Here is a 57,671-nt window from a genome sequence, read left to right on the forward strand (position 1 = left end):
GAGCGAGAGCAGCGGGCTGGCGATCTGGTTGGGACCGCTCCCGACGAGCGCACCACACGGGCCCGTGGCCGAGGTGGTGTTCGCCACGTGGGCTTCAGCGATCTTGATCTGCTTAAGAATAAAGGCGAGGTCGCTTGTGGTGACGGCAAACCCCTGGCCGACCGCAGCGACGGCCGCCTGGGCCGGCAGTGCGGCCGTCAGCCCGAGTCCGGCGTAGAGCACCGCTGCCATGCCGGCTGCGACTATGCGCATGGGCTTGCCGAAGACTCTCTGCGGTCTTCCACTGTCCTGAGAAAGTGGACTACCCCGCATTCCGGTACTTCTCGTGCTGCGAATGCTTCCGTGACCTTCGAACCTGCTCATGACGCACCTATCTCTTCAGGGTGAGCGAATGCTGTAAGAGTGCGATGTGGGCCTTATGGAAACCTTGTGCATTCGCTAGTCGGCCCACCTGCGCCCTCCACTCTGTTCTGGGCCACGGCCGGCACCTATTACGTGCTAATTTCGCCAGACCATGTCTGATCTGTCTGCACCCACCGCGTTCACCGATCTCGCGCGCGATTCCGCGCCCCGCCAAACGGATGCCCGCAGCCGCGTCGCCGTCGCCGACATCGCTGTCGGCTTGTTTCAAGCCCAGGGCTATGAAGCCACCAGCACCACTCAGATCGCCGCAGCCGCTGGGGTGTCCCGCAGCACCTTCTTTCGTCAATTCCGCTCGAAGGACGATGTGATCTTCGCCGACCACGATGAGTTGCTCGAACAAATCGACGAGTTTTTTGCCGCCGAGCACGATGACCCCTGGCTGGCCGTCTGCGGTGCGGCCGCGCTCGTGTTCGAGCGGTTTCGGGAGCGTCTCGAGATCGTGCGGGTGCGCGACCTGGTGGTGCGCCAGACATCCGTTTTGCGCGACCGGGAAACGGTGATGGTGTCTCGCTACGAGAAAACCTTCTCTGCCTATCTGCGCCGCAGCCTGCCGGGCGTCGACCCGGTCGTGGCGATTCAATTTGCCGCCGCAGTGACGGCCACGCACAATTTCGAGCTGCGCCGTATGATTCGTGCCGTCGACTCCGCTCGAGTGCTCGATTCCGCCGGCTTGGCGGCACAGTTGCACGCCGTGCGCAATCGCTTTGTGCCCGGCGGGGAGGTGGCCGCGGCCTCCAGCGACCTGCTCGTGGCCGTGTTTCCCGCCTCGGCCTTGCCGGCAGATGTCGCCCGCGTGATCGAGAACCGGCTCCGATCCACAGCACTCTGACACCAAGTGTCACTTGACGTGAGACTCAGTGTCAGATAGAACTGTAGTCACACCTGCTACCGCGAAAGGCAATGATGCCCGATTACGATGTCTCGGCCCCGCTCGACACCGACTACTACGGCGTTTTCGCTGATGTGCCCGAAGCTGATCGAGCGTTCTGGCGCCGGGCACGTACTTTTGCAGTGGAGACCCTCGACGAGCTGAGCGAGGCCTGGGACAAAGCGGAGTACCCGCTGCACCTGGCTCGCCGCCTGGGCGAACTCGATCTGCTCACCGACGGCGTCGAGGGGCCGGGGCTCACCCCCATGTCACCCCTCGCGGCCGGCCTCGTGAACATGGAGATCTCCCGCGGTGACGGTTCGATGGGTACCGTCGTCGCCGTGCAGGGCGGGCTCGTTCTGCGCAGCATCGCTATGTTTGGCAGTGAAGAGCAGAAAGCTACCTGGTTGGTGCCGCTGGCCCGCGCCGAGAAGCTCGGCGCCTTCGCCCTGACCGAACCCGATCACGGCTCGGACTCGGTGGGCCTGGAGACCACCGCGCACCGTGATGGCGACGAGTGGGTCATCAACGGCGAGAAGAAGTGGATCGGCAACGGCTCGGTCGGTGACGTGACCGTGGTCTGGGCGCGCGACGACGACGGCGACGTGCGCGGTTTCCTGGTGGACCAGGCACTGCCCGGCTATTACGGAGAGACGATGCTCGGCAAGGGCTCACTGCGCGCGGTGCACCAGGCGCGGATCACCCTGACCGACGTGCGAATTCCGCTCGACGCCGTACTGCCGGGTACCCACACCTTCAAGGACACCGCCGTCATTCTGTTCGCCACCCGGCTCGGGGTGGCCTGGTCGGCACTCGGCCACGCCACGGCTGTCTTCGAGGCTGCCCTCAACTATGCGCAGCAGCGCGTGCAGTTCGGCAAGCCCATCGCCGGTTTTCAGATTGTTCAGGAGCGCCTCACTCTCATGCTCTCCGAGCTCACCTCGATGCAGCTGCACTGCATTCGTCTGGCCGAACTCGACGCCGCCGGAACCCTGCGGCCCATCCAGGCTAGCCTCGCGAAGTTTCACAACACCCGCGCGGCCAGGTCCCTCGCCTCGCTCGCCCGCGACATGCTCGGCGGCAACGGAATCCTGCTGGAGAACCACGTCATTCGCCACCTCGCCGACATCGAGTCCATCCACACCTATGAGGGCACCGAGAGCATCCAGTCGCTACTCATCGGTCGCGATCTGACCGGCGTCAGCGCCTTCCGCTAGGTTCGACCTGCACGAGCTCTCGCTTGCATTATCTTTTCGGACAAAGGAGTCCCGCATGATCGACCTGACCCTGAGTACCACAAACTCGCCCAACGACTCGCCGCTCACGCCCATGCGGTTTCTCCAGCGCAGCGCCGAAGTATTCCCGAACAAGGATGCGATCATTTACGGCGCTCGTCGCTACAGCTACCGCGAGTTTGCAGAGGCGGCCGAGGAGCTGGCCCACGCCATCCGTTCCCGGATCACTCCAGGCGATCGGGTTATACTCCTTGCGCCGAATATACCCGAGATGCTCATTGCGCACTACGCTGTTCCACTGGCCGGCGGCGTGCTCGTTGCGCTGAATTCTCGATTGGCCGGGCCCGAGGTGCACTACGTCCTCGAGCACTCGGAGGCCACCCTGCTGTTCATTGACGCCGAGCTGGTGAGTACCGTCGGCGACGCATTTGCGGCATCTGCTGCCCTGAAGGGCGTGATCGAAATCGCCGACGGCGAGTTCGGTATCACCGAAAGTGGACTCGAGGTGGGCCAGCAGTCCCTCGAATTGTTCTTGGCCGAGGCCGACAACGACTCCGCCGAGCCGCTGGCCTGGGAGGTCTCCGACGAACGCTCGGTGATCTCGATCAACTACACCTCGGGCACGACCGGCAAGCCCAAGGGCGTCATGTACTCCCATCGCGGCGCGTACCTCAACTCCTTCGGCGAGGTGTTCCACAACAAGTTCACGAGCGACTCTGTCTACCTGTGGACCCTGCCCATGTTCCACTGCAACGGCTGGTGCACACCGTGGGCGGTCACGGCAGCCGGCGCCACCCACGTCTGCCTGCGCACCGTGCGGGCCGAATCGGTTTGGTCGGCCATTGACACCCTCGGTGTGACCAACCTGTGCGGCGCACCCACGGTGTGCGGCGTCATCGCCAACGCGCCCATGAAACACGTGCTCGAGACACCGCTCTCGATCACCACGGCCGGCGCCCCGCCGCCGCCGAGCGTGATCGAACAGCTCGACGTCCTCGGCATCACGGTCGTGCACGTCTACGGCCTCACCGAGGTCTACGGTCCGAACACGATCTGCGAATACCAGCGCGAGTGGGACGACTTGCCCGGCGACGAACGTGCGCGCAAGATCTCCCGCCAGGGGGTCGGCATGGTGCAGGCCGAATCGGCCCGCATCGTCGACTCCGCCATGGCCGACGTTCCGGCCGACGCGGCGACGATCGGTGAGATTGTGCTGCGCGGCAACAACGTCATGCTCGGCTACTTCAAGGACCCGCAGGCTACAGCGGATGCCTTCCGCGGCGGCTGGTTCCACACCGGCGACCTCGGCGTCATGCATCCAGACGGGTACATCGAGATAAAGGACCGCGCAAAGGACATCATCATTTCCGGCGGCGAGAACATCTCGACCATCGAGGTCGAGAACGCCATGCTCACCCACCCAACCGTGCTCGACGTCGCCGTTGTCGGCATGCCGCACCCCAAGTGGGGCGAGCGACCCAAGGCCTACGTGGTGCTCCGCCCGGACGCCCTGGTCACCGAGGTCGATCTACTCACGCACACCCGCTACCTGATCGCGGCATTCAAGGTGCCCGACTACGTCACCTTCGTCGACGCCCTGCCGCGCACCGCCACCGGCAAGATCATGAAGGTCGTGCTGCGCGAACTGCCCGAAGAAGTCGCTGAACCGGCCGTCTTGTAGCGGGTCGTGCGAGAGTGCGCTGCACGACATCCTCAAGAAGGACGCCGGGCAGGTACGAAGAGCCCACCGCGAGCCAAAACAGCCCTAGCCCCAGACCAGTCGGCAAACTACAGTTGTTAGAATGCCCACTTCCAAGGAAGAGCCAGCCAAGCCCAACCCGTCTTTCACCGGTGACGGCTTTGTGCGGGTGCGTGGCGCCCGCGAGAACAACCTGCGCAATGTGAACGTCGATGTGCCGAGGGATGCGATCGTCGCCTTCACCGGGGTATCGGGCTCGGGCAAATCATCACTCGCATTCGGCACCATCTTTGCTGAGGCTCAGCGCCGTTTCTTCGAGTCTGTCGCGCCGTATGCCCGCCGACTGATTCAGCAGGGCCACACTCCGCGCGTTGATGAGATCACCGGACTGCCGCCCGCCGTCGCTCTGCAACAACGCCGGGGAACACCGAGTTCCCGCTCGAGCGTCGGCACAGTCACCACCCTCTCCAACTCGTTGCGCATGATGTATTCCCGTGCTGGTATATATCCGACGGATGCTGCGGGTCGACTTGATTCAGAATCATTCTCGCCCAACACAGCGATAGGAGCCTGCCCCCGATGCCACGGTCTCGGCATGGCCCACACCGTCACGGAGGCGTCGATGGTTCTCGACCCCACTCTGAGCATTCGGGACGGCGCCATCACCGCCTGGCCCGGCGCCTGGCAGGGCAAGAACCTTCGTGACATCGTCGCCGTTCTCGGGTATGACATCGACATTCCCTGGCAAGAGCTATCGCAGGCCGACCGGGACTGGATCCTCTTTTCCGAAGAGCAGCCAGTGGTCGAAGTCGTGCCACAGCGCGACCGGATCGCAGTGACCTATCAGGGAAGATTTTGGAGTGCAAAAAGCTTTGTGCTGCACACCCTGGCCGACAGCAAGAGCCAAACGATGCGGCAGCGGGTGCTGCGTTATGTCGACACCGGCCCCTGCCCGGACTGCGGCGGCAGCGGCCTCAAGCCCGAAGCCCTCGCCGTAACCGTGGCCGGGCACTCGATCGCCGCACTGAATTCTCTGCCGATGACCGCCCTCGCCGCCATTCTGCGGCCGCTCGTGTCTGGCGATCCGGGTGCGTCGGAGGTCGCCGTCACCCTGGCCGGCGACCTGCTGCGCCGCATCAACGTACTGCTCGATCTAGGCCTGGGCTACCTGGCCCTCGGCCGGTCGACCCCGACGCTTTCTCCAGGTGAGATGCAGCGGCTGCGCATTGCAACACAGCTGCGATCTGGGCTGTTCGGCGTCATCTATGTGCTCGATGAGCCCTCGGCCGGTCTGCACCCAGCCGACGCCGAACCCCTGCTCGACGTACTCGAGCAACTCAAACTCTCGGGCAACTCGGTCTTCGTGGTGGAACACAATATGGACGTGGTTAGCCGTGCCGACTGGGTCGTCGACGTTGGGCCTCGGGCCGGTGAAGGTGGCGGCGACGTGCTCTATAGCGGCCCGACCGCTGGACTGGCCGAGGTTGCGACATCCGTGACACGGCGGTACCTGTTTGCGGACCACCGCGAGCCGGTGGCCCGGGGGGAGTTGCGGCATCCGCTGGGCTGGCTGGAACTGACCAATATCACCCGGCACAATTTGCGCGGGCTGGACGCACAGATTCCGCTCGGGGTACTCACTGCCGTTACCGGCGTCTCAGGGTCAGGCAAGTCGACCCTGGTCAGCCACGTGCTCGCCGAGGCCGTTGGGCTGCATTTGCATCCAGCTCCCGACGATGCACCCGCGCTCGACCTCGGCGACCCGGATGCCGCTGGAGAAGCCGCTGCGGAGGCAGCTGCTGATGCAGCGTCCGGCGAGCGAATTTCCATCGCGCAGGTTACCGGACTGGAAGCCATCGACCGTTTGGTGCAGGTCGATCAGAAGCCGATCGGGCGCACACCGCGGTCAAACCTCGCCACCTACACCGGGCTGTTCGATGCCGTGCGTGCGGCCTTCGCCGCCACAGGTGAAGCCCGGAAGCGCGGTTTCACCGCCTCACGTTTCTCGTTCAACGTGGCCGGTGGCCGCTGTGAAACCTGCCTCGGTGAGGGCTTTGTAGCGGTCGGACTGCTGTTTCTGCCTGGCAGCTACGCGCCCTGCCCGAAATGCGGGGGCTCGCGCTACAACCCCGAGACCCTCGAGGTGACCTACCGCGGCAAGAACGTCGCCGAGGTACTCGGCCTCTCCGTCGACGCGGCGTTGGTCTTTCTCACCGAGGTTCCCGCGGCCGCGCGCAGCCTGGAAACCCTGCGCGAGGTGGGCCTCGGGTACCTGCGCCTCGGTCAGCCCGCCACCGAACTCTCCGGCGGAGAAGCCCAACGCATTAAGCTCGCAACCGAGCTTCAGCGGGCCCGCCGCGGTCACACGCTCTACTTGCTCGACGAACCGACGACCGGATTACACCCGGCCGACGTCGAACTCTTGATGAAGCAGCTTGGGCGCCTCGTCGACGCCGGAAACACCGTCGTTGTAGTTGAACACGATATGGACGTAATCGCCGCCGCCGACTGGGTGATCGACCTCGGCCCGAGCGGAGGAGACCAGGGCGGCCGCATCGTGGCCGCCGGCACCCCTGCCGCCGTGGCCGTGCACCCAACGAGCCGAACCGCCCCCTATCTCGCCCGCCGCCTCGCCTAACTCCCCACACCGCCCTCATCGGTCTCCCTGAGGTTGATTTCAATGAACAGAGCCCAAACGAGCGGCGGCTCGGCCAATTTTGATCTGGCGGAATAATTCACACCCTGCAAAACGCTACACCTGAAGGCGCTCACAGCGAGCCGGCCCGGGGGGTACTCACGGGGCGGGCGGCCCGCTCATTCTCGCATGTCCCCCTTTTCGCACGACCGTCAGGATCAGCTATGACCGCAACAGCCAGCGCCCCCACCACCAAGGCTGAACTACAACCGGATGCCAAGCGCAACCAACTGGTAATCCGTCTCTTGTTGGTCTCGGCATTCGTCGTCATCCTGAACGAGACCATTATGGGTGTGGCGCTACCGCACCTCATGAACGACCTCAGCATCACGGCGACCGCGGCGCAGTGGCTGACCACGGCGTTCATGCTCACGATGGCCGTGGTCATTCCGATCACCGGTTTTCTCATTCAGCGCTTCAACACCCGACCGATCTTCATCGCCGCGATGACGCTGTTCAGCACCGGCACACTTATCGCCGCACTCGCGCCAGGCTTTGAGGTGCTGCTCATCGGGCGCATCGTGCAGGCCAGTGGAACGGCCATCATGATGCCCTTGCTCATGACGACCGTGATGACACTCGTAGCACCGGCTTCCCGCGGCAGGACGATGGGAAACATCTCCATCGTCATCTCGGTCGCCCCAGCCATCGGCCCGACCATCTCCGGCATCATCCTCAGTGTGCTGGACTGGCGCTGGATGTTCATCCTGGTTCTGCCGATCGCCATCGGCGCCCTCGTCCTCGGCGCCTCACACATCCAGAACGTGACGACGCCGCGCACGGTTCCGCTCGACGTTCTCTCCGTCATCCTCTCTGCCTTCGGCTTCGGCGGGTTCGTCTACGGACTCAGCAACCTCGGCGCGGCTCCCGCTGCCGGTTGGCTATCGCTCGGAATCGGCGTGTTCGCCCTCATCCTGTTCGTGCTGCGCCAGCTGCAATTGCAGCGCACCGATCGCGCCCTCCTCGATCTGCGCGTGTTCAAGGCGCGCACGTTCACCCTGTCAATCTCGATGCTCAGCATCAGCATGCTCGCCCTGTTCGGCACCATCATTCTGCTGCCCCTGTACATGCAGAACGTGCTCGGCATGACCGCGCTCTCCACCGGGCTGCTGCTGCTTCCGGGAGGCCTGACCATGGGCCTGCTCGCGCCGTTCGTCGGCCGCCTCTACGACCGCCGTGGCCCGACCATTCTGCTGGTTCCCGGGTCGATCATCGTCAGCGCGGCGTTCTGGACGATGACTATGATGGGCGAGACCACCGAACCGTGGATGCTCATGGTCACCCACATCGGCATGAGCGTCGGCCTGTCACTGCTGTTCACGCCGCTGTTCACGTCGGCGCTTGGCTCGCTCACGCCGAACCTTTACTCCCACGGCAGCGCGGTCGTCGGCACCGTTCAGCAGTTGGCCGGCGCCGTCGGAACCGCACTGTTCATCGCCGTGATGACGTCCCAGTCGGCCGCTCTCATGACGCAAGGCGTCTCCGAGGTCTCGGCGACGGCATCCGGTATTCACGATGCGTTCCTGTGCGGCGCGATTATCTCGCTGTTCGCAATTCCAGCGGCGTTCCTGGTGCGGCGTCCACCGCTCGGTGCGTCGGTGCCCATCGGGCACTAGCCCGCGCATCTGGGCAGTGCAGCACGCTGGTTCAGCGGATGCGCTGGGCCAACACTGCGGGATGGTCCTCCGGCAGTCCGTGCCGCCGGCCGGCCTGCAGCAGCGCGACGTTCTTCTTCTCCCAGCCGCGCAGCGCCTGGCGCAGGGGGTTGATCGCGGCGCTCTCAGCGCAACTGCCGGCCGTGCGACCGCAGGAACACTTCTGCGTCGCTGAGTCGTGGTGCAGCGTTTCGATGCGCCAGATGCCGGCCATGGCCCAGTCGATCTGGCGCCGGGCCAGTTCAGTGTTGCGTTCAGCCCGCTTGACCAGGTCGTTCTGCAACAGGCTCCGCACCCCATCGATCTCGGCCGTGAACTGGCCCGCGATGATGGCGGTGAGCTCACCGATCCGGTCGCGGAGCGCGGTCAGGTCGTTGTCTCGGGCGACGAGTAGGGCATCCGTTTCCGCGATGTAGTCGTCGTGGGTGGTCTCGTTGGCCGCCCAGCGCGCCGCCCACGTCTTCACGTGTTCGAGGTCGCGGCGCTCCGATTTCTCGGCCCCGATGTGGTGCACGCAGTTCAAGCAGACAACTTGATCGCTCAACGACGTGAAGTGAAACGGCTGCGGCGCGAGGCAGCACAAACAGGCCACTTCAACGTCGACGTGCAACGGATACGCGTGCGTCACGGTTGCTCCCACCTCACTCTCGTAGCTTCGAGAATACCGGTGCCGCATTTGTTCCCCGGAACACTCTGTGCATTTCTGCACGTCACGCCTGTGAGAATCGCCTTTGACAGCCTCCAACGCGAAGCGCAGGCTAAGACCAGCCAGACGACGTGCACGCACGTTGTGTCAATGACGACACCAGGGGGAATCCCATGAGCCCGACCAGATCCGACACTCGAAACGATCCGCAGTCATCCGGACTGAAAAAGGTCGTTGCGGCCTCCATGGCCGGCACGGTCGTCGAATGGTACGAATTCTTTCTTTACGCCTCGGCGGCCACCCTGGTCTTCGGCACTCTGTTTTTTCCGAACGCCGGCACCGAGCTCGAGGGCATCATCGCGGCCTTCGCCACCTACGCCGTCGGTTTTTTGGCTCGCCCGATCGGCGGAATCGTGTTCGGTCACTTCGGCGACAAGTTCGGCCGCAAACGCCTGCTCCAATTCAGCCTCGTACTTGTTGGGGTGGCCACTTTTCTGATGGGCTGCCTGCCGACGTTCCAGCAAATCGGCTACCTCGCACCGGTACTGCTCGTGCTCCTGCGTTTCATTCAGGGCTTCGCCGTCGGCGGCGAATGGGGCGGCGCCGTGCTGCTGGTGGCCGAGCACAGCCCGCCGAAGTCGCGCGGCTTCTGGGCCAGCTGGCCCCAGTCCGCCGTGCCCATGGGCAACCTGCTGGCCACCGCAGTGCTGTTCGTACTCGCCTCCACCCTCTCCGATGAAGCCTTCCTGAGCTGGGGCTGGCGTGTGGCCTTCTGGCTTTCCGCGGTGATCGTGCTCATCGGCTACTACATTCGCACCAAGGTCAGCGATGCTCCCATCTTCCTCAAGGCGCAAAAGGAGGTCGTTGCGGGCGACAAGGGCTTTGGCATCATCGAGGTCTTCCGCCGTTACCCGCGCGGGGTGTTCACCGCGATGGGCCTGCGCTTCGCCGAGAATATTCTCTATTACCTCGTCGTGGTCTTCTCGATCACTTATTTGAAGATCATCGTTGAAATGGACACCTCCCGCGTTCTGCTGCTCCTGCTCATCGCCCACGCGATTCACTTCATCGTCATTCCGCTCGTCGGCCACCTGTCCGACCGAGTGGGCCGCCGCCCGGTGTACTTCGTGGGCGCCGTGCTCGCCGGTACTTGGGGCTTCTTCGCCTTTCCCATGATGGACACCGCGAACGACTTCATCATCATTGTCGCGATCATGATGGGCCTGCTCTTTCACGCCCTCATGTATGCCGGCCAACCCGCCATCATGGCCGAAATGTTCCCCACCCGCATGCGCTACTCCGGCGTCTCTCTCGGCTACCAGGTCACCTCGGTCATCGCGGGCTCGATCGCTCCGATCATCGCCGTGAGCCTGCTCTCCACCTTCAAGTCCTCGGTGCCGGTGGCCATCTACCTCGCAGCGGCCTGCCTGGTCACGGCCCTTGTCGTGCTCACCCTCAAGGAAACGCGCGGACTCTCCCTGCACGACATTGACGCAGCGGATGCCGCCGAATCGGCCGATCGCGCCACCCACGCCGAGGTCGCACGCCGGTAGCGCCTCGCTGCCTGTGGCGGTCCGTTTCAGTGATCGGGCCGCCATTTCCGCACCGGCGGGGCATCCACTCGTTGGTCACTCGCTGAAGGCGGCCGGTCGGTTCGCGATCTCCAGGGTGATCGACTCGATAGCGGCGCGCACCACGGGCGAGCGCAACGACTCCGCCCGCACGACGGCCCAGATCGGCAGTTGACGCTGAAAGTCGGCGCGCAACACGGGCACGAATTCCGGCCGGTCGTGAACCAGAAAATTCGGCAGCAGCCCGATACCGGCACCGGCCTGCACCGCCTCCAGCTGCGCGAACAGGCTAGTCGCCTGAAACGTCGTGGCCGGTTCCGGCAGCTCGGAGGAGCGATAGCCCAGGTCGGTCACGAGCAGGGCACTCTCGACGTATGACACGAAACTGTGCGCCGCAACGTCGTCGAGGGTGCGGGGCACGCCGCGGCCCCGCAGATACTCGCGGCTGGCGTACAGCCGCAGAAAATAGTTGGTGAGGAACATCGCCTGCGCGTTGTTGACATCGTTGCGGCCGGCCACGATTTCCAGGTCGACGCCCGACCGGTTCTGGCTCACCTTGCGGGTGGCGCTGAACATCTCGATATTGATGCGTGGGTGGCTCTGCTGCAGTTTCACGAGTGCCGGCGTGACGATCTCCGCCCCGAATCCGTCGATGGTGCTGATGCGCAGCAGCCCCGAAAGCGGGTCGGTCTGGCTAATGGCCGTAGCGAGGGTGCCGAGTCGATCTTCGATCGCCTCGGCCGCACTGACCGCGTGCCGGCCGAGCTCGGTGAGCTCCCAGCCGTGCGGGCTGCGCTCGAGCGTGCGACCGCCCAGCTCCGCATCGAGCGCGAGGATGCGCCGCGAGATGGTCGTGTGGGTGGTCCCGAGCGCCTCGGCGACCGCGTTGAAGCGGCCCAGTCTGGCCACGGTGAGCAGCACGAGCAGATCGTTCGGGCTCGGAAGCTGGTGTGAACTCACGGATCAGTCCTCTCGAGCGTGTGCATCTGCGCACATACCCCCTGTGAAATATTGCCTTGATTGCACTCTATCCGGCTGCGAAGGTGGGGGGACACAAGCAAGGGAGCTGCGAATGTCAGTAATCGCATGGATCGGGTTGGGCAACATGGGCGGGCCCATGTCCGCCAATATGGTGGCCGCCGGCCACGAGGTGCGCGGGTTCGATGTGAATCCGGATGCCGTAGCCACCGCCGTCGCAGCGGGCGTCACAGCCGCCGCTGGCATCAGGGAAGCCGTCGCGGGCGCCGACGTCGTCTTCACCATGCTGCCGAAGGGCGAGCATGCGCGTGCCGTCTACTTCGGCGATGACGGCGTGCTGGCCACGGCCGACACGGGCACCCTGCTGGTGGACTCGTCAACGATCGACATCGAGACCGCCCAGACCCTGCACGATGCAGCAGCGGCCGCCGGCTTTCGCTTCGTCGACGCCCCGGTCTCTGGCGGCATGAGCGGTGCCACCGCCGGAACGCTCACCTTCATGATCGGCGGCGATGCTGATGCCGTCAGCGACGCCACCACGTTCATCGAGCCGATGGCGGCGAACATAATTCCGACTGGCGGCGCCACGACCGGCCAGGCCGCGAAGATCTGCAACAATCTCATGCTGTTCATCAACCTCGCCGCGACGGCGGAGGGCGCTGTTTTAGCCGAGCGGCTGGGACTGGACAAGCAGGTTTTCTGGGATATCGCATCCGTTTCGTCGGGTGACAGCTGGGCGCTGCGTACCTGGTATCCGATCAAGGATGTTGTCGCGACGGCCGCCTCCAACCGGGATTTCGCCCCGACGTTCACCGCAACGCTCGCGAGCAAGGACATCGGGCTGGCGATCGCTGCGGCCCGCGCCACCGAAACGCCGCTTGAGATCGGCGAGCACGTCGCCGAGCTGTTTCAGCGGCTGATCGACGAGGGCGAGGGCGGCAAGGACTGCTCCATGATCGTCAAACTCGTCGACGGTTCCCTGCACGCCTGAACCATTTTATCCACCAGAAAGAGTACTGTCATGCAAACAATTCCCCACTACATCAACGGCCAGCGCATCGAGTCGGCCGAACGGTTCGGTCCCGTGTTCAATCCGGCCACCGGCATACAGGAGAAACAGGTCGTGCTGGCTTCCCGCGCGGTCGTGATCGACGCCATCGAATCGGCCCAGGCCGCCCTGCCCGAGTGGCGAGCCAGCACGCTGGCCAAGCGCACGGCCATCTTCTTCAAGGTGCGCGAGTTGCTCGCCGAGCGTACAAGCGAGCTCGCCGCAATTCTCACGAGTGAGCACGGCAAGGTGCTCTCCGACGCCGCCGGCGAGATCACCCGCGGGCTCGAAAACATCGAATTCGCCACCGGCCTCGCGCACATGCTCAAGGGCGACTTCTCCCAGCAGGTCTCCCACGGAATAGACGTGCACTCGGTGCGCCAGGCCGTCGGCGTCGTCGCCTGCGTCACCCCGTTCAACTTTCCGGCCATGGTCCCGCTGTGGATGATCGGCAGCGCCCTCGCCTGCGGCAACACCGTGCTGCTCAAGCCAAGCGAGAAGGACCCGTCGTCGGCGATCTTCATTGCTGAGATCTTCACGGAGGCCGGCCTGCCCGCCGGCGTGCTCAACGTGGTGCAGGGCGATAAGGAGGCCGTCGACGAGCTGCTCGACAACCCTGCCGTCAAGGCAATCAGCTTCGTCGGATCCACCCCGATCGCCAAGACCATCTACAACCGGGCCGCCGCGAACGGCAAGCGGGTACAAGCGCTCGGCGGCGCCAAGAACCACATGGTCGTGCTGCCGGACGCCGACCTGGAGATGACAGCGGATGCCGCGATCAACGCCGCCTACGGATCCGCCGGGGAGCGCTGCATGGCCGTGAGCGTGCTCGTGGCCGTCGGCGGCATCGCCGACGGCCTCGTCGCCGCGATCGAGCAGCGCATGAATAAGCTCCGTGTCGGCCCCGGAACCGATCCGGCCTCGCAGATGGGCCCGCTGATCACCGGAGAACACCGCGACCGGGTCGCCTCCTACCTGGCCGGTGCCGAGGCGGCCGGCGCCACGATGGTCGTCGACGGCCGGAGCCAGAACTTCGACAGCGATGGGTTCTTTCTCGGTGTCAGTCTGATCGACCACGTCACGCCTGGAATGAAGGTCTACGACGATGAGATCTTCGGCCCGGTGCTTTCGGTCGTGCGGGTTGACACTTTCGACGAGGCCGTGAAGCTCGTCAACGAGCACGAGTTCGGCAACGGTGTCGCCCTGTTCACGAGGGACGGCGGGGCGGCCCGGCAGTTTGAGTTCGAGATCGAAGCGGGCATGGTCGGCATCAACGTGCCCATTCCGGTCCCGGTCGGATCGTTCTCGTTTGGCGGGTGGAAGAACTCGCTGTTCGGTGACGCGCATATGTATGGGCCGGACAGCATCCGCTTTTATACCCGCGCCAAGGTCGTCACGACCCGCTGGCCCGACCCGGCCACTTCGGAAATCGACCTCGGTTTTCCGCAGATGGCCTGAGTGAGTCGGGTCCCCGGTTTGTGGGGGACCCGACCTTGGCGGGTTAGGGTGTGGGAGTGCCGCCTTCGACCCGCCCCACCGCCACGCGCGAGTTCTTCGCCGGAGCCGGTTTTCTCGGTAGCGGCCTCAGAATGTGGATCACGTCGCCGCGCCTCATGCTACTCGGCGCCCTGCCGGCGTTCATCGTCGGCATTGCGTACGTCGCTGGCATCGTGCTGCTGCTAGTCAACCTCGAGGTCATCGCAGTGGGGATCAGTCCGTTCGCGAGCGGCTGGGGAGAGCCGTGGCGCACGGGAATGCGGGTCGTGGCCGGCGCGGCGGTCGCGGCCGCCGGTATTCTCCTATTGGCATATACCTTCGTGGCGGTGACTCTCGCCGTCGGCGACCCCTTCTATGAGCGCATCTGGCGCGCGGTCGAGACCACCCTCGGCGATGCGCCGGTCGAACCCGAGCGCGGCCTGCTGCGCAGCATTCTGCGCTCGGTGGCCGACGCCCTGCGACTGATCGGCCTGGCCGTCGGGGTCGCTATGCTGCTGCTCGTCTGCGGCCTGATCCCCGGGCTCGGCCAGCTGGTCGCTCTCGTTCTCGGCGCGCTGTTCGGCGGCTGGATCCTCACCCTCGAACTCACCGGCTTCGCCTTCGACGCCCGTGGCTTCACCCTCAAACAGCGACGACGGATGCTTCGCGCCCGCCGCCCGCGCAGCCTCGGTTTCGGCGTGCTCACCTACCTGTTGTTCCTAATTCCAGGCGCGGCCGTCATCGTCATGCCGGCGGCCGTGGCCGGCGCGGCCATGCTCAGCCGCGACGTTCTCGCATCGAGAGTGGAACCGGTTTAGCGCTTGCGGTGAATGATGCGACCGCTGCGCGCCGCGATCGCACGCACGACCGCAGGACGCGCGCCAACCCAGATCCCGGCCGTGACGAGCACGGCCCCGACGAAGATCCAGACGCCGAGCCAGCCACCGTCATTGCGCGCCGCGTACATGTGGTTGAGGTTGGCGCGAGCGCCGGTCGTGAGCACGAGGGTCACATGCACGACGATGAACGCCACGAAGAAGATCAGCACCGCGAAGTGCAGCTTGCGCGCCACGGGCAGGGGAAAGACATGGTCGAGCCGGCGGAACCGCGCGGACAGGCCCGGTGACATGCGCAGGCCGGTCACCAGGGCGATCGGCGCCGCGATGAAGATCACGACGAAGTAGCTGAGCAGCTGCAGGGCGTTGTAGTGCACCCAGCCGGAGTCGGTCGGCCAGTTAAGCGAGGCATACTGCAGCCCGGCCGATATCGCGTTGGGAAAGACGTCCCAGTTGGTGGGCACGACGCGCAGCCACTGACCGGTCACGAACAACAGAACGTAAAAGAGGATGCCGTTGATCATCCACAGGGTGTCGAAGACGATGTGCTGCCAGAGATGCAGGGTGATCCTAATCGGAGGATTTTTGGTGCGGAGCAGCCCGGTGTTCGTACGCGTCCAAAAAATGGTCGGACGCTTGGTCGTGCGCACCTGCCATCCGGTGCGTATGACAAACAGTATGAAGAAGGCGTTGAGCCCGTGTTGCCAGGCCAGCCAAGCCGGAATTCCCACCGGGGTAGCAGCTAGATGGGTCGAGGTTCCGGGGTACGTCAGTACGAACGACTCCACCACCGGAAGGGTACGCAGCCCGTTCGCCGCGAGCACCACGAGGGTCAGAGCGACCAGCACGGCCGGCACGATCCAGGCCAGCCGCAGCCACCGGTTCGGCCGAACCAAGTTCAGCCGGGAAGCACCCGTCGTCATCGCGATCCGTTCCCGCCCGGGCGGAATCCCGCAGCGTCTCCGCAAGGCTACTTGTCTGCCCGGCAGCGGTGTCTATCCGTGACGCGGCAGGTCACATTTCCAGCGGCGACAGCCGAACACTATGTGCCATAACGACACAGGGCCTTCGATTTCTCGAAGGCCCTGACTGTTCGCCTGGATTGAGCGGCTAACCGCTGCCAATCCGCAGTGGGTGTTTCAGTTTATTCGAGAGCCCTTGCTATCGCTGGGGACTGAGAGGCAGTTTCCGGTCCCGCGGACGCGCGATTCCCGGCTAAGCCGGAATTCATTCCAGCAACTCCCCTACTTCCGCGCTATCACTGGGAGTTCCGGCCATTCGAGGCGACGCATCCTTGTCGGGACGAGCAGATATTGTCAGCCCTGCCGGGCCGGCTCGCCCGGCCAAAGACGTTGCTTCAGAGACGACTTCAGCGCTTGTCAAGCGTGAGGCGCAAGTCCGTCTCTCGGAGATCCTCCGATGCGACTAGACGGTCGATCGCTCCCGCGATCACCGCCGCTATCGCTACTGACGTACGGTTCCACCCCAGGGCCCGTGACACTGCTTCGACCACATCAGGCCGGCTTGCGCCGGCCGCGTCACGCACGACGCAGTGCACCGCCAGTTCAATTTCAAGGGCATGAACTTGGTCGATGGACCGCGCTTGGAATGGAGTTGACATCCTGACCTCGCTCAACGGCGTCGTTCCGAACACCAGGAAGTCTCCGTCCACATTGACATCAGCCAGTTGGACCGCACGCTGCAGCGTCGCCCGGATGCGATGCCCCACACGTCCGATGCCCGCATTCTCACGCAAGCGTGTACTCAGCACTTCAAAGTGCACTGGGCTCTCGGCCTCGACAACTCGTTGGACGAACGGGACGATGTGGCGCGCGTTGGCCGTTTCACCCAGCTCAATCCCGAAGGGGAAATTCCCACGTTCCGCCGTCTTATAGGGCACGAGCCACTCAGGCACGCTGACAGGCGAGGAGTCACGTTCTTCGACGACATTAGGCAACTTTCGAAGCTGCTGCCGGGCCACGAGCCGCCCAGAAATTGGCGCTTTGCTGCGCGCTTCGAGGAGTTCCTTCAGTCGTGCGATTTCGCGATCCCTGTTTCGGTACCAGGCGGTTCCCCAAATGTGGTAAATCTGCCAGCCGAGTCCTTCCAACACCTCGTGTCGAAGACGATCTCGGTCTCGAGCCGTTCGAGAGGAGTGGTACATAGCACCGTCGCATTCCACGCCAAGCATGAATACGCCTGGCGAATCCGGGTGTTTCACTCCAATGTCGATGCGGAAGCCCGCCACCCCGACCTGGGGCTGCACGTCATATCCCCAGCTCCGGATGGCATCGATTACCGAATCCTCGAATGGCGAGTCCGTTCCGCGGCCCTCAGGCCCGAGTTCAAGCGTTAGCGCCTTCGTCCCTCGCTCTGCGAAGTCAAGGTATCGCCGCAGGTGCCGGCTACCTTCGCTGGCAGTTTCACCGATTTGAGAAGCTGTCATCGACGAGACGACCTCAACGAGCTGTCGGGCTCGGGTGATCGCGACATTCAGGCGCCGTTCCCCACCCTTTCGATTGATAGGCCCAAAGTTCCGATAGACCTTCCCCGACTCATCCGGGCCGTATCCGATCGACAGGATAATGACGTCGCGCTCGTCGCCCTGAACCTCCTCGAGGCTCTTGACGAAGAGGCCATCGAGGCGATCGTCCTGGAAGAATCGATCTAGATCTGGGCGCTGGGAGCGGGCAACAGATATGGCGTTGTCGATACTGTCCCGCTGAGCGGCAGAGAAAGCGACAACTCCCAGACTCGCCTTGGGTCGCGTGTCGAAGTGGTTGATCACTCTCTGGGCCACGGCCAGGGCTTCTTTGGGGTTGTCCTGCCCGTTCGACCTTCTGTACACGCCGTCGATCAGATGGAACTTGACTCCGAGGTTCTCGTCTTCATCGACTGCCCCGGGGAAAGTCACGAGACGCCCCTCATAGAACGAGTGGTTGCTGTACGCGATGAGGTGCTCATGGCGGCTACGGTAGTGCCACCGCAATGTCATGCTGTTGAAGCCCCCACTTGACTTCATCAGGTCCAGGATCGATTCATAGTCATTGGCTAGGTCGTCTTCGTCGTCATCCTCGTCGATGGCGATGCCGGCGGCGAAGAACGATGTCGGCGGAAGCTGACGTTGGTCACCAGCGGTAATGAGCGCCTTCCCCCGGTAGATGCAGTTGATCGCGTCGCCGGGAGTGACCTGACTCGCCTCATCAAAAATGACGACGTCGAATTCAATGTCACTGGGAAGGTATTGCGACACCGCGAGCGGACTCATCATGAAACACGGGTGGATCGCCTGAATCACGTCGCGCGCCTGGTCGACGAGTTCCCGAACGGCTATATGACGACGTTTTTTCTCTCCTTCGCGTCGGATGAGAGCAGACTGGCCGTAGCCCGTCTTCGGGCGTCTGGCGACCGCCACCTGGACAATTTCATTGCTCGCGTCGTCGATGAGTTCGCGATCGATCTTCCTGAACTCGGTGACCAAATCGTCACGATTTTCGCCGAATTTGCCGCCGAATCGGGAGTCATATCGGAGGTGATAGTTGACCCAGTGACGTAGCGTTGCCTGCTCGATGCGGTCAGCGACGACATCTGCGGCCACGTCGGATCTCAGAAGGGCGTCAACAACGTTGCCGACGCCAAGTTCGGTGAGCCGTGTGCGCGCGGCGTGCGCGGCAAGCCATGACTCTGGTCCGTTCCCGTCTGCGAGGAGGTCGCCCAAGAGCGTGTCGCCGCGGAGCCGGTCGTCCAACTCCGATTCCAACAGGGCCGCGCGCGGGGAAGCGAAGTGCTTCTTGAGAGCAGCAAGTCTCAGCTCCCACTCGCCGCCGTTGGCCGCGACGCCATCGGGTGTGTTCGCTGTAGATAAAGCGGCAAGCTGGTCATTCGTGAGGGCTCGGACAATGCCGTGGTCCGCGACGGCCGCTTGAACGTCGAGCGTCCACTTGAGTTTGTCCTTGAGCGTCGAAACGTGCTCTGGGCCGAGGTCGACCCCGGCAAGTGAAAGGGTTGGCGCCAGTCTGGCCTGGATAGCTTCGAATTGCTGGACTTTCGCGTCGGCGGTGATGCGGGCCTGTGCTGAGTCCCAGGCTTGGCCTATCGGCGGGTCATTGTCGAGCCCAATCGCGATGTGTCGAAGTTCGCCTTCGATTCTCGACGCTTCTCGTTCGCTCTCCTTCATGAGAACGCGAGCCGCGTCGGGAGCGCCTTCGCCGACTTCAAGCGGCACGTGGAGGATGCCGGCAGAAGCAACGTCGCGCCATTGCGCCAGCTGCCCGATGAGGAGTTCAGCCTGGGCCGCGGTCAACGCGCGCGTGGCGTCGTCATTGAGGGCTCGATGGAGGGCGATGGGATCTGAAATCTCCGCCGACGAGAGGACGACCTGGGCGGCCTCAAACGCTTGTCCGGTTTCGGACCAGCCCTCATTTGTCACCGAGTATCGCCCGAGTACGCGGGCGTACTGGGTCTCGAGCGAGGAATGAGTCTCTCTAGCTTCTTGCCAGGCGGAAGCGAGTGGGAGCTTCGAAATAGACATCTTGGCGGATTCAGTCGCGACTCCAGCGATCGTTCGGCGAACTTCCTTTGCTTCGCGACCAAAACGCCGGGTGAAGGAGGCCGTAGCTTTGACGCTGGCGGCGAGGGCTGTCACGTCCAATGCTTGAATACCGTCCGTGAAATATTCACGTGCGGATGCTGCAGCCTCCAGTTCCTGCTGAATTGACGCTCGAAGAGCACGAGCGCCGTCCCTGACCGAGTCGAGAGCCTCTTGAGAGGTCAGCCAATCGGCGTTTGGCCTGTTCTTCATGAGTACCGCGTGGACGGCCGCACCGAATGCATCGAGGCCCGCGATGAATTGCGGAGCTCGTAGTCCAACTAGTTCGGATAACACCGCGGTGGTTGCGATCAGAGCGGACACTATCGCTGCACCGTCTGCGGAGGCGCTTCTGGCCTGCTTCAGCTGACTCAGCCGCAGCGCCTCAGCTCCCGGCAGGACCGTTGCCAAACTGGTGTCGATGCGTCGGTCAATCGTTGGAATTGGGATGTCGCGCCAATTGGGACCGCAAAGCAACTCAGTGGCTGAGTCAACAGCCATGAAGTCTGCCACCGCCCCGGCGTATTCTTCCACCGAGTTGGTGAGCCCCGGCATATCCTGGTTCAGAAGCCAATCGGGACTGTGGCCTGCCTCATTCCGATGCCAAATCACAAGGAGTTCGACCGTACGCTTCCACGTCGACGTTGCCGCAAACCCGAAGTATTGCCGGCCAGGCAAGACCGCTTCGAGGGACTGGTGAAGGGCGCGGAGGGCACCACGGGCCGTTTCGAGGTCGTAGCGAAGCGATTCCGTCTCTTCAAGACCCCACCAAGGGTCATTATTGCCCCGTCGGATTACGTCCCAGTTGTCGGCGGCCCTGATTGCTTCCTTCTTTATTTCGGCCAATTGGGTTGGATGAAGTTCTCTAGCTTTGAATTCAGGCGCCGGCGATTCGCCGGACGCTGCAATCGCTTCGAGCGAGCCGAGCACTTCGTGGACGGTCAATTCGAGCGGAGCTCGAACCTCGTTCATAGCCTCGGCGTAGTCGTTGAGCGTTCCGCGGAGCTCCGTAGAACGCATTCGCGTGATCGGTTTGGGGCGGCCGACAGGAACCGGTTTGACGTCAAGTGCTCCAGCAAGTCGCGCCGCTACTTCACTTCTGACGGCCCGATGACTGTGCAGTTCAAAGAGGAAAGAACCGAGACCACGCTCATCAAGCCGATCCCGCACAACATCCAGCGCGACGACCTTCTCAGAAACGAAGAGCACCCGCTTCCCGTCGCTGATGAGCGCCGCAATAATATTCGCGATCGTCTGGCTTTTTCCCGTCCCTGGTGGGCCGTCTAGAACGAAACTCTTCCCCTCACGCGCGGCAGCGATCGCGGCTCGTTGGCTCGAGTCCGCGTCAAGCACTAACGGAGCGGACTCCGGCGGAGCCAACTCGTCAATTCGATCATCTCCGAGCATGTCAAAAGCGAACTGTTCCACTAGTCCCGATTGTGAATTCGCGATGACTTGCAGAATGGGGCTTTCGAGAATCCGGTCTTCGTTGGTTTCGAGATCCCGGAACATCGCCTCCTTCGCGAACATGAAGTTCGACAGCACGGCAAGTTCTTCGACTTCCCAACCCTCCGGAAGCTGGAGGGCACGGAAGAGATCCAGCGCAGCAGAAAGGCCACTCGCCTCGATCGCCTCGTCCAGGACTTCGATCGCAGGCAATTCCAAACCGAACTCGCGAAGCTTCAGGGCAAGCGCGGGGTTGCCGGCGCGATCTTCCGAAGACAGGTAGAGACGATGCGGCTGCCTGGGTCCATCGCTTCGCAGCTCGACCGGGACGAACAGGAGTGGACTTCTCCGCGAATCCCCTGAATCGTCCACCCATTTGAGTGCCCCGAACGCAATGTAAAGGATGTTCAGGCCCTTGTCCAAGAACTCCCGCTTGGCAGCGTTTGCTAGGTTCTTGAGAGCGCGGTCCACATCGCGCTGCGTCTTGTCAGCGAATAGCTGCGCGGGAAACGCTTCGTAGTTGAAGGCCTCAATGACGTCGAGAACTTGGTCCTCGAGTTGAGATTCATCATCATCGGTCTCGTCGAGGACTACTGTGCGTTTTGCAGGGGCCGGAGGTTTCGTGCCAATTGCGAAGACACCATCGTTACCCGAGACTAGGTCGAAGACCTCTTCCGGTGTGTGACGGACGAATTCGAGGGTAGAAGATCTCGTCGGACGGTAGTTGAGGAGACGATTCCTGCCGCCCATGTTGACGAGGGATTCCCGCCATTGCCGCAGTGCGCTCTTCAGCTTCTCCTGATTGTCGTCCACGGAAAGCTCCTAACCCCTTGGTTCCCTTGCTAGACCTGACGATAGTGTGTGCCAGCCAACACACCAGACGACCACGCCAACCGGCGGCATTCCACCCAGCGGTTCTGATGGCGAGCGAGCTGCCGCGGCGCGGCGAAACCCCCGGTGATGTGCCGGGGGTTTCGCGCCTTTTTTGCTGTACTACTGAACGGCGACGAATACCTTGTCTGTGAGCATGCCCGGACGGACGGCGAGGACACCCTGGCCAGCGGTGGCAGTCGGAACCTCAATGGCGACATCGCCTGTTGCCTGTTGCGGTGCCGTCTGTGTAGAGAGTGCTCATGGTGTCGATAGGCGTCGGTGCCGTGACGAATTTATCGAGCCCGTTGACGGTCGTGCCGTCTGCCGTGACGTATTCGACCGACACGAAGGCGGGCATACCCCCGTCAGGGTCGTTGCCGATGTAGGTAGTGGAGTAGTTCACAAGGATGTACTCCGAGCCCTCGGTCGGTGCCTTATTGAACTGGTTGCCGGCGAGAACCAGTCTGTAGAAGCGAGGGTGACGGAGTTGATCACGACCCGCCAGTCGTCAGACTCAATAACCGAACCGATCGGGTAAGGGTTCTTGCGGGTTTCAGCGTCGTCGGCCGGCTTGTTCTCTGTTGCCTTTGCATCGGCGCCCGCACCGTCGGACGGTTCGACGACTGTCGTGCCGCCGCTGCCGAAAGCGTCATCGACCGACGACGCGACGACGGCAAGAAACACGCTGACCCCGACGACCGTTCCCACGATCGAAACGATCAGGGCGGTGATACCCATCCATTTGCCCTTGCCCTTGAGGAACAGAGACACGAGGGCCAGAACGAATGCGATCGGCAGGAGTATCCAGCCGATGATCAGGGCACCGGGGATGCAGGCGAAGATGAACCCGAGCGCCGCTGCGATAAGCGCGACGAGTCCGACTACGTTCAGCGGTTTCTTCACCTTCGCCGGCCGGGCCGGGGGCACCTGGGTTGTGTTCGGACTGGATGGTTCCGGCGCAACCGGAGCCGGTTCGGTCGTGTTCAGATCAATGCTCATGATTACCTTTCGAAGCCGACTCAAGAAGGAGTCGCCGTGATGATGTATGCGACAAGTTGGGGGTCCGGCGATTTCAATCAGACGTCGAAATTAGCCATCCACGCGGGCGCATCGAGAGATCCCCTCCCCCGGGGAAACGCTGCCGCCATGCCCGAAAACTAGCAGAGCGAGCGTCCCGACTCGTCGCCCGTTGGCGTTTCGGATTGAGATGTGCCTCTCATCGGGGGTTCATCGAAAACATCAAGCAATCATTCAGACTGAGACCCATCATTACGTGTCTGAAGCGCACAGTAGGGTCAGATCAAGGCAAGCCCAACACCCCCGTGTTCGCATGGGGAGCCCTCCGCCGCCGCACCACACGTTCCAGGAGTGCCAATGTCTCACTTTTGGAGAGTCCGACATCCAATTGGGACTTCCTTGTTGTTCCGCGAACTCCAGCGGTGGTTCAAGAGCTACCTCCGGAATTGGGCTTTCATCCGGTCTGTTGCGTCCTTGGATCGGTCGCATGGACTCGTTCGCGGGGTAGCGTCACACCGGACAGCATGCGACGGATCATTCGGTACGGTTGCCATATGTTCATTCCTCCCCTGGTTGTCGCAGTCGCCTACGCGGTTTCTGCCCTCCTCTCAGCAGGCGGCCTCTTGCTGGCCTTCGGGCCAGCATTGCGGGCATTGCAGGGCACCTATCTGAGTTTGGAAACAGCCCTAGTAGGAATTCACGATGTTGCGAGTAATTCCGAAGAGCACGCGAAGCGGATTGCCCTGTCCAACCAGATCCTGATGGAGCTCGCTCCTAATCTCAGCCTGGACTTGCTCGCCGAGACCCGAGAAGTGCGCGACCGATACTCTCGCGAGCGTCAAAGCCATCCAGAAAACAGCAGGCTGGACAGTCAGGAGAACGAGATTCGCGAAATGGAGATCCTTCGATCCCGATTCGCGGAGAAATCCGGCGACTTCATGAAGGCAGCCGAAGAACTCGGGACTTCAGCGGCCGCTGACTCGTTGAACCTGAATCAGGATGACCATGGCGTCCCTGGCTTCACCGTCCAGTCGAAATTGGCAGTGATGGAGTACAGGCGAGCGCTGTGGGGTCTCCGCCTTGCCGTCTGCGGGCTGTCCCTGGGAGCGATTGCCGGAATCGTCTCACTGAACTGGGCTTGATAGGGGTCCGCAACATCCCGACTGCCATCTAAGGGAACTGTTACCCCATCGCCCCTTCGATTTCACGGGCTCGTCAGGGGGAATACCGTTCGAAACGTCGAGCGCACGCCTCATGCTTTTGGGACCGCTATGTTCAATTCATAGGCTCGATTAGAAATCATCCCTGGGGGGATAGGCAGGATGCGCGTTGGTCACCTTTAACCCGGTTCGCGAAGTGGCAAAACTGCGTGAGCATCTGGCCTCAGGAGACAAACTCATCTCCTTCCTTTTCGGAGCAGGAACTTCAAGCGCGGTCTCAGCCGCTGACGGCCAGCCGCTGTTCCCGCTGGTGTCTGGACTGACGCGCGGTTGTCAAGAAGGCGTCGCGCTCATGGGCGCCGAATTCGCCGCAGCCTGGAAAGCCATCATCGAGGGCTTACCAGCAGAGAAGCGCACTATTGAGGACATTCTGTCCTTCGTTCGGCAGATGCAGAGCGCCGTGCTGGATGATGACAAGCTTGCGGGGCTTTCGAAGACACAAATTTCGCAGCTCGAAACGACGATTCGGGAGACAATTTCCCGATTGGTGCGCCCCGCCGCGGACAGATATCCAAAGACTCTGCCACACCACGCCGTAGCCCGGTGGATCCAGAAGATTGACCGGGTACACGCAGTGGAAATCTTCACAACCAACTACGACACACTGTTCGAGAGAGCGCTAGAAGACTGCAAGTTGCCGACGTTTGATGGCTTCGCTGGGACATACGAACCGTTCTTCTACCCTGCTAGCCTGCGGTTCCAGTCTGCGAGCCCCGGGTCGGATTGGACGCGCATCTGGAAGGTGCACGGTTCCGTCACTTGGACGTCCAAGGAGAATGGAAACGGTGGGTTTTCCATCGTTCGCGGGCCCGAGAGCGCGTCCGGGGAGATGATTCTTCCTTCAGTCCTGAAATACGACGAGTCCCGCAAGCAGCCCTACGTGGCCATGCTGGATCGACTGCGTGACGTCCTAGATAAGCGTGAGGATGGGGTGCTTGTCACCTCCGGCTATTCCTTCGCTGACCAGCACATCAATGAAATCCTCTTTGAATCGCTTGCTCACAATCCTCGTCTGCATTTGTTCGCCTTGTGCTTTGACGATCTGCCAAGTTCGAACCAATTAATCCGGACGGCGAAGACTGCCACGAACGTCCTCGTGCTCGGCCCCAAGCGCGCGATTGTTGGCGGCCGCGAGGGAACTTGGAAGGTTGCCGATGCTGACGAAGCGGCGCTTCGTATCCCCGGGCTCTTCGACCTGGAAGCTCCCGAACCCAATGCCGAGGTTGATCTCACTTCGGGGACGCTGCGGTTGGGGGATTTCAATGTCTTCTGTGACCTCCTGGATCAGATAGCCGCCAAACCGTGAAGACGCAGCGATTGGCCTCGGCCACCTTTATCGGCATGGTTAACTCTGTCCGCGGAGGCGAGATCACGGTAAAGCTGCGCGACGTCCCAACGACGTTGGTCATGGTGGACGGTTCCTCACATCGAATCGGTCAAATCGGCGGATTCGTGCGGATTCCTCTTGGTTACACGCAGCTTTACGGCGTGTGCACGCAGGTTGGTGCCGACGTTTCACGCACCGTGATGATGCCGGGTGAAATCTCCTCTGAGGAGGATTCTGACCCCACGGGATTCCGGTGGATGACGGTCGTCTTGTTCGGCGAGTCGACTGAATCGACCTTCGAGCGAGGCGTTGGCCAGTATCCGACGGTCGGAGACGAGGCCCACCTAGTCACCTCGTCAGATATGGAAGTCATTTACTCAGGCTTGGACGTCACGACGTCGTCGGTCTCGCTGGGTCACATAGCCGGTGCTCCTGACATTCCCGCGGTGCTCAACCTAGCCGCGCTGGTCACTCGACATGCATGCGTCGTCGGGTCAACGGGCTCAGGAAAGTCAAACCTGATGGCGGTCCTCCTCCGCGGAATAGCGTCCAGCGGGCTGACGTCTGCTCGCGTCCTAGTCGTGGACCCGCACGGTGAATACTCGTCGGCACTGGAGGCTGGCACATTCACGAGCCTGTCAGTGCAAGTAGGCGCCTCAAGCGGACTACGTGTTCCCTACTGGGCCCTCGGGTTCGATGAGCTCTCTCGCGTCGCGTTCGGGCCGATGAGTGATTCCACATCGGAATATTTCCGAGAACGCGTGCGGGCGCTCAAGGTTGAATCAGCCCTTCATCTCCGAACGCCGGTATCTGAAGAGATGGTGAGTGCAGACTCGCCAATCCCCTTCAGCATTCGTCGCCTCTGGTTCGAACTTCGCGCGGTCGAAGATGTCACCTACATTGCGCCCGCGCAATCGACCGCTACTGAATCAACCCCGATTCGCGGAGGCGATGCCGAAAAACTCTTGGCAACGACATATCCGAGCGCCGGGCTCGGAAGCTCCGCGCCATTCCTGAACAAACTGCGGAAAGGGATCACCAGGCAGCTCGACTATTTGAAGGCGAGACTCCTGGACCCCCGATTCACCTTCATGTTCGGGCCGGCGGACGACTACCATCCCGACCTCGAAGGCAAGGTCGCTGCCGACCTCGATGGCCTCATTTCGGGATGGATTGGGCACTCTCAGCCAATCACGATTGTCGACGTATCCGGGCTACCTCCTGAGGTTCTCGAGACCGTCGTGGGTGCAATGCTCACTTTGATTTACGAGGCTCTCTTTTGGGGGATGAACCTTGACGTGGGCGGCAAGAAACAACCGCTCCTCGTGGTCGTGGACGAAGCGCACCGATTTGTGCCATCTGGGGCGAATTCAGTCAGTTCCCGAATCTGCAATCGCATCGCCCGAGAAGGCAGGAAGTATGGTGTGGGGCTGATGGTCGTGACGCAGCGCCCGTCGGACATCGACCCCGGGATCCTAAGCCAGTGCGGATCCATGATTTCCCTGCGTGTCACTAACGGCCTGGATCGCGCAGCAGTGACGTCCACCGTTTCTGACGACCTAGGCAATCTGACGGCGCTCCTACCCTCTCTGAGAACAGGCGAATGCCTCGTGCTTGGGGACGCTCTGCAAATTCCTTCAAGAGTGCGCGTCACAAAGGCACCCAGCCGCCCCGTCGGGGATGACCCTGTCCTGCCGCAGTCCTGGCAGCTCACCCGCCCGCCCCAAGGCGGCTATCAACTCGCGTTGGAGGGTTGGCGCGCTCAGGAATTGGCTCAACCGACCCCAGCGGTTAATCCCTGAAAGCACAGTAAGGACGACAATGCCGGAAATGATCCCCACGCCCGAGAGCTCGAACGTCGAAGCCATTGGCTACGATGAGCGCAACGAAGAGGTGTGGGTCACGTTTCGCACTTCCGGCACGTACTCCTACCCCGGCGTACCGGAGCACGTCTGGGAGCAGTTTCAACAAGCCGATTCAAAGGGCAGGTTCGTCAACATGGTCCTCAAAGTAGATTTCGTCGGCAATAGGGCATAACCCGACACCTCACCGATAACGTTCGACTATGTCAACAAGTAAAGAGGCTATGGCAGAATCTGCCGAATGGAGCTCCCGTCATGTCCTGTCTCATCTAAGTCAAGTCAGTCTCATTTTTGACATCTATGCTGCTTGACGCCAGGGACAGCTTGGACCGAGCCGCTCCTGCTGCATCTGGGCCTCGCAGCGTAAACACGTCGGGCTCGGACCCGGAGCTGAGTGAATCGGCAAGTTGACGTCAACGCCGTAAACAAAATCTAAGTCGGGGGAACTGACGCAAACGAGGCGACCGCCGACTCGAAATGATCAAACATGACGTGCCGTCGCGGCGCCTCTATATTCATGACTTCAAAAGCAGAACCACGTTTTTCGATGTAACCGAGCACCTTCTTGGGTGACCTTTCGTGGCAGCGGCGGTCGCCGACACGCCATTCATGATCGGACAGACTGCGGACCTGTTAACGCCAACTGAAAATGGGGCCATTTGTGCCAACTGAAAACAGGGCCACTTTCGTGTGGTTCTAGTGTGCCGTAGTTGCGGCGGGTTGGTGTTGCTTGAGCCGGTAACTGTTGCCTTTGAGGCTGATGACGTCGGCGTGGTGAACGATGCGGTCGATCATGGCGGAGGCGATGGTGAGGTCGCCGAATACGTCGCCCCAGCGAGCGAACGGTAGGTTGCTCGTCAAGATCAGCGACGCGTGTTCGTAGCGGGAAGACACCAGTTGGAAGAACAGGTTCGCGGCGTCCTGGTCAAAGGGGATGTAGCCGACCTCGTCGACGATAAGCAAGCTGTAGCGGCGTAGCCGGGTCAATTCGGCGGCGAGTTTGCCCCGCGAGTGGGCTTCTTGAAGTCGGGCGACCCAGCCTGTCGCAGTATCGAAGAGGACCCGGTGGCCAGCCTTGGCGGCCTTGATCCCGATGCCGACGGCGAGGTGCGTTTTCCCGGTTCCAGGAGGGCCGAGCAGGACAACGTTCTTCGCTTCGGTGAGGAACACACTCGTGCCCAGGTGCGCGATGAGGTTCCGGTCGGCAGAGGGCTGGTGCTCAAAGTTGAAGTCCTCGAGGGTCTTGAACCCCGGAAACCTCGCGGCATTGATCCGAAGTCCGGCACCAGAGGCTTCGCGTTCGGATACTTCTTTGGAGAGCACCGCGGCGAGGTATTCCTCGTGGGACCAACCCGCGTCGCGGGCCTGGTCGCCGAGGCGGCGGAACGCTTCGCTGATCCGGGGTGCTCTTAAGGCGCGGGCGTAGTACTCGATCTGCGAGGCCGCTTCCGGGCCGATCATGACGCGACCGCTAGGTTGTCCGGGGCGGTCTCGAGGTCAACGTCAATGTCAACACGGAACAGGTCGTCGTAGCGGGCCAGCGAAGCCGTCTCGACGACGGCCGTGATGACGGGCCGGCGGGCGCGTTGGGCTTGGAACTGGGTGCGTAATTCGGCCGCGCGGGCAACGTGGGCGGGGTCGGTGACGGTCAGGTGCCGCGCCCACTTCCGGCAGTGCGCGGCGATCAGGACTCCGTCGTGATGAACAGAGATGGTGTCTAGGCTCGCGCTGACGTCCACGACGCGGCCGATCATGGCCGGGTCGACGGAGTAGTCGTTACTGAACGCACGAACGTAATAGTCCCTCGGCAGTCGGATGCTGTTGCGAAACATCACCTCAGGTGCCATCGGCGGGAGCCCGCGCATCGCAGCCCGATCACGGCTGATGAGGTCGTTGGGTCGGCCCCGGCGGGACCGGGACAGACGGTTGTTCGCCAGGGGCAACCACGCGGCGAGCTGCTCGTTGAAGTCATCGGGCGAGGTGAACGTGCGCCCTGACATGAAGCGGCTGCGGAAGAACCGATTCATGCGTTCAACCATGCCCTTGGACTCCGGATCTCGCGCTTTGAGCAGCTTGATCTGGGTGCCCAGCGTGCCCGCGAACGCGGCTGCCGGTTCGGTGAGTTTCCCGCGCCCGATCCCTGACTCGTTGTCCCACGTCAACCGGGCAGGGACAGCTTCGGCTTCCCGCAGCAACGACCACATCCCGCCCAGCAGATCTGGCGTCGTCCGCGACGGCAACATGCGCGCCTGAATGAACCCGGAAAACGTCGACGTCATCACCAACACCGGCGGCGCAGCCGCCTGGTCATGACCCATCGGGAGGTCCTCGTGCGGGAACCAGAGATCACATTGAATCTGAAACCCGGGCGGGTGCACCAGTCGATCCGCGGGGTCCGGCACCACGTATTCCGGGCGGAGCCTGGCGACCTTGGACCGAAACAACGAGGGCGACCCCGACCACCCCACCCGCTCGGCTGCGGTCGCGGCCGGCATCATCGGCGTGGCCGCGAGCAACACCCGAACCTGACTGGCGAACGCGTCAAAACTCGACCCCGTCGGCTCCCGCTGATACGTCGGCGACCGATCCACAGCCAACGCCCGATCGACCGTTCCGCGCGACACCCCAACCAGCCGCGCGATCTCCCGTTTCGAATGCTTCCCCGTCAAATGCAGGTGGCGAATCTCAGCCCAATCATCCAATTTGATCACCTTCCATAATGGTTGGTGGCCCTATTTTCAGTTGGCGTTCTTGGCCCTATTTTCAGTCGGCGTTAACAGGACCTCGAGATCTCCCGTTGCGCACGGTTCATGATCCTGATTCGACATTGAATCTCCTTCGTGATGAGCAGCCCGGACCGGCGGTACCTCAACCAACTCCGATGCCGCTTGCATCTCCCACCCAACATAGCCCCCTCCTATGGCGGCATGCCGTTGCCAGCACATGCAGCGCCAACCAATCGCCGTCATCGGCGACAGCGCTGCGCAAAGTCCGAACCGACTTCACGCAGACGGTGTGTCGGCGGCCATGACAGGCTGGGCGTTTTCCAGCCAACGTCGCAACACCTGAGTTTTAGGAGTAGCGATGACAGACGGTTCCCGAAGCCGCAAGAAGGTGACCGGCGCTGCCGATGGTAGAGACGCGCGTTGAATATGCTCGGCTAATGAGGCAAGGAATCAGTAACGCCTAGGCGTGCCGAATGTTGAAGATCAACCGGCGTACGGGGATGCGTTGGCGTCACGGCCGGACTGTGAAGAACGCCCAGGGGCGTTGATTGTGGGCGCTAGATCCTGTGCAGGGCTTGTGAACGATCTTCCCTTCTATCGGCGTTGGAATCGTCCTCTGGGCGATAATCATCGGGGTACAGGCCGTAAAAAGTACGCCTTACATTCCGCGGCGAATAAAGTCGGCCACGCGCTCCCCGATGAGAACGGCGGTCGCGGCCGGTCCGCGCATGGGCGTGGTCGGCAGGATCGAGGTGTCGGCGACGCGCAACCCCTCGACACCGTGCACGCGCCCGTATTGATCGACGACGGCCCCAGGATCATCTGCTGGCCCAAACCGTGCACTGCCGCAGAGGTGAATGGCGGTGCCCAAGTGGGAGCGCAGCCAATCATCGAGCAGTTCATCGCTCTCGAGCACGGTGTCGGTCAGTTCGGTCAATCGCTTAAACAGGTGCCCGTAGGCATCTGTTCGCAGCAAATGTACCGCCACCCGCACAGCTTCGCGCATGCGTTTGAGGTCGTGTTTGGTCGAGAGGTAGTTGTAGTCGATGCGCGGTTGCACGTCTGGGTCGTCCGACTCGAGGCTGATACGTCCGCGCGAGGTCTCTGACTGCACGGCGACGAGCAGCGCGAGGTCCCCCCGGTGAGCGATCTGGTTCGCGAAGCGCCGCATCGACACCCCGCGCATCGCCCGAAGTGATCGAAGCGGATGCCTCGCTGCGGCGCGTACCCCGACCATGATGCCGCGCGCGCTGCCAGTCAACAGATACCCCATCGGTTTAAGCATCGGGAGAATCTCCAGATTTCCGGGCGCAGTAGAACCGGTCGCCGTGAAGTTCAGGCACGACGCCATCGACTGCGACGTGCGATAGTCAACGATCTGTCGGCGCGGCTGCCACAGCACGGCGATATCCGGGTGATCACTGAAATTCGCCCCGACCCCGGGCAAGTCGCGCACGACTGAAATGTTAAATTGTTCCAGTTGCTCCCGGGGGCCCACCCCTGAGACCAGCAGCAGGTGAGGTGATTTGATCGCGCCTGCCGAGAGCACAATCTCTCGGCCTCGCAGCTGAACGATCCCGCCGCCTCGCGCGACCTCAACACCGATAGCTCGCGTTCCCTCGAACAGTACACGGCGCACGTAGCTGTCACCCGACACCGTGAGGTTTCTGCGGTGCCGCACCGGATTCAGGTAGGCGATCCCGGTGTTCTGACGCACGCCGTCGAGCGTGTTCATCGGGAGCGGTCCGTGTCCCGGAATACCCTGATCGTTCTTGTCAGGTTCGTCGGCGAAGCCCAGCTCCACGGCCGCCGCGCGAAAAGCGACGGTCACTGGATGGTCCTGCGGAGGCCGACCGACGACCATCGGCCCCGCACCACCGTGAACGGCGGACTCGCCATACTGCAGGTCGGTTTCGATCCGGCGATAGAACGGCAATACCTTTTCCCAGGCCCATTCGGGTGACCCGATAGACCAGGAATCAAAGTCGGCTTTTCTGGCGCGAATGAAGTACGAGCCGTTGATCGTCGATGATCCACCGAGGATCCGGCCGCGCGCGATTGAGTAGGGCAGTTTCGGTATGAGATTACCTGTGAACGACCAATTCTGCGGATGTCCCGGCATTGCTCCCTGCACGGTTCCAGCATCGAGTAACTCGGGCGGGAATTCGGCGGCGGACCGCGGCACCGGTCCTGCCTCAAGGAGCAGCACCCGTCTCTCGGGATCTTCACTCAGTCGGGCTGCGAGTGGGGCTCCGGCTGCGCCGGCACCGACCACGATCACGTCATAGTTCGCGTTCGTCAAGTCCGACACCGGTACTCGTGGGTTCATGCCTGTCCTCCGGGTCCAACTGTTGGTAATTCACCCGACGTGAAACCCTCCTTGAGCAGGAGCAAGGCCGACTCGAGCAGCTCAATGAGGTTGGAGCCGTCAGTTCTGAGCCACTGCTCGTACGCGGCGAGCGATGCACCGAGGAATACCCAGCCGATCACTGTCGGTTCGATCGCGTCGACGGCGACTCCCAAGCGGCCAGCCGCGAAATCCGACACCACCAGGCGCCACTCGGCATATCGCAGCGTGGAGTGCGCCACGAGCGCAGGAACGTTCAGCAGCAGGTTCATCCGCTCGCGATGAAAGGGGACTTCTTCTGACGGAAATCGATTGAATTCGACGACCGCCCGGGCGAGCGCATCGACGAGAGACACGGTCGTGTCCGTAGCAGCGAGGAACGCGCGCATACGCGCGAGTTCAGCGTCAAAGTCACCCCAGGGCAGATCGTTCTTGGAGGGAAAGTAGCGAAACAGGGTTCGACGCCCAATTCCGGCGGCGGTGGCAATGTCGTCGACGGTCGTCTGGTCGAAACCGTGCTCGAGAAAAAGCCGAAGTGCTACGTGGCTCAGGGCGGCGCGGGTCGTCAGCGGCTGTCGGCCCATCCGCGGTGCCACAGAGCATTCATTCATTTGTTTTCATCCCTGTACTTTCGGCACTGAGTGCCACTAGTCTGGTGCATGCACGAGATTTTCGCCACTGATGTCGATTTCTATCGCAAGGAGAACCGCATGGTTTCCGCAAAAAAGACCAGCCCCACCGAATCCGCAACCGCCGGCGCTGAACATTCTGCGGCGTTGGATCTCGAATCCGATACCCTGGTCGAGGAGATCTCGATCGACGGCATGTGCGGCGTCTACTAAATCGCTGACATGCCAGGCCTGGATCTTGACCGGGGATGGGATCTCCATCCCCAGGTATCTGTTCGCCCGGAGCCGTTCGGTGCGCTGCTCTACCATTTCGGTACCCGCCAGCTCTCATTCCTAAAAGATACGACGCTTCTCGCCGTCGTGAGGACTCTCGCCGACGTACCTTCTGCCCGCGCAGCGTGCACGGCCGCGGGCATCGCTGAGAGTGATCTGCCCCGCTATCAGCGTGCTCTCGGCACCCTCGCGAAATCCTCCATGGTCGTTGAAAGGACCTCATGACGCTCCTCGATGCACCCCGAACGTCCCCGTTCGTTCTCGCCCCGAAAGATATTCCCCGAAAGACCGAGCGTCTCGTCGATCTCTTCGAATACGGCCTTGACGCCCCCATCTGTCTCACTTGGGAACTGACCTACGCCTGCAACCTGTCCTGTGTTCACTGCCTCTCGAGTTCCGGGCGCCGCGATCCTCGCGAGCTGACGACGGCAGAGGCGAAGGCCGTCATTGACGAGTTCGAGCGGATGCAGGTCTTCTACGTCAACATCGGCGGCGGCGAGCCGACCGTGCGTCCCGATTTCTGGGAACTCGTCGACTACGCATCAGAGCACCACGTCGGAGTCAAATTCTCCACCAACGGCGTGAAAATCTCCCCGGAGATTGCCCAGCGTCTCGTCAGAAGCGACTACGTCGACGTGCAGATCTCGCTCGACGGCGCAACAGCGGAAGTCAACGATCATGTGCGCGGCCCCGGCTCCTACGCCACGGCTATGAACGCCATGCAGAACATGTATGAAGCCGGCTTCAAGGGATTCAAGATCTCGGTCGTCTGTACGAGCCAGAACATCAGCCAGCTCGACGACTTCAAGGCCATCGCCGACAAGTTTGACGCCCAATTGCGGCTCACCCGCCTGCGCCCCTCCGGTCGCGGAGCGGACGTCTGGGACGAACTGCACCCGACCCAAACGCAGCAGCGCGAACTCTACGACTGGCTCGTCGCACACGGAGATGGTGTGCTCACCGGAGACTCGTTCTTCCATCTCTCTGCTTTTGGAGACGCACTGCCCGGCCTTAACCTGTGCGGCGCAGGTCGTGTTGTCTGCCTCATAGACCCCGTCGGGGACGTCTACGCGTGCCCCTTCGCCATTCACGAAGAGTTCCTCGCCGGCAATGTGCGCTCAGAGGGCGGCTTCCAGGAGGTCTGGCAGCACTCGGAACTCTTTCTCAAACTGCGCGAACCGCAGTCGGGTGGAGCGTGCACCTCATGCGCGTTTTTCGACACTTGCAAGGGCGGCTGCATGGCCGCCAAATTCTTCACTGGATTACCGCTGGATGGTCCCGACCCGGAATGCGTCCAGGGGTACGGCGAAGAGTTGCTAAAGAACCGCAAGGGCAAAGCGGTAGAGCTTCCAAAATCGTCAATCGTCGACCACTCCCACCGCACTACCCGAGCCGGACGCGAAGGAATGGGCTCGGTACAGCTCACACTGAGCCGTCGCGCCGGGATGGTTCCAGTGAACGCCAGCGACTGCGAAGTCAGTCCCCTCGTCGGGTTCACGCCCGAACAACCACCGGCAGGAGCTTGTGACGAGAGCCCACTGGCCGGGATGAACCTGCTCGCAACTTCGCAATCCAGCTGCGCCGGGGAGAGCTGCGGAGAAGGAACGTGCGGCTGTAGTTAGAGTTCGCAACCCAGAGAGACGTGACAAGCGCCCGGTGCGCTTGCGACAGAGAGGCGGGCGTCTTCAGCCAAAAAATGCGTTATCAAGGATCGGAATGCGCGACTGCTTCGGCGAACGGGGGACTCTGAGCCGTGAGGTGCAGCACGACGCAGTCGCAGAGTACGCCTTCCGATCGGATGCCGCGCCGCCGCAACTACCGCGCCGGTCTCAGTCGACTGTATAGAACCTGAACATCAAAAATGAGGAGGAAACCATGGGAAGAGTAGAAGGCAAAGTCGCATTCATCACGGGTGCAGCCAGAGGCCAGGGGCGTAGTCACGCTATCCGACTGGCGCAAGAAGGCGCAGATATCATCGCGATCGATGTCTGTGAGGACATTCCCGGAGCGCCGTACGCCGGGGCCACGGAAGAAGATCTGGCCGAGACCGTTCGTCAGGTCGAGGCACTCGATCGTCGCATCATCGCTACTAAGGCGGATGTGCGCGATTTTGACGCCCTGAAATCCGCAGTGGATGAGGGCGTAGCGCAGCTCGGACGCCTCGACATCGTGTCGGCCAACGCCGGCATCGTAACCGACATGGCACCCACCGAGGAGCTATCGGAAGAGATCTGGACAGACATGATCAACGTGAACCTGTCCGGTGCCTGGCGCACCACAAAAGCAGCAATCCCGCACATCAAGGCCGGCGGGCGCGGTGGATCCATCATCCTGACCAGTTCCAACGCCGCTTTGATGGTCTACCAGAACCTCGCCCACTACACCGCAGCTAAGCACGGTGTCGTGGGACTCATGCGAACGCTGGCCCTCGAACTGGCACCACACATGATCCGTGTCAATAGCATCCATCCGACGCAGGTTAACACCGACATGATCCAGAACGAGGCGATGTACAAGCTATTCCGCCCTGATCTGAAGAACCCCACCCGAGAAGATTTCAAGACTGCATCGTTTGCTATGCAGGCGTTGCCGATTCCGTGGCTGGAAGCAATTGATATTTCCAATGCGTTACTATTCCTGGCCTCCGATGAGGCGAGGTACATAACCGGCGTTGCCCTGCCTGTCGACGCGGGCGGCAGCATCAAGTAAGAATATTCGTTTCACAACTCGACGAGGAGAAGATCATGGGAAGAGTAGAAGGCAAGGTAGCGTTCATCACCGGTGCCGCTAGAAGTCAGGGGCGAAGTCATGCGCTGCGCTTGGCCCAGGAAGGCGCGGACATAATTGCGGTCGACATTGTCGGTCCTGTCGAGTCGGTGCACGCGTACCCAATGGCCACCGAGGAGGATCTTGCCGAGACCGTGCGTCAAGTGGAAGCGTTGGATCGCCGCATCATCGCTACACAGGCCGATGTACGTGACTCAGCAGCGCTAAAAGCGGTGATGGACGATGGAGTCGCTCAGCTGGGACGGCTCGATATCGTGTCGGCCAACGCGGGGATCTTTCAGATGTCCCCGGCGCTCGAGCTTGACGACGCCGCTTGGCAGGAAACCATCGACATTAATCTGACTGGCGTCTGGAACACCTGCAAGGCGGCACTACCGCATCTCATCGAAGGCGGACGAGGCGGGTCGATCATTCTTACCAGTTCGACTGCGGGGCTCAAAGGACTCGCTAACACCGTCCACTACACAGCGGCCAAGCATGGGGTCGTCGGCATCATGCGGACGCTGGCCAACGAGTTCGCTCAATACTCAATTCGAGTGAACTCGGTGCATCCCACAACGGTCAACACGATCATGATCCAGAACGAAGACGTTTGGGGGTTGTTCGATCCGGCTAATCCGAACCCGACCCAGGAATCGGCGGTCGAGGCTTTTAAAAGTCTCAACGCCCTGCCAGTCTCTTGGGTGGAATCGGTCGACATCAGCAACGCGGTATTGTTCCTAGCCTCCGACGAGGCGAGGTTCATCACGGGAGTCACCCTCCCCGTGGACGCGGGCAACCTCGTCAAGTAACCAATCGACGCGGGGCGATGTACTGTGCACCGCCCCGCCATCTACGAAAGAGAAGAGACAGATATGGGAAACCTTGACGGCAAAGTCGCCTTCATCACCGGCGCAGCCAGAGGGCAGGGCAGAAGCCACGCCATTCGACTGGCGAAGGAGGGCGCCGATATTATCGCGATCGACCTCTGCGAAGGTGTCGACAGCGTCGCCTCATTTTATGAGCTAGCAACGGCTGAGGATCTGGCGGAGACCGTGCGGCAGGTCGAGGCTCTCGACCGGCGTATCGTGGCGAAGCAGGCGGACGTGCGCGATATCGAAGCGCTGACCAAGGCTGTGGATGAAGGCGTCGCAGAATTGGGACGGCTCGACATCATCGTTGCCAACGCCGGAATTTTCACCTTCGGATCGGACACCCAGAAGATCGAGGAGCAGTCCTGGAAAGACCTTATGGACATTAACCTGACCGGGGTATGGCACACCTACAAAGCGGCGGCCGATCATCTGATCGCATCCGGCGCAGGTGGATCGGTCATTATTATCTCCTCACTGGCCGGATTCAAGGGACTCGCCAACGTCGCCGCCTATACGACTACCAAGCACGGCATCGTCGGACTGATGAAGGTGCTCGCCAATGAACTCGGTCCTTACGGAATTCGGGTCAATACGATCCACCCGAACTCGATCGACACGAAGATGGTGAAGAACAGCAACACCTACAAGCTGTTCCGCCCAGACCTTGACGATCCTCAGGCCGAGGATGCCGAACCCGCATTCGCCGGGTTGAACCCTATGGGCAAGGCTTGGATCGAGCCAATCCATGTGTCGAACGCGGTCGCCTGGCTGGCCTCCGACCAGTCCTACTACGTCAGCGGAGGCCAGATACCGGTCGACGGCGGTGCATCCATCAAGTAAACCAGCCCTGTTCCAGATGAAGGAGAACACGTGGCACCCACCAGCACTATCGTCGACACCCAGAAACGAGTGGCAGCGCACCTCGTCGGCCGTGAGCGTGAGCTCGAACTGACGCTCGCGGCCGTCGCAGCCAGCCGAGACATCCTACTTGAGGGGCCGCCGGGGACGAGCAAAACCACCATACTGAAAGCCATCACCGGAGAATGGGGTATCCCCTTGCTCTTCGTCGAGGGCAATGCCGACCTCACCCCGGCCAAACTCGTTGGTCATCACAATCCCGCGCGGGTGCTGCGGGAGGACTATAGCGCCGACAACTTCGTGGCTGGGCCCCTCATCGAAGCGATGCAACGCGGTGGGTTCCTCTATATAGAGGAGTTCAACCGGGCACCGGAAGACACCCTCAACACACTGCTCACCGCGATGGCTGATCGTGCCATCGCCGTGCCCCGGGTCGGCACCATCGTCGCGGCGCCGACCTTCCGAGTAGTTGCGTCGATGAACCCCTATGACAACGTTGGCACGACGCGGTTGTCGACGAGCGTGCACGATCGTTTGAACCGACTCGCGATCGGTTATCAGGACGAGCCGGCCGAACGCGGAATCGTCACGCTTCGTACCCAGGCCGACGGTGATCTCGCCAATCGTCTCGTTATCGATGCGGTATCCGTCACCCGGGCAACGCGGCGTCACCCGGATGTGCGCCAGGGAAGCAGCGTGCGTGGCGCGATTGACTGTGTCCTTGTCGCGCTGCAACTCGCCCTGCTTCGGCACCTCACGTCACCAGTGGATGATGCGTACCCCGAACTCGTCTACGATGCTATGACCGTTTCCCTGTCCGGTCGCATCCACCTCGACGAGGCCGCGGAAAGCACGCCCGAGCGCGTGTTGCGACAGATCTGGGAAGACCATTTCGTTCTGGAACCGGCCATTGCAGAGCCAGGTTGAAGGGAGGTCGAAGCCGACTCGCCCCTGTCAAGGCCGGGCCGCCAGAAACTGGCCAGAGCAGCGTTGGGTCGCAAGCCGAAGCAGCTCACGGAGGATCCGGTGCTCTTCGAGCCCGGCGCGGGGAGCGCAGGCATGGTGTTGCGCGCTCAGGCAATTGGGCGCGGTCCCGCGCCCAAATCGTCCCCGGGGACCGCTGAAGCGGGAAACACCGACGAAATTGGTGAAATAGTGCTCGGCGGCGCCGATATGGTCGGCATCGATCCCAACGTGCGCGAGCGAGCCCGGCAGATAGCTGCGAGGCTGGCTATCCCTCGACCAAGAACAGACTCGCTGGCGCACCGAGGTTCGGGCAAACTCGCGAGTTTGCCCTATCGGGCCGGGTCGGACGAGATCGACCTCGACCGCACGATCGAGATGCTCGCCGAACACCCAATTCCGGAAGACGAAGACATCATCGTGCGGGAGCGCATTCGCACCCGCCGGTCGGTGGTGCTGCTCGTTGATGTGTCTGGATCGATGAAGGGCGAGCGAGTGCAGACCGCCGCCGCGACGGTCGGTGCTCTCGCGGGTGAACTCCAGCACGATTCCCTGGCCGTCATCGCGTTCTGGTCGGACGCGGCCATCCTGCTCGGTCTCGGCCGGGAGGTGAAGCCGATGGATCTGCTCGATTCCATCTTGCAGATGCCCGCCCGCGGACTCACGAACATCGCGTTCCCGCTCGAACTCGCGGCGCGTCAGCTGGCGCAGGTACCAACCCGGGAGGCGCGCGTGATCCTGTTGTCGGACTGTGTACATAATGCGGGTCCGGACCCGCGGGAGAATGCGGCGCGACTGGGGCGACTCGACGTGCTCATCGACGTGAGCGGTGAGGAAGACATCGAACTGGGCCGGCAGCTCGCGACTTCCGGACATGGGACCGCTCATCTTGTGCGCACTCACCGAGATGTCGCTCCGGCCCTCGGCCGACTATTTAGAACCTGAACGACAACTAGAAAGCAGGAATTCCCATGGCGAAAAATGCATGGTTCGAAACCGTTGCCGAGGCACAGCGACGAGCCAAGAGAGCACTTCCCTCCTCTGTCTACGGTGCCCTCGTTGCGGGGTCTGAGCGCGGGCTGACCATTGACGATAATATGGCAGCGTTTGGCGAACTGGGCTTCTCCCCGCATGTCGCCGGGCACCATGCGGTGCGCGACCTCACGACAACCGTGATGGGCATACCCATTTCTTTGCCGGTCATCATTTCACCCACAGGTGTGCAGGCCGTGCACCCCGACGGTGAAGTGGCCGTTGCCCGGGCATCCGCTAACCGCGGCACCATCATGGGCCTGAGTTCGTTCGCGAGCAAGCCCGTTGAAGACGTGATCGCTGCCAATCCAAACACGTTCTTCCAAATGTACTGGTCAGGATCGCGGGAATCGATGGTGCAGCGAATGGACCGGGCCCGGGCCGCCGGCGCCAAGGGACTCATCGCCACCCTCGATTGGTCCTTCTCCAACGGTCGCGACTGGGGCAGCCCACAGATTCCGGAAAAGATGAGCCTGAAGACAATGATCAACTTCGCGCCCAACGTACTCCCCCACCCACAATGGCTCCTGCGCTTCGTTAAAGCCGGACATATCCCCGACCTCACCGCGCCCAATCTCACTCCCCCCGGCGGCACAGCACCGACCTTCTTCGGCGCCTACTACGAGTGGATGCAAACGCCACCGCCCTCCTGGGAAGACGTCGCCTGGATGCGCGAAACCTGGGGAGGACCCTTCATGCTCAAGGGCGTCACCCGCATCGACGATGCCCGCCGAGCCGTCGATGCAGGCGTAATGGCCATCTCCGTGTCTAACCACGGCGGCAACAACCTCGACGGAACACCGGCGACAATTCGTATGCTCGCGTCGGTCGTCGAAGCCGTTGGCGGCGACGTAGAAATTGTGCTGGACGGCGGAATCCGCCGGGGCAGCGACGTCGCCAAGGCCCTCGCACTCGGCGCACGCGCGGTCATGATCGGCCGCGCCTACCTGTGGGGCCTCGCCGCGAACGGCCAGGCCGGAGTCGAAAACGTACTCGACATTCTGCGTGGCGGACTCGACTCGGCCGTTCTCGGCCTTGGCCATGATTCAATCCACGAGCTGTCACCCGCAGACTTTTACATCCCGCCAACGTTCTCACGCACCCTTGGAGCGACACTGAGCAACGTCGACGCTACGACCCGGCAATAATCACGTCACTATCAACCACGTCACCGCCATGGCGGCGGCGCACGGTACTTTTTGGGGCCAGACTTGAAGTCGAACGAGGGGGCACAAGTGGATGGTGAATTGGCGTATAGCACCTGGCCATCGCTGCCGCCGGCCCCAGTCGTGCTCGTACCCCTCGGCTCGACGGAGCAGCACGGACCACACCTGCCGTTCTCCACCGACACCATAATCGCCTCGGCGGTGGCAGAGCGAGTCGCCACGGATCTGACCATCAGGGGGCATTCGGTCGTCGTCGCCCCCGCCCTGCCGTACGGGGCGAGCGGTGAGCACCAGAATTTTCCGGGAACCGTGTCGATCGGCACCGAAGCGCTCACGATAGTCGTGATCGAGCTGGTGCGCTCTCTGTCGACCTGGGCTGGCCGCATTGTGCTCGTCAACGGCCATGGTGGAAACCTTGCTGCGCTCACTGCATCCGTTTCTCTGCTCCGAGGTGAAGGTCACGCTATCGCCTGGGCTCCCTGCACGGTTGCCCGGGGAGATGCCCATGCCGGAATCACCGAGACATCGATTCTGCTGCATCTCGACGCCAAGTTGGTCGACCTGGCATCGGTTGTGCCTGGCGCGACGACGCCGATGTCTGCCCTTTTTAGCCGGCTCACGTCGGAGGGCGTGCGAGCGGTGTCGCCGACCGGGATTTTGGGCGACCCGACCGGAGCCACCGCCACGACCGGCGCTGCTTTCATGGCTGAGATGTGCGACGGTGTGCAGCGCCGGATCCTCGGCGAGTCCATCGACCCCCGCGGATGCCTCCGCGACCCCGCCCGGTGCACAGTCCCGGCACCCGTCGCCACGGAAGATCGAACATGAAGCCGCCCGCTGCTCTGCTCCCACCCGGTTTCACGGTCGAACTCAACCGCACGGTCACGGTCCGTGACCAAGGCCGATCCTTGGTCGGAGGCTCCCCGACCCGCGCAATCTATCTCTCCCGGGCCGCCGCCAGCATGTTCGCCGGGCGCCGCCTGGCCGTCGACCGTGCCGGCTCGGGCACCCTCGTTGACAAGCTGCTCGAAATTGGCATGGCCGATCCGGTACTCGACACGCTCCCAGCAGCGGATGAGAGCGACGTCACCTACGTGATTCCAACGTACGGTCGGCCGGAATCGCTCGACCGCCTCCTAACGAGTATTGGGCCACGCAAATCGGTCATCGTGGTCGATGATGCCTCGCCCGACCCCAGCGATGCGAAACGAATCGCCGCCGCAGCAGGAGCCCGTTTCATCGCTCTGCCCGAGAATCTGGGTCCGGCCGGCGCCCGCAATGCGGGGCTGCGATTGGTGCAGACGACCTATGTAGTGTTCGTCGACAACGACATGGTCGTCACCGACGGTGCTGTAGCAACATTGCTCCGACACTTCGTTGATCCAAGGGTTGCCCTCGTCGCCCCGCGAGTGATCGGACTCCAGCTGTCGACCCGAGTCAACTGGATCTCTCGTTACGAAGATGCCCGGTCATCGCTCGACCTCGGACCGACTCCCGCCACGGTGCGGCCACGCGCGCGGGTGTCGTGGGTGTCAACGGCTTTCGTCGTAGCCCGTGTCGAAGCCCTCGGCGCCGGGTTCAGCGACGGTATGCGAGTCGGCGAAGACGTCGACCTCGTTTGGACACTCGTCGAACAGGGCTGGAGGGTGCGCTACGAACCGGCCGCGACGAGCGCCCACGAACACCGAGTCACGTTTCCCGACTGGGCCAAACGCAAAGCGTTCTACGGCACGGGCGGCCACGCACTGGCACTCCGACATCCAGGCAACATCGCCCCGGCGATCCTCGCGCCCTGGAGCGTCGGCGTCATCGTGGCGTTGCTCGCCCAGCGCGCATGGTCGGTTCCTCTCGCCCTCGGAATTTCGGCCGTCGCCGCAGTGCGCATCTCGCGCAAGCTATCCCGCCACGAGCATCCGCTGCGTATCGGTATCGACCTGACAGCCACCGGCGTCGCCGCATCGGTTTCGCAGACGATGGCCCTGCTCACGCGGCACTGGTGGCCAATCGCAGTGCTCGGCAGCATCATCTCCCGACGGGTACGCCGGGCAACGATCGCCGCCGCCATACTCGACGTCGTCCTCGACTACCGACGAACCAGACCGCAACTCGACATCGTGCGCTTCGGGATCGCACGCCGAGCCGACGACCTCGCCTACGGGGCAGGTCTCTGGCTCGGCGCGCTCCGCGGGCACTCAACGGCGGCGCTCCGCCCCGACATCCGCGGACATCGCTAGTAATTCGATCAAACCGGAGCGCCGGAACTCGTCGACGAACGCCGTGGTCCTTTTCGACCCCGATCCTGCCTATACCAACCGCCTCGCACTGCTGCTTGAATAACTCGCTCGCAGAGCAGAGTTGCTGCCCTCTCTGTCAACCTTGGATAAGGCACCAAAACCTCCGATGGTAGACTACCCGCACCGAAACACCGCCGATGACGGTGCCGCTCGCGCCCCCGGGTACAGAAACTCAGACGATCACGGCCCGGCCCGCGGTGTGCGTCCTGTGTCAGTGCCGAGGTGGAAGATAACTATATGGAGCCGCTCAATGAATTAGACGTTCGTCACGCCGTTGGAATCTTCCGCGTGGAGACGCAGTCCGGCACGGCGCCTGTGGTCAGCCGGGCCATTGTCTCGGACGCGTGGTGGGTCAAACGACTGCCGGACCCGACGCGGAACCGTTATTGCTAGTTTGCTCGCAAGCTAAATTTCTAGATTTCAGTGAGGATTAGTCTGCTCATCAAGCGCGCAAAGAAAGCCTGGTTTCTGGCTCTCCAATTGATTGTGAATTCAACAGGTCCTCGAAGCCAACTGCCGACTCCACCGGCAATAGGTGAAGAAGCTCTGGGCAGGCCTGCCGGCACCGATGATGAGTTTCCGTAACTTCCGTATAACATACGGTCGTATACGGTCCCGGTCCTGGCCGAATCTAAGGTTGCGACTCGCGTACTCCGGTCGGGGAATCGTCTCGACACGTTCGCCTGTAACGACATTCATGGGTACCGTTGGGCCTCTACGGAGCAGCTTGAGAGGGCTTCCTGATGGACGGCCACCTGACCTTCTCGTCGGTCCCAAACCCGCCGCAGGGTACTTGTTGAGGACTGGATTCACCGGTCCCGAAGGCGGTGGTATCCATTTTTCATTCAGCAGCCCTGAAAGACCGAGCAACCGGAGCCTCAAGCAGACCACGGAAACCTGGGGAGTTGCACGCCCACAGGATTCACTCAGAATCAATGATGGCCGTGGCACGGGTCCTTGAAGTACGGGGGCGCTCTCAAGACCAGCATGCAGGACATCGCCGATGAACTGCCCACGAACGCAGGGTTCCCGAGTGGCCCCGACCAAACTCTCAACTCAATGATCGTGAGATTTGTCGAGGAAGCCATCGCGGGCATCCCGTTTGTCTACGGGACAAGGCCCCACCGGCTGGGTCTTTCCGATCTCGTCTTCTTTTACCGCAAACTTGCATTATCCGCAGCGACCGATGTGGTCGCCAAGGCTGCAATGTGCGTGCTTCGTGAGACGTTCCAGCCAGAATTGCCGGTCGCACAGCCACTCCAAGTCTGGATTTTCTTGACCAAGAAGTGGATTCAGGAGTCGTCGGATGCCAACGTCTGTTCCAGACGGCTCGAAGCAGTTCCCGCTCAGGAACATCTGCACGAACGTGCTGTGCAACTCGTCTCGTCCGCCTTCGGTCTCATTGAAACGTCACGACTCCTGCGTGATCACCAGCTGCAGCATCGGATGGACCAACTTCTTCGAACAACACCTGCATCTTGGGACGTCGACGAGCTGATAGCCGAAAACCTCCTGGCGACCTAAACCGCGAACCTCGCAGAGCCTGCAGTAAGTCACGACGTGGCCATTGGCGGAACGCGCCGTCGACAGCGTGTCACCGCTCGATGCCGAGGTGGCCTTGTCGGTGGCCATCATTAGACTTAGGAAAGGGCTGGCGCGTAGCGCCATATGGCAGCGAACCCCGTGACCACCAGCGTCCGTGGCGTCAAGATCAACCTGACCGAGACCATCACCACCCTGAGCCTGGCTCGCAGCAATATCAGCGCCGCCATTCCCTGCTCGGTGTTTGATGTCGTTGGTTTGGCCGACAGTATCGACTTGTTCGTTAACGATGAAGGACTCATCAACGGCTCACCCCTGAATCTGCTCGTAACCGTGCTCGCCCACGTCCTCGGCGGCCCGACCGCCAACCCCGTCAGCGTCACCCCCGACGGCGAAACCATCGGTCTCACCGATCCCCAGCTCACGAGTATTGACAAGGGGGTGAATTGTGGATTTATCGAGTATCCGACGCCAAGGTTTTGTGGCGTGTGGCGTCCAGCAACGGATCGTTACCCAACGCCACAGGTCAGCTGACTTGTGCGAGGCTCGCCGTGATTTGGAACTTGCTTCCGGAGAAATTGCGCGGAGGTGGCACTTCCGCTCCGTCTCGTTTTTCCCCGTCCGCTTCACGAACCAGCCGAGCAGCGCGCCCGGCACCATTTGAGCGGCCTTACCGCTGAGGCTGAGTGCATCGATTGTCGCATTTCCCGTGAACGCGGACACGACGAACAGGAGCAGGAGCAGGACCAGGGCATTCGCCGCCGCGCCTGCGAGCATCAGCCGGCGATGTGCAATCAGGATCAGCCGGCCGCCGATGAGATAGGCAAGCCCGGCCACAATCATGATGGGAGCGGGAGGTGATTTGAAGTTCTCTGGGGCTATGCCGAGTCCGATCGCGAAATAGTCCGTGGCTGCGAGTATCGCGAGTGTGGTCGCGACACGAAGCGCCCACCGTGAGATAGCAGTTGCGATGAACTGTGCGTTTGTCATGCGACCCGCTTCACGCTGGAAGCTGTTTTTCAGGGGTGGTTACCAGCCGTCCTGAGCAACGCTTCCTTAACCCCGTCCGAGTGTTGCAACGAGAGGTTCGGGTTCAGGGCTGGACTCGGGCTCGGCTGACGGGTGACGCTTCGTTCGTCCCCAGGCTGCGCGGCCCGCGACGGCAAGGAGTGCGGGTACAAGTACCAGCATCACGATGAGTGCGTACACGGCGATGGACATGGCTAGGCCAAAGCCGAACATCGTGACGGTCCGCTGGTCATTGAGAATGAAGCTTCCAAAGACGACGACCATGACGGATGCCGCTGCCAGGATCACCCGGGCCGTCGCGGCTAGGCCGTCGCGTACCGCCCGGTCGGCGTCTCCCGTGCGGGCGAGCTCTTCCTTGACGCGGCTGAGCAGGAACACGGTGTAGTCGGTGGATAGACCGAAGAGCACCGCAAAGAGCATGACCGGCACGAACGATTCCACCGGGCCGGAGGACACCCCGAGCAGGTCGGCGGGCCACCACCCCCACTGGAACACGGCAACGACGGGTCCGTAGGCGGCGCCCACGGCGAACAGGTTCATGATCACGGCCATGGACGCGATGAACGGCGCCCGGAACTCGATCAGGAGAACGATGAAGGCCAGCACGACGACGATCAGGATGAACCAGCCGATCTGTGCCAGGAGCGTGTCGGCGAGGTCGATGCTGGTCGCCGTGGCCCCGCCGACGTGGGCGACCGCGTCCGGTGCCGCCGCTGGCAGTACGGTGTCGCGCAGTTCGTGCACCAGGGTTTCGGTGGTGGCGTCATCCGGTGAGCTGGTGGGGATCACGGTGAACAGGGCGGTCGTTCCGTTCTCGGCCAGCCGCGGGGGTGTGACGGCGCTAACGTCGTCCGTTGCCGCCAGTTGGGTGTGCACGGCCATGCTCGCAGCCTGGTTCTCGGCCGACGTGGAGTTGGCGCCGAAGTCGACCGTGACCAGGAGCGGGCCGGCCCAGCCGGCACCGAAGCCGTCGACGATGAGGTCGTAAGCCTTGCGCTGGGTGGTGTCGGCGGCTTGGGATCCACCGTCTGCCGTACCGAGGCGCAGCGACAGCAGCGGCAGAGCCAGAATCGCCAGCACGAGCACGGCGGCCAGCGCCGAGACCCAGCGACGACGCTGGATGCCGCCGACCCAGCTGCGCCAGCCCGACGCGGGCTGCGTGTGGGGGGTGCTCGCGGCATCCGTCGTCAGGGCCGTCTTCTTGCGGAGCTTGCGCACCCGGACGCGGTCCAGGTTCCGGCCGAAGATGGCCAGCAGTGCCGGCAGTAAGGTCACTGCGGCGAGCATCGTCGCACTGACTACGATGGCGCTGGCCAGCCCCAGGGAGGAGACGAATGGGATGCCGATGGCGTAGAGGCTGAGGATGGCGATGATCACCGTGGCGCCGGCTACCAGAACGGAGCGGCCCGCGGTGGTCATGGCCGCTTCGATGGATGCGTTCGGGGCCAGCCCCTGGGACATCCCCTCGCGGTGCCGGGTGACGATCAGCAGGGCGTAGTCGATGCCGACGCCGAGGCCGATCATGGCGGCCACGATCGGACCGGACGTGCCGATGGTCACCGTCGAGGCGATCATGGAGATCGAGGCGATCCCGATGCCGAGGGCCATGAGGGCGCTGACCAGGGTGACCAGCATGGCGAACACGGAGCCGAACACCAGGAGCAGCACTAGGGCGGCGGCGAGCAGCCCGTAGATCTCGCTTCCCGACGGTCCGGACTCGGCCTGAGCAGCGGGGCCGCCGAATTCCACCTGCACCCCCACGTCCTGCACGCCGGCAAAGGCGGCCTGCGCCTCGGCCAGGGTTTCCACCGGGATGTCCTTGGCTCGTTCGGTGAACTGGATGGTCACCATCGCCGTCATTCCGTCTTCGGAGACCATCGGCTGGGGCGGGCCGTAGGGCGACCGAACGGCGGCGACGCCGTCGAGGGCGGCCAGCTCGGCCACGGCCTCCTCCACCGCGGTGCGGGTGGCCTCGGACGTGACGGGCTCGGCGGCATCCATGCTGTGCACGATGGCCTGCATGCCGTCACCGGACAGTTCCGGGAACTGCTCGCGGAGGGTATCGTACGCGGCCTGCGAGTCGGTGCCGGCGAGGGTCAGGTCGTTGCTGAAGGTGCCGCCGATCGCCCGGCTGCCGAACAGGGTGCCGAGGAGCAGCACCAGCCACATCGTGACCACTATCCAGCGGTAGCGGGTTGATATGCGAGCGAGTGCAGAGAGCACGGAAAGTCCCATCACGGTTCATCGAGTCCGGCAGCCCGATTCGGGCTGCTCATTCGAGACTAGATGAAATGAGACAGTGTTGTCTAGTTTTGTGCCTTGGGGTTCTTGGCGTTGAGGTTCTTGTTGTCTGGCGCGATCCCGCCGACCAAGGTGCGGAAGATGAGGTCGGACACGTCGACGTCGGAGTGCTTCGTGGTCGGCGCGGCGCGCACCGCGGCGATGAGTAGCGAGGCCATGGCCGTGACGATCCACTCAGGTGACAGGTCGGCACGGATGTCGCCTTCGAGCTGACCCCGCTTGACGACCTCCACCACTGGGGCGAGAACCTGGTCGCGCTGGGTGAGGAATCGCGGACTGGCGTCGGACGCCTTCATCAGGATGATACGGAAGCGCATCCCGTGCTTGCCCAGTGAGCCGATCACGCGCTGGAGCACTTCCAGTGCGCTCCCCTCGTCGAGGCGACACGCGATGAGCGTCTCCGACGCGCGCGTGAGGGCCTCCGCCTGGATGGCCTGGAGAAGAGTCTGCCGGTTACTGAAATGGCGATACAGGGTCGCTCGGGTCAGATGTGCCGCCTGGGCGACGTCGGCCATGGATGACTCGGGGTTGCGGGCGAGTTCATCGGCCGCAGCCGCAAGGAGTGCCCGACGGTGGCGTTCCACATCGATGCGCGGGACCGCTGGCTGCTGAGGGTTGTGCATGGTGCCTTTCCGGGAGTGCGTCGATCTCGACCATACGCGATGACATTATCCGTGACCCTATCCGTGGGGGTCAGGACCAGCAATCCCCTTCTTAAAGTGGCGTCACTTGACCGTTGATTTTACAAAACGAGACATTACTGTCGTATTTTATGGGTATGCTTCTCGGCATAAACCCTCAGCGCTCCCCGAATCCATGCGCCCGAGCTCAACCCTCCGGAAGGGGCGACGTTGATGTTCTCGTCGTGGGCGCCGGCCCGACCGGGCTGACCGCGGCGTGCGAAGCCCTGCGTCACGGCTTGAGCGTGCGAGTCATCGATCGCAAGCAGGGACGCTCGACTCATTCCAAGGCCCTCGTCACCCATGCCCGCACACTCGAAGTATTCGAGACCATGGGGGTGGCCGGCGCGATGCTCGCCGGACGGGTTCCCTTCGCGGCCCTCACCGCGCATGCCGGCCCCCAGCACCAGGCCACTCGCGTGGACTTGCTTAGACTTCCCTGAGGTGACACCGCGTATCCGTTCTGGCTCTCCCTCCCCCAAGATGCCACAGAACTCGTGTTGGAGGATCACCTCAATAACCTCGGCGGCGTCGTGGAATGGGGAACCTCCCTGGCTGAAATCCATGACGATGACGATCACGTCGAGGCGCTCGTGACGCGGGACGGCAGCAGAGAAAGGGTGAGCGCACGCTGGCTCGTCGGCTGCGATGGAGGTCGCAGCCGGGTGCGAGACCAGGTCGGACTCCGGCTCACCCGTCGTGATGCCGGCGCAACCTTCATCCTGGCGGACGTCACGAGCACCCTGCCGATAACCCCGAACGAGGGCTACGCCTACCTGGACCCGGACGGGCTGCTGCTGGTCGCGCCGATGCCGGAGCCAGACCGCTGGAGGATCATCGCCCATGTACCGACGCCGGTGAAGGAGTCACAACTGACCGTGGACGCGCTCTTCCTCGATGAGCTGATCCGGCAGCGGTCCGGGTTGGAATTCGGCAGCCACGATGTGAGGTGGACATCACAGTTCAACTTGAGCCATGGGCTGGCGAACCACTTCCGGAAGGGCCGGGTCTTCCTCGCCGGGGACGCAGCCCACATCCACAACCCCGTCGGAGGGCAAGGCCTCAACGCCGGGGTTCAGGATGCCCACGACCTGCTCTGAAAACTCGCCGCGGTCGACCGTCTGGATTCCTCAGAAGCGGCGGAGCGACTGCTCGATAGTTATGAGGCGGAGCGGCGGGACACCGCGCGGAGGATGGCCACCGGCGTGGCCCGGGTGACATCCGCACTCACCACCCGTCGAAGCTCGATCCGCCGAGCGCTGGGACGCCTCGCCACGTGGATCCTGGCGCGCCCTGCCGTTCAGACGAAGCTTGGCCGCACAGCAGGGATGCTCGACCTCGTCTACTCGAGCGGATCGCTGGCGACCGCGCCCGGCGCCGGCCGGCGGCTGGCAAACCCGGAGCTGCGAGACGGCGGACGACTCTCCGACGAGCTGAGCCCGACGGCCAGCGCGTGGCGCTCGTGCGCCCAGACCGATACGTCGCGGCTCGCGGCTCCTCGCCCGAGTCAATCGGGCGACCGGAATATGCCGGAGAGGCCACATCCGCAAACAGCTAAGCCTCTGCAATGGGGTCACGTCCCGCCGGGTGGTGTAATTCATCGTCGCCGTGCGGGTCAGCTGATTTGATTATGCAGCAATGAGCTCGGGGATCGGAATCACCCCCGTCAGGGCGCTGGCGTCGGGGAGCGTGAGGGCCTCGTTGAAGGCCGCCAGCTGGCGCATGGAGTCCTCGGAGAGGTAGCGGCGGGCGCCGGCTTCTCACTCGTCGTGTTGCTCGACCAGGACTGCTCCGGCGAGGCGGAGCAGAGCCGCGGTATTGGGGAACACGCCGACGACGTCGGTGCGGCGTTTGATCTCCTTGTTGAGTCTCTCGATTAACCGGCTCTCGTTGTCAGGTCAAGGGGATCGGGATTTTTCGGTGTCACCGTCGGACTTGGCGGAGGTGGCTGGTGAGGGCTGCCGCGGTGGTGGCGTGCCTGGTTGTTTCACCGTCCCAGCCTCGTTGTTGGGCATCGGCTTTGAGAGCTTGGATGTCGACGAGTTGCTCGGCGAGAGCGTCGGTGAACTCGGGGCCGGTCGTGAAGTTGGCGCAGTTCTCGCAGATGTTCGCATAGGAACAGGCGCCGGCGCTTTCGTGCCGGGAGCAGTATCCGTGGGCGACACGGGTTTTGATCATCTCGCTGTTGAGCCAGGCGACTTTGTCGGGAACGATCGGGCGGCCGACCGGTGTGAGGGTCAGTTGTCGGCGCATTTTGCCGATGGCGTCATCGTAGGCGACTCGCAGCGTCGGCGAGGCGAGGGTGGCATACCGGACGGTCATTTGGGCGGTCGCGTGGCCCAGGAGCGCCATGAGCGCTTGCAGGCTCATCCCGGCGTTGGCGAGCTCGGTGGCCCAGGTGTGGCGGAGTTGGTGCGGCGTCACCATCAGGGCAGCCCCATCGGCGCCGAGGAGTCCCGCAGCGGTGCTAGCGGCGATCAGGCCGTTTCGGATCCGGGTCGGACCCAATCGTCGACCGTGATTAGTGAAGAGGAAGTCTGTGACCGTGCCGGTCCGGGGGTGCGGCAGCGCCCGTGAGGGACCGCGCTGACCAGTCCACTGGTCGAGGGCGGCCAGCGCGGTCGCGTCCAGAGGAACCATCCGCTCGGTGGCGAGTTTGCCGAGGGGGACTTTCAGCCACGAGCCGGTGGGGCCGTAGTCATAGACGCTGCCCAGTTCCAGGTCGAGGAGCTCACCAATGCGCAATCCGGTGTGCCGCAACACCGTCACCGCGACGCGGGCGAAGGGATCATCGATGCCATCAACGGAGGCCATCAGCGCCGCGTCGACGTCGGGAGCGAGGGCGCGTGGCAGCGGCTGACCGAGCTTGGGGATGTCAGCCCGGAATACCAGCCGGCGCGTGGGGACGTCTTTCCAACCCCAGTCTGTGATGTCCTCGAGCATGTTCCGCAGCGTCAACACCGCCGCCTGCGCGACAGCGGTCGAGACTGTGCGGCCTGCGCCGGCAGCGGCCCGGCGCCCGCGCCAGGACCGGTAGCGGTTCCAGATCAGGTAGGCCTCAATGTGGTGGCGTCGCAGGTGCCGAAGGTGTCGGATCTCCGGGGCATGGGCGGTGAGGTACTCAGCAAACGGCAGCAGGTCATTGATCAGGCAGTCCACCGTGCTGGGACGGGCCACTGCGGAACGGACGGTGACGTAACGCAAGAACGTTTTGCGCAGCGAGGGCGCCATCTCCACCGCCGCGAAGCGTTCCTCATGACTCGACCCGGTGGGCCGCCGCCGAGGTGGCGTGTCGATCACTCTGGTGTCGAACAGGATCGCTCTCAGCCCTGCTAGCCGTGCGAGGTAGGCGCGGAGCATCGACGGCGTCAATGTCGTCGTGGCGCTGAGTCCCGTTTCGAACGCGTCGATGATGCCGTTGGTCAGCTGCGCCGTTGTTCCGCCCGTCCAGGCGAGGAGCACGGCAAGGCCTTGACCGAGAAGAGTTTCGACCCATTTCGGTGTCCATCCGAGCCGGGTTCCGGCGGCGCGCATCCGGGCGAATCCATCCGGGTCGCGCGCCTCGATCGCCTCGCCGAGGCCGGTGAGGTTCTTCGCCCCAATCAGCTCTAAGTCCAGTAGCAGGCCGTTGTGCGCGACGGCATAGACGATGACGGGCCAGGCGCCGGTGCGAACCAGCTCCTCGGAGCGAGACACCGCCGGGAGACTCATCCACTCGACCAGGTCGGGGTGATAGCCGAGGAAAACGTCAACGATCCGAACGCGGTCCCGCATGGCCCTGGGCCCCAGGCCGAGAACCGACAGATTGTGGAGGTACCCGTCTCGTAACGTCAGCACTGGAGGCAAGGACGTGGTGGTCATGATACTCGTCATCGGGCGTTGGCGGCGAGGGTCGCGCGGGCGGCGCCGTATTCGGCGGCAAGGTGTTCGATACTCAGGTGGACGTAACGGGCGGTGGTTCCCGGGGAAACGTGGCCCATCAGTTCCCGTAGTGCCAACAGGTCAATACCGGCCGAGGCCAACTCGGTGCCATAGGTGTGCCGCAATCGGTGAGGACGCACTCGGGTCGCCCCCGATGTCTCCCGGTGGCGGCGGAACACCCCACGCAGCCCCGCTTCTGTCAACGGTTGTCCCGTGGTTGGTCCTCTCAACACGAGGAAACACTCCGATGATTTCACCCCGGTGGGGCGTTCGTGACGCAGGTAGGCGGCAACCTCGGTGAAGAAGGCGCCATCGACGGGGACGTGACGTTCTTTCGATCCTTTGCCCACGACGCGCAGGCGGCGGCGACCGAGGTCGATGTCGGCTAGCTGGAGCCCGCGCACTTCCGCGGCCCGTAAACCGCCCAGCAGCATCACCAACACGATCGCGCGGTCGCGGTGGGTGTCCAGCGAACGCAAGAAACGGTCGACATCACTAACGGGCAGCGATTCCGGCAGCATCTGGGGCTGACGCACCAGCCGGCCCCCGCCGCGCGAGCGCCCGACGCCCAGATGACCCAGCAGGCCGCGGGTCGAGGTGCCGGGGCTACTGCGCCGTCGCGGAGACGGGACGGGATTGCTCGGGCAAGTGCCGGCCATCACCAAGTATTCGAATAACGCCCTCACCGCCGCGACCCGGCGGTTGACCGTCGACGCTGCCGCCGTGCGCACTGCGCCCGAAGCGTCCTCGGCCCGATCAGATGTGCCGTGTGACCGAACGCCCTGCCAGTCGATCCACTCGAAGACCATCATCGGCGAGACCTCGACACGGGTGCTGTCTCTCGCCGATAGAAACCGTGCAAAGTTGACGATGTCGAACGCGTAAGAGCGAACCGTGCTCGGGCTGAACGCCCGAGCATCGAGGTGACCGAGAAAGGCATTCGCCGATACGGCGTCGCCCCAATCGCCCACGATACGAAACGCGCCGTCGATCTTCCTCGCTGAAACATTCATAGCCTGAACTCCTTTGTCGGCCGGTCTGCAATAGCTTCCACCCCAACGAGCGCGGAACCCTCCTCATTCGCAGTGCTGAGTGGGACGTGTCGTTCGAGAGCCGGTAAACAGATATGGGGTTTGTCGACCAGATCTGCCGCCAGTGTTTGGGCGGGAACCCACAGAACGCGAGGATGTCGGCGCGGGCATCGTGCAGCATTGTGGCGACCTTCGGGTGCGTGCGCTCGAGCATCCGGGTGACCTCATCGAACTGGGCCTGGATGTGAGTCGCGTCGGGCTGGGCGAAGATGGTGCGGATGACCGCGGCAACCATGTCCTGGCTGGCACGCGGGACGATGGAGAGCACATTTCTCATGAAGTGAACTCGGCAGCGCTGCCACGCGGCACCTTGGAACACTGTGCTGATGGCCTTCTTCAAACCGCTGTGCGCGTCGGAGATGACGAGCTTGACACCGTCCAGCCCGCGCGCCTTCAGCGACCGAAGGAACTCGGTCCAGAAGACCTCGTTCTCGCTGTCACCGACGTCGAAACCGAGGACTTCGCGGCGCCCGTCGGCGGCCACTCCGATGGCGACGACCATCGCTTGGGAGATGACGCGGTGGTTGACGCGGGCCTTGCAATACGTGGCGTCGAGGAACACATAGGGGTAGCCGGTAACGCCGAGGTCACGGCCACGGAATGTGCCGACTTCGTCGTCGAGATCAGCGCAAATCCGAGACACCTCCGACTTGGAGATGCCGGTATCAGCGCCGAGCGCCTTGACCAGATCAGCGACCTTCCGAGTCGAGACGCCGTGAAGCTATGCCTCCATCACAACGGCGAACAGGGCCTGATCAACGCGGCGGCACCGCTCAAGGAAGGCGGAGAAGAACGACCCTTGGCGCAGCTTGGGCACCTTCAGATTCAGGTCGCCGGCCGTCGTCGTCAAGACGCGCGGACGAGTCCCGTTGCGCTGGGTGGTGCGGTCATCGGAGCGTTCGAATCGGCCGGTGCCGATGTGCGCGGTGGCCTCCGCATCGATGAGTTCTTGGTAGAGAGTTTCGGTCACCATGCGGATTCGATCGGTGACATTGGTCAGCTTGAGTTCCGCGAGGAGCGCGAGCAGGGCAGACTGGTCTAGAGCCATCGTGTGATGTGTCTTTCTGTGAGTTCTTTGATCGGTACTCACTGACCATCGCACGGTGGTTCACTTCGTTGTTAATCCAACGAATTCAACCCCGGGATTACACAGAGATACTGGACGACGCCGGGTATGAAAGCGATCCCGTTCGTTTGACACCACATGGCAAGACTCTCGGACAGCCCGGGCGACACCAAGAATCGAGCGCCCGCATCGACAGCGCGCTGGGCGTCGTCGATCGAGAGCACGGTGCCTGCTCCCACCAGCACCTCGCCGCCGATGGCCAGACCACGAATTGCGTCGAGCGCGGCGGGAGTGCGCAGCGTGACTTCAGCGATCGGCAGGCCTCCGGCTCCAAGCCCGGCCGCTATCGCATCACCGGAACCGGCGTCGTGCACAGTGAGCACCGGCAGCACTCGGGTATGCATCAGGACATTGATAACGTCGCCGGCGGATGTGGGCTTCATGGTTACTCCTGGTGGGTCGATCATGATCAACGGGCACCGACTGACCGCGGTCGGTATGATAAGTGGCTATGGCGTCGACCGAGGAAAGCCGCAGTGGGCGGATGCCTCGCGCCCGACTGTCTGACGCCGTCGCGCACAAGCTCGAGGCCCAGATCACTGCGGGTGAGTATCCCGTAGGAGCGAAGCTCATGCCCGAGCACGACCTCGCCCAGCAGTACGGGGTGGGCCGCAGCTCTATGCGTGAAGCGGTGCGTGCCCTCGAGGTTGCCGGCTATCTGCGCAGCACGCACGGTGTGGGAGTGTTCGTGATCAACGACCACCCCCGCAGTGCCGGGGTGTTCGATCAGGTGCTGACCGGCGGATACACGATGAGCGACCTGTTCGAGGCACGCATCGCGGTTGAGAGCAAGACCGCGGAGCTCGCGGCTCGTCGGCTGACCGACCACCACCGGGAGCTGATCCAGTCGATCCTCGCGGCGGCCTCCGATCCTGACATCTCGCATGAACGGTTCGTCGAACTCGACGGACGGTTTCACCGGCAGGTCGCCGAAGCATCGGGAAACCCACTTTTGCTGCACATCTGGGAGTCGCTGGCGGCGCAGTTCGTGGAGTACTCGAACAAAGTGATCACGCTTCCCGGACGTCTCGAGCGTGCTCATCGCGATCATTGCGCTATCGCTGAGGCGATCGTGGCGAGAGACGGCGACAAAGCATCGACCGCTGCGAGAGAGCACGTAAGCGCGGTACAGCGAGAACTGCAGCACGAGTCGGCACCAGCGTAACTGACATCGCGCCTGCTGCGGATTTCAACTGATCTCAGCACCGCGCCCACATCGTCACACGAAAATCTCGACGAGAAGCACGATGGCGAGCACGACGATCGAGAGCATCGACTGAGCGAGAGTGTAAGTCTTCAAGGTTCCGCGGGTCGATAGTCCGAACAGGCTACGGAGCATCCAAAAGGCGTTGTCGCTGAACTGCCCGCCGAAGCATCCGCCGGCTCCCGCAGCGAGCACGACGAGGATGGGTGAGAGACCGAGGTCGGGAATGAGCGGCGCAATAATGCCGATCGCAGTAATACCGGCGACGGTCTGTCCCCCGATCGCGGTGCGAAGCACCGCGGCGACGAACCACACGGCCAATAGTGGCACCGTCTGATTGGCGCCGAACAGCTCACTGAGCACGTCTTGCAGACCCGTCGCGGCGATGACCGCTCCAAGCGAACCGGCCACGGCGGTGACCACGAGGATTGAGCCCATCGTCTCGAATGCCTGGCCCACCACTGTCTCTTGAGCGCGGAGACCGCTCTTGGCGATGGTGATGCCCAGTGCTGTGAGTACTCCCGCAAGAAGAGCAATCACAGGACTTCCCAGGAAGGCTACCGTCTGAGACTCGAGGCCGGTGAGGGGGGTGATGATCGACGCGAGGATCAGGATGAGCACAACCAGCACGGGGGCGAGCGCGGCCGCGAGGTTCGGCAGCCGCGTCGCGGACTGAGGCAATACGGCGTCGGTCGCGACGGCAGTGGCGACCGTCGTCGGCGCCGGTTGTGGTGCTGCGCTGTCGACCACTCCAACAGCGCTCGCACCGCCGGTCGATGAGACGGCCGTGACACCGTTCTCCAAGACATCGGCGATGTGGTCTTCGTCGCGAGCTGGATTCCACCAGCCGAATCGCTCGATCACGAGCAGATAGAGAAACGTGGTGATGACGACGGCGGGGATAGCGATCGCGAACCCAGGCAGCAGCAAGTCCGCAGCAGACAGTTGCACGGTCCCGAGATAAGCGAGCATGGCTGCGCCGGGTATCACGAGAGCATTGCCCGCCGCGAGTCCCATCGCCACGGGACCGGCAAGCGATGCGACGGGACGTCCAGTGCGACGCGCAACGCTGCGCGCGATGGGGGCGACGAGAACGAGAAGCACGTCGAAATAAATGGACGGGGTGACCGTCGAGAGAGTGAGTGCGAAGGCATAAGGCGAGGCGCGTTTACCGAAAAGACGCAGAATCGCCTCGACGATCCTCTGCACGGCGCCATAGCTCGACATCAGCAGACCCATGATCACGCCGAGACTGATGAGCAGTCCGACCTCGGCCATGATCACACCGAATCCGCCGTTGATGCCGGTAACCAGATCGTCGAGCGAGACGCCTGTGGTGATCCCCAGTGCGATCGTGCCCAGCAGGAGCGCGATCATCGGATTTA

The 57,671-nt window shown here is 62.7% G+C and carries 44 protein-coding genes and 3 pseudogenes (2 of these 47 running past the window's edge); 28 read left to right on the forward strand and 19 right to left on the reverse strand.

What is annotated here, in order from left to right; translation table 11 throughout:
• On the reverse strand, positions 1 to 252 hold the 5' portion of the coding sequence (locus tag CJ028_RS12745; RefSeq protein ID WP_161498978.1) for a peroxidase family protein. 5,514 nt of this gene lie to the left of the window's left edge; the window shows 252 of its 5,766 coding nt (coding positions 1-252); the start codon lies at positions 250 to 252; its stop codon lies off the left edge, out of view.
• A gap of 262 nt (positions 253 to 514) precedes the next feature.
• On the opposite strand from CJ028_RS12745, the gene CJ028_RS12750 reads away from it, so the two are divergent.
• The 5 genes from CJ028_RS12750 to CJ028_RS12770 all read left to right on the forward strand — a co-directional run bounded on the left by CJ028_RS12750 (position 515) and on the right by CJ028_RS12770 (position 8,536).
• Positions 515 to 1,252, forward strand: coding sequence for a TetR/AcrR family transcriptional regulator (locus CJ028_RS12750; protein ID WP_105035591.1), 738 nt, complete (start codon positions 515 to 517; stop codon positions 1,250 to 1,252).
• A gap of 71 nt (positions 1,253 to 1,323) precedes the next feature.
• On the forward strand, positions 1,324 to 2,508 hold the full coding sequence (locus tag CJ028_RS12755; protein WP_105035592.1) for an acyl-CoA dehydrogenase family protein: 1,185 nt from the start codon (positions 1,324 to 1,326) through the stop codon (positions 2,506 to 2,508).
• A 55-nt stretch (positions 2,509 to 2,563) separates the two neighbouring features.
• On the forward strand, positions 2,564 to 4,207 hold the full coding sequence (locus CJ028_RS12760; protein WP_105035593.1) for an AMP-binding protein: 1,644 nt from the start codon (positions 2,564 to 2,566) through the stop codon (positions 4,205 to 4,207).
• Positions 4,208 to 4,328: 121 nt separating this feature from the next.
• Positions 4,329 to 6,863 (forward strand): excinuclease ABC subunit UvrA, encoded by a 2,535-nt coding sequence (locus tag CJ028_RS12765; RefSeq protein ID WP_105035594.1) that lies wholly within the window; start codon positions 4,329 to 4,331, stop codon positions 6,861 to 6,863.
• 221 nt (positions 6,864 to 7,084) lie between these two features.
• Positions 7,085 to 8,536: an MDR family MFS transporter gene (locus CJ028_RS12770; RefSeq protein ID WP_105035595.1), complete on the forward strand. Its 1,452-nt coding sequence runs from the start codon at positions 7,085 to 7,087 to the stop codon at positions 8,534 to 8,536.
• A gap of 31 nt (positions 8,537 to 8,567) precedes the next feature.
• Here CJ028_RS12770 and CJ028_RS12775 read toward each other — a convergent pair whose 3' ends face one another.
• Positions 8,568 to 9,203, reverse strand: coding sequence for a hypothetical protein (locus CJ028_RS12775; protein ID WP_129590483.1), 636 nt, complete (start codon positions 9,201 to 9,203; stop codon positions 8,568 to 8,570).
• A 191-nt stretch (positions 9,204 to 9,394) separates the two neighbouring features.
• On the opposite strand from CJ028_RS12775, the gene CJ028_RS12780 reads away from it, so the two are divergent.
• Complete coding sequence (locus CJ028_RS12780) at positions 9,395 to 10,774, forward strand: MFS transporter (protein WP_105035597.1); 1,380 nt, start codon at positions 9,395 to 9,397, stop codon at positions 10,772 to 10,774.
• Between the two features lie 75 nt (positions 10,775 to 10,849).
• On the opposite strand, the gene CJ028_RS12785 is transcribed toward CJ028_RS12780, so the two are convergent.
• Positions 10,850 to 11,752, reverse strand: a complete 903-nt coding sequence (locus CJ028_RS12785; RefSeq protein ID WP_105035598.1) for a LysR family transcriptional regulator — start codon at positions 11,750 to 11,752, stop codon at positions 10,850 to 10,852.
• 112 nt (positions 11,753 to 11,864) lie between these two features.
• Here CJ028_RS12785 and mmsB point away from each other — a divergent pair, with 112 nt between their 5' ends.
• From mmsB to CJ028_RS12800, 3 genes are read left to right on the forward strand one after another with little or no spacing between them, the layout of a single operon-like run.
• Positions 11,865 to 12,761 carry a 3-hydroxyisobutyrate dehydrogenase gene (gene mmsB, locus CJ028_RS12790; RefSeq protein WP_105035599.1) on the forward strand — a complete coding sequence of 299 codons (897 nt, stop codon included), beginning with the start codon at positions 11,865 to 11,867 and terminating at the stop codon, positions 12,759 to 12,761.
• Positions 12,762 to 12,791: 30 nt separating this feature from the next.
• A complete protein-coding gene (locus CJ028_RS12795; protein ID WP_105035600.1) occupies positions 12,792 to 14,276 on the forward strand; it encodes a CoA-acylating methylmalonate-semialdehyde dehydrogenase in 1,485 nt (494 codons plus the stop codon).
• A 56-nt stretch (positions 14,277 to 14,332) separates the two neighbouring features.
• Complete coding sequence (locus CJ028_RS12800) at positions 14,333 to 15,112, forward strand: EI24 domain-containing protein (RefSeq protein ID WP_205684029.1); 780 nt, start codon at positions 14,333 to 14,335, stop codon at positions 15,110 to 15,112.
• On the opposite strand, the gene CJ028_RS12805 is transcribed toward CJ028_RS12800, so the two are convergent.
• From CJ028_RS12805 to CJ028_RS21445, 4 genes are all read right to left on the reverse strand, one after another.
• Positions 15,109 to 16,053, reverse strand: a complete 945-nt coding sequence (locus CJ028_RS12805; RefSeq protein ID WP_105035601.1) for a cytochrome b/b6 domain-containing protein — start codon at positions 16,051 to 16,053, stop codon at positions 15,109 to 15,111. The genes CJ028_RS12800 and CJ028_RS12805 overlap by 4 nt on opposite strands.
• Before the next feature lie 446 nt (positions 16,054 to 16,499).
• Positions 16,500 to 21,977 carry a DUF3320 domain-containing protein gene (locus tag CJ028_RS12810; RefSeq protein ID WP_105035602.1) on the reverse strand — a complete coding sequence of 1,826 codons (5,478 nt, stop codon included), beginning with the start codon at positions 21,975 to 21,977 and terminating at the stop codon, positions 16,500 to 16,502.
• A 265-nt stretch (positions 21,978 to 22,242) separates the two neighbouring features.
• On the reverse strand, positions 22,243 to 22,440 hold the full coding sequence (locus CJ028_RS21440; protein ID WP_240607241.1) for a hypothetical protein: 198 nt from the start codon (positions 22,438 to 22,440) through the stop codon (positions 22,243 to 22,245).
• The gene (locus tag CJ028_RS21445) at positions 22,437 to 23,036 is read right to left on the reverse strand and encodes an MgtC/SapB family protein (RefSeq protein WP_240607242.1); all 600 of its coding nucleotides are present in this window, start codon (positions 23,034 to 23,036) and stop codon (positions 22,437 to 22,439) included. The genes CJ028_RS21440 and CJ028_RS21445 overlap by 4 nt, the downstream gene beginning before the upstream one ends.
• Before the next feature lie 572 nt (positions 23,037 to 23,608).
• On the opposite strand from CJ028_RS21445, the gene CJ028_RS12820 reads away from it, so the two are divergent.
• From CJ028_RS12820 to CJ028_RS12835, 4 genes are all read left to right on the forward strand, one after another.
• On the forward strand, positions 23,609 to 24,196 hold the full coding sequence (locus tag CJ028_RS12820) for a hypothetical protein (RefSeq protein WP_105035603.1): 588 nt from the start codon (positions 23,609 to 23,611) through the stop codon (positions 24,194 to 24,196).
• A 187-nt stretch (positions 24,197 to 24,383) separates the two neighbouring features.
• Positions 24,384 to 25,580, forward strand: a complete 1,197-nt coding sequence (locus CJ028_RS12825) for an SIR2 family protein (RefSeq protein ID WP_129590484.1) — start codon at positions 24,384 to 24,386, stop codon at positions 25,578 to 25,580.
• Positions 25,577 to 27,403: an ATP-binding protein gene (locus CJ028_RS12830; protein ID WP_105035605.1), complete on the forward strand. Its 1,827-nt coding sequence runs from the start codon at positions 25,577 to 25,579 to the stop codon at positions 27,401 to 27,403. Before CJ028_RS12825 ends, CJ028_RS12830 begins: the two co-directional genes overlap by 4 nt.
• Before the next feature lie 28 nt (positions 27,404 to 27,431).
• Positions 27,432 to 27,638, forward strand: a complete 207-nt coding sequence (locus CJ028_RS12835) for a KTSC domain-containing protein (RefSeq protein WP_205684030.1) — start codon at positions 27,432 to 27,434, stop codon at positions 27,636 to 27,638.
• A 521-nt stretch (positions 27,639 to 28,159) separates the two neighbouring features.
• On the opposite strand, the gene istB is transcribed toward CJ028_RS12835, so the two are convergent.
• The 4 genes from istB to mftR form a co-directional block, all read right to left on the reverse strand.
• The gene (istB, locus tag CJ028_RS12840) at positions 28,160 to 28,924 is read right to left on the reverse strand and encodes an IS21-like element helper ATPase IstB (protein ID WP_105035607.1); all 765 of its coding nucleotides are present in this window, start codon (positions 28,922 to 28,924) and stop codon (positions 28,160 to 28,162) included.
• A complete protein-coding gene (locus tag CJ028_RS12845) occupies positions 28,921 to 29,781 on the reverse strand; it encodes a Mu transposase domain-containing protein (protein WP_240607243.1) in 861 nt (286 codons plus the stop codon). Before CJ028_RS12845 ends, istB begins: the two co-directional genes overlap by 4 nt.
• Positions 29,782 to 30,847: 1,066 nt before the next feature.
• The gene (locus CJ028_RS12850; protein WP_105035609.1) at positions 30,848 to 32,518 is read right to left on the reverse strand and encodes a GMC family oxidoreductase N-terminal domain-containing protein; all 1,671 of its coding nucleotides are present in this window, start codon (positions 32,516 to 32,518) and stop codon (positions 30,848 to 30,850) included.
• Positions 32,515 to 33,147 (reverse strand): mycofactocin system transcriptional regulator MftR, encoded by a 633-nt coding sequence (mftR, locus tag CJ028_RS12855; protein WP_092338450.1) that lies wholly within the window; start codon positions 33,145 to 33,147, stop codon positions 32,515 to 32,517. Before mftR ends, CJ028_RS12850 begins: the two co-directional genes overlap by 4 nt.
• Positions 33,148 to 33,246: 99 nt before the next feature.
• On the opposite strand from mftR, the gene mftA reads away from it, so the two are divergent.
• The 13 genes from mftA (at position 33,247) to CJ028_RS12920 (ending at position 45,468) form a co-directional block, all read left to right on the forward strand.
• The gene (gene mftA / locus CJ028_RS12860) at positions 33,247 to 33,378 is read left to right on the forward strand and encodes a mycofactocin precursor MftA (RefSeq protein WP_105035679.1); all 132 of its coding nucleotides are present in this window, start codon (positions 33,247 to 33,249) and stop codon (positions 33,376 to 33,378) included.
• 9 nt (positions 33,379 to 33,387) lie between these two features.
• Positions 33,388 to 33,663, forward strand: a complete 276-nt coding sequence (mftB, locus tag CJ028_RS21820; RefSeq protein ID WP_092453130.1) for a mycofactocin biosynthesis chaperone MftB — start codon at positions 33,388 to 33,390, stop codon at positions 33,661 to 33,663.
• Between the two features lie 50 nt (positions 33,664 to 33,713).
• Positions 33,714 to 35,060 (forward strand): mycofactocin radical SAM maturase, encoded by a 1,347-nt coding sequence (gene mftC, locus CJ028_RS12870; protein ID WP_240607257.1) that lies wholly within the window; start codon positions 33,714 to 33,716, stop codon positions 35,058 to 35,060.
• A gap of 253 nt (positions 35,061 to 35,313) precedes the next feature.
• Positions 35,314 to 36,147 carry a mycofactocin-coupled SDR family oxidoreductase gene (locus tag CJ028_RS12875; RefSeq protein ID WP_105035610.1) on the forward strand — a complete coding sequence of 278 codons (834 nt, stop codon included), beginning with the start codon at positions 35,314 to 35,316 and terminating at the stop codon, positions 36,145 to 36,147.
• A 35-nt stretch (positions 36,148 to 36,182) separates the two neighbouring features.
• A complete protein-coding gene (locus CJ028_RS12880) occupies positions 36,183 to 37,016 on the forward strand; it encodes a mycofactocin-coupled SDR family oxidoreductase (RefSeq protein WP_148666442.1) in 834 nt (277 codons plus the stop codon).
• A 63-nt stretch (positions 37,017 to 37,079) separates the two neighbouring features.
• Entirely contained in the window at positions 37,080 to 37,919 is an 840-nt protein-coding gene (locus CJ028_RS12885; protein ID WP_105035612.1) for a mycofactocin-coupled SDR family oxidoreductase, read from the forward strand.
• 30 nt (positions 37,920 to 37,949) lie between these two features.
• Complete coding sequence (locus tag CJ028_RS12890; protein WP_105035613.1) at positions 37,950 to 38,864, forward strand: AAA family ATPase; 915 nt, start codon at positions 37,950 to 37,952, stop codon at positions 38,862 to 38,864.
• Positions 38,865 to 38,963: 99 nt separating this feature from the next.
• Positions 38,964 to 39,845, forward strand: coding sequence for a vWA domain-containing protein (locus CJ028_RS12895; RefSeq protein ID WP_205684033.1), 882 nt, complete (start codon positions 38,964 to 38,966; stop codon positions 39,843 to 39,845).
• 26 nt (positions 39,846 to 39,871) lie between these two features.
• A complete protein-coding gene (gene mftD, locus CJ028_RS12900) occupies positions 39,872 to 41,080 on the forward strand; it encodes a pre-mycofactocin synthase MftD (RefSeq protein WP_105035615.1) in 1,209 nt (402 codons plus the stop codon).
• 87 nt (positions 41,081 to 41,167) lie between these two features.
• Positions 41,168 to 41,926: a mycofactocin biosynthesis peptidyl-dipeptidase MftE gene (mftE, locus tag CJ028_RS12905; RefSeq protein ID WP_105035616.1), complete on the forward strand. Its 759-nt coding sequence runs from the start codon at positions 41,168 to 41,170 to the stop codon at positions 41,924 to 41,926.
• Positions 41,923 to 43,332: a mycofactocin biosynthesis glycosyltransferase MftF gene (mftF, locus tag CJ028_RS12910; protein ID WP_105035617.1), complete on the forward strand. Its 1,410-nt coding sequence runs from the start codon at positions 41,923 to 41,925 to the stop codon at positions 43,330 to 43,332. The genes mftE and mftF overlap by 4 nt, the downstream gene beginning before the upstream one ends.
• 1,047 nt (positions 43,333 to 44,379) lie before the next feature.
• On the forward strand, positions 44,380 to 44,916 hold the full coding sequence (locus tag CJ028_RS12915) for a hypothetical protein (RefSeq protein WP_105035618.1): 537 nt from the start codon (positions 44,380 to 44,382) through the stop codon (positions 44,914 to 44,916).
• A gap of 159 nt (positions 44,917 to 45,075) precedes the next feature.
• A complete protein-coding gene (locus CJ028_RS12920) occupies positions 45,076 to 45,468 on the forward strand; it encodes a DUF3846 domain-containing protein (RefSeq protein ID WP_161498979.1) in 393 nt (130 codons plus the stop codon).
• Between the two features lie 522 nt (positions 45,469 to 45,990).
• On the opposite strand, the gene CJ028_RS12930 is transcribed toward CJ028_RS12920, so the two are convergent.
• Entirely contained in the window at positions 45,991 to 48,186 is a 2,196-nt protein-coding gene (locus CJ028_RS12930; protein WP_161498980.1) for an MMPL family transporter, read from the reverse strand.
• 83 nt (positions 48,187 to 48,269) lie between these two features.
• Positions 48,270 to 48,887: a TetR/AcrR family transcriptional regulator gene (locus CJ028_RS12935; protein WP_105035622.1), complete on the reverse strand. Its 618-nt coding sequence runs from the start codon at positions 48,885 to 48,887 to the stop codon at positions 48,270 to 48,272.
• A gap of 155 nt (positions 48,888 to 49,042) precedes the next feature.
• Here CJ028_RS12935 and CJ028_RS21450 point away from each other — a divergent pair.
• A pseudogene (locus tag CJ028_RS21450) lies at positions 49,043 to 50,044 on the forward strand (FAD-dependent oxidoreductase).
• 663 nt (positions 50,045 to 50,707) lie between these two features.
• Here CJ028_RS21450 and CJ028_RS12950 read toward each other — a convergent pair.
• The 5 genes and pseudogenes from CJ028_RS12950 to CJ028_RS12970 all read right to left on the reverse strand — a co-directional run.
• Positions 50,708 to 50,818, reverse strand: a pseudogene (locus tag CJ028_RS12950) (transposase); the annotation flags it as partial.
• A 49-nt stretch (positions 50,819 to 50,867) separates the two neighbouring features.
• Positions 50,868 to 52,805, reverse strand: a complete 1,938-nt coding sequence (locus CJ028_RS12955) for a tyrosine-type recombinase/integrase (protein WP_205684034.1) — start codon at positions 52,803 to 52,805, stop codon at positions 50,868 to 50,870.
• 8 nt (positions 52,806 to 52,813) lie between these two features.
• Complete coding sequence (locus CJ028_RS12960; RefSeq protein WP_105035626.1) at positions 52,814 to 53,878, reverse strand: tyrosine-type recombinase/integrase; 1,065 nt, start codon at positions 53,876 to 53,878, stop codon at positions 52,814 to 52,816.
• 112 nt (positions 53,879 to 53,990) lie between these two features.
• A pseudogene (locus tag CJ028_RS12965) lies at positions 53,991 to 55,004 on the reverse strand (IS256 family transposase); the annotation flags it as partial.
• Positions 55,005 to 55,075: 71 nt separating this feature from the next.
• Positions 55,076 to 55,465, reverse strand: a complete 390-nt coding sequence (locus CJ028_RS12970) for a beta/alpha barrel domain-containing protein (protein ID WP_105035627.1) — start codon at positions 55,463 to 55,465, stop codon at positions 55,076 to 55,078.
• Positions 55,466 to 55,533: 68 nt separating this feature from the next.
• Between CJ028_RS12970 and CJ028_RS12975 the strand changes: the two genes are divergently transcribed.
• Complete coding sequence (locus CJ028_RS12975; protein ID WP_105035628.1) at positions 55,534 to 56,247, forward strand: FadR/GntR family transcriptional regulator; 714 nt, start codon at positions 55,534 to 55,536, stop codon at positions 56,245 to 56,247.
• A gap of 54 nt (positions 56,248 to 56,301) precedes the next feature.
• On the opposite strand, the gene CJ028_RS12980 is transcribed toward CJ028_RS12975, so the two are convergent.
• A protein-coding gene (locus CJ028_RS12980) for a GntP family permease (protein WP_105035629.1) crosses the window boundary here: on the reverse strand, positions 56,302 to 57,671 show its 3' portion. Its footprint extends 124 nt past the window's final position; only the last 1,370 of its 1,494 coding nucleotides appear in the window; the start codon falls outside the window, past its right edge; it ends in the stop codon at positions 56,302 to 56,304.

The organism is Cryobacterium aureum (assembly GCF_002954245.1).
Classification (GTDB): Bacteria; Actinomycetota; Actinomycetes; order Actinomycetales; family Microbacteriaceae; genus Cryobacterium; species Cryobacterium aureum.

Excerpts from the sequence above, each read along its gene's own strand:
- CJ028_RS12750 (WP_105035591.1), top strand. The coding sequence starts at position 515 with ATGTCTGATCTGTCTGCACCCACCGCGTTCACCGATCTCGCGCGCGAT.
- CJ028_RS12755 (WP_105035592.1), top strand. The coding sequence starts at position 1,324 with ATGATGCCCGATTACGATGTCTCGGCCCCGCTCGACACCGACTACTAC.
- CJ028_RS12760 (WP_105035593.1), top strand. The coding sequence starts at position 2,564 with ATGATCGACCTGACCCTGAGTACCACAAACTCGCCCAACGACTCGCCG.
- CJ028_RS12765 (WP_105035594.1), top strand. The coding sequence starts at position 4,329 with ATGCCCACTTCCAAGGAAGAGCCAGCCAAGCCCAACCCGTCTTTCACC.
- CJ028_RS12770 (WP_105035595.1), top strand. The coding sequence starts at position 7,085 with ATGACCGCAACAGCCAGCGCCCCCACCACCAAGGCTGAACTACAACCG.
- CJ028_RS12780 (WP_105035597.1), top strand. The coding sequence starts at position 9,395 with ATGAGCCCGACCAGATCCGACACTCGAAACGATCCGCAGTCATCCGGA.
- mmsB (WP_105035599.1), top strand. The coding sequence starts at position 11,865 with ATGTCAGTAATCGCATGGATCGGGTTGGGCAACATGGGCGGGCCCATG.
- CJ028_RS12795 (WP_105035600.1), top strand. The coding sequence starts at position 12,792 with ATGCAAACAATTCCCCACTACATCAACGGCCAGCGCATCGAGTCGGCC.
- CJ028_RS12805 (WP_105035601.1), bottom strand. The coding sequence starts at position 16,053 with ATGACGACGGGTGCTTCCCGGCTGAACTTGGTTCGGCCGAACCGGTGG.
- CJ028_RS21445 (WP_240607242.1), bottom strand. The coding sequence starts at position 23,036 with ATGAGCATTGATCTGAACACGACCGAACCGGCTCCGGTTGCGCCGGAA.
- CJ028_RS12820 (WP_105035603.1), top strand. The coding sequence starts at position 23,609 with ATGTTCATTCCTCCCCTGGTTGTCGCAGTCGCCTACGCGGTTTCTGCC.
- CJ028_RS12835 (WP_205684030.1), top strand. The coding sequence starts at position 27,432 with ATGATCCCCACGCCCGAGAGCTCGAACGTCGAAGCCATTGGCTACGAT.
- istB (WP_105035607.1), bottom strand. The coding sequence starts at position 28,924 with ATGATCGGCCCGGAAGCGGCCTCGCAGATCGAGTACTACGCCCGCGCC.
- CJ028_RS12845 (WP_240607243.1), bottom strand. The coding sequence starts at position 29,781 with ATGGGTCATGACCAGGCGGCTGCGCCGCCGGTGTTGGTGATGACGTCG.
- CJ028_RS12850 (WP_105035609.1), bottom strand. The coding sequence starts at position 32,518 with ATGAACCCACGAGTACCGGTGTCGGACTTGACGAACGCGAACTATGAC.
- mftR (WP_092338450.1), bottom strand. The coding sequence starts at position 33,147 with ATGAATGAATGCTCTGTGGCACCGCGGATGGGCCGACAGCCGCTGACG.
- mftA (WP_105035679.1), top strand. The coding sequence starts at position 33,247 with ATGGTTTCCGCAAAAAAGACCAGCCCCACCGAATCCGCAACCGCCGGC.
- mftB (WP_092453130.1), top strand. The coding sequence starts at position 33,388 with ATGCCAGGCCTGGATCTTGACCGGGGATGGGATCTCCATCCCCAGGTA.
- CJ028_RS12875 (WP_105035610.1), top strand. The coding sequence starts at position 35,314 with ATGGGAAGAGTAGAAGGCAAAGTCGCATTCATCACGGGTGCAGCCAGA.
- CJ028_RS12880 (WP_148666442.1), top strand. The coding sequence starts at position 36,183 with ATGGGAAGAGTAGAAGGCAAGGTAGCGTTCATCACCGGTGCCGCTAGA.
- CJ028_RS12885 (WP_105035612.1), top strand. The coding sequence starts at position 37,080 with ATGGGAAACCTTGACGGCAAAGTCGCCTTCATCACCGGCGCAGCCAGA.
- mftD (WP_105035615.1), top strand. The coding sequence starts at position 39,872 with ATGGCGAAAAATGCATGGTTCGAAACCGTTGCCGAGGCACAGCGACGA.
- mftF (WP_105035617.1), top strand. The coding sequence starts at position 41,923 with ATGAAGCCGCCCGCTGCTCTGCTCCCACCCGGTTTCACGGTCGAACTC.
- CJ028_RS12915 (WP_105035618.1), top strand. The coding sequence starts at position 44,380 with ATGCAGGACATCGCCGATGAACTGCCCACGAACGCAGGGTTCCCGAGT.
- CJ028_RS12935 (WP_105035622.1), bottom strand. The coding sequence starts at position 48,887 with ATGCACAACCCTCAGCAGCCAGCGGTCCCGCGCATCGATGTGGAACGC.
- CJ028_RS12955 (WP_205684034.1), bottom strand. The coding sequence starts at position 52,805 with ATGACCACCACGTCCTTGCCTCCAGTGCTGACGTTACGAGACGGGTAC.
- CJ028_RS12960 (WP_105035626.1), bottom strand. The coding sequence starts at position 53,878 with ATGAATGTTTCAGCGAGGAAGATCGACGGCGCGTTTCGTATCGTGGGC.
- CJ028_RS12970 (WP_105035627.1), bottom strand. The coding sequence starts at position 55,465 with ATGAAGCCCACATCCGCCGGCGACGTTATCAATGTCCTGATGCATACC.
- CJ028_RS12975 (WP_105035628.1), top strand. The coding sequence starts at position 55,534 with ATGGCGTCGACCGAGGAAAGCCGCAGTGGGCGGATGCCTCGCGCCCGA.